Origin of the sequence: Roseateles toxinivorans, assembly GCF_004362525.1 — a bacterium.
GTDB lineage: Bacteria > Pseudomonadota > Gammaproteobacteria > Burkholderiales > Burkholderiaceae_C > Paucibacter > Paucibacter toxinivorans.
Genome location: NZ_SNXS01000002.1, coordinates 1,106,160 through 1,163,830 on the forward strand (window position 1 = coordinate 1,106,160; position 57,671 = coordinate 1,163,830).

Annotated in this window: 46 protein-coding genes and 3 riboswitches (1 of these 49 only partly in view); of the genes, 22 read left to right on the forward strand and 24 right to left on the reverse strand. The window is 67.0% G+C overall.

Annotated features, from left to right (window positions below):
• Positions 1 to 148: 148 nt before the first annotated feature.
• The 3 genes from DES47_RS10795 to DES47_RS10805 form a co-directional block, all read right to left on the reverse strand.
• Complete coding sequence (locus tag DES47_RS10795) at positions 149 to 1,060, reverse strand: MBL fold metallo-hydrolase (RefSeq protein ID WP_133700647.1); 912 nt, start codon at positions 1,058 to 1,060, stop codon at positions 149 to 151.
• On the reverse strand, positions 1,057 to 2,739 hold the full coding sequence (locus DES47_RS10800) for a long-chain-fatty-acid--CoA ligase (protein WP_133700648.1): 1,683 nt from the start codon (positions 2,737 to 2,739) through the stop codon (positions 1,057 to 1,059). The genes DES47_RS10795 and DES47_RS10800 overlap by 4 nt, the downstream gene beginning before the upstream one ends.
• A gap of 85 nt (positions 2,740 to 2,824) precedes the next feature.
• Entirely contained in the window at positions 2,825 to 3,535 is a 711-nt protein-coding gene (locus tag DES47_RS10805) for a DUF8198 family protein (RefSeq protein WP_133700649.1), read from the reverse strand.
• Positions 3,536 to 3,649: 114 nt separating this feature from the next.
• Between DES47_RS10805 and DES47_RS10810 the strand changes: the two genes are divergently transcribed.
• Entirely contained in the window at positions 3,650 to 4,546 is an 897-nt protein-coding gene (locus tag DES47_RS10810) for a lipase family alpha/beta hydrolase (protein ID WP_243748250.1), read from the forward strand.
• Positions 4,547 to 4,549: 3 nt separating this feature from the next.
• Here the strand turns inward: DES47_RS10810 and hppD are convergent, their stop codons facing one another.
• Entirely contained in the window at positions 4,550 to 5,680 is a 1,131-nt protein-coding gene (gene hppD / locus DES47_RS10815) for a 4-hydroxyphenylpyruvate dioxygenase (RefSeq protein ID WP_133700651.1), read from the reverse strand.
• 136 nt (positions 5,681 to 5,816) lie between these two features.
• On the opposite strand from hppD, the gene DES47_RS10820 reads away from it, so the two are divergent.
• Entirely contained in the window at positions 5,817 to 6,299 is a 483-nt protein-coding gene (locus tag DES47_RS10820; RefSeq protein WP_133700652.1) for an Lrp/AsnC family transcriptional regulator, read from the forward strand.
• 4 nt (positions 6,300 to 6,303) lie between these two features.
• Here DES47_RS10820 and DES47_RS10825 read toward each other — a convergent pair whose 3' ends face one another.
• The 6 genes from DES47_RS10825 to DES47_RS10850 all read right to left on the reverse strand — a co-directional run bounded on the left by DES47_RS10825 (position 6,304) and on the right by DES47_RS10850 (position 10,176).
• Positions 6,304 to 6,981 (reverse strand): laminin B domain-containing protein, encoded by a 678-nt coding sequence (locus tag DES47_RS10825; RefSeq protein WP_133700653.1) that lies wholly within the window; start codon positions 6,979 to 6,981, stop codon positions 6,304 to 6,306.
• A 54-nt stretch (positions 6,982 to 7,035) separates the two neighbouring features.
• Positions 7,036 to 7,662 carry a methyltransferase domain-containing protein gene (locus tag DES47_RS10830; protein ID WP_133700654.1) on the reverse strand — a complete coding sequence of 209 codons (627 nt, stop codon included), beginning with the start codon at positions 7,660 to 7,662 and terminating at the stop codon, positions 7,036 to 7,038.
• Complete coding sequence (locus tag DES47_RS10835; protein WP_133700655.1) at positions 7,659 to 8,504, reverse strand: HDOD domain-containing protein; 846 nt, start codon at positions 8,502 to 8,504, stop codon at positions 7,659 to 7,661. Before DES47_RS10835 ends, DES47_RS10830 begins: the two co-directional genes overlap by 4 nt.
• A gap of 166 nt (positions 8,505 to 8,670) precedes the next feature.
• Complete coding sequence (locus tag DES47_RS10840; protein ID WP_133700656.1) at positions 8,671 to 8,919, reverse strand: hypothetical protein; 249 nt, start codon at positions 8,917 to 8,919, stop codon at positions 8,671 to 8,673.
• A 36-nt stretch (positions 8,920 to 8,955) separates the two neighbouring features.
• The gene (locus DES47_RS10845; RefSeq protein WP_133700657.1) at positions 8,956 to 9,159 is read right to left on the reverse strand and encodes a hypothetical protein; all 204 of its coding nucleotides are present in this window, start codon (positions 9,157 to 9,159) and stop codon (positions 8,956 to 8,958) included.
• A 399-nt stretch (positions 9,160 to 9,558) separates the two neighbouring features.
• Positions 9,559 to 10,176 carry a hypothetical protein gene (locus tag DES47_RS10850; RefSeq protein ID WP_133700658.1) on the reverse strand — a complete coding sequence of 206 codons (618 nt, stop codon included), beginning with the start codon at positions 10,174 to 10,176 and terminating at the stop codon, positions 9,559 to 9,561.
• A gap of 65 nt (positions 10,177 to 10,241) precedes the next feature.
• Here DES47_RS10850 and DES47_RS10855 point away from each other — a divergent pair, with 65 nt between their 5' ends.
• Complete coding sequence (locus DES47_RS10855; RefSeq protein WP_133700659.1) at positions 10,242 to 10,829, forward strand: SRPBCC family protein; 588 nt, start codon at positions 10,242 to 10,244, stop codon at positions 10,827 to 10,829.
• 18 nt (positions 10,830 to 10,847) lie between these two features.
• Here the strand turns inward: DES47_RS10855 and fusA are convergent, their stop codons facing one another.
• Positions 10,848 to 12,899 (reverse strand): elongation factor G, encoded by a 2,052-nt coding sequence (gene fusA / locus DES47_RS10860; RefSeq protein WP_133700660.1) that lies wholly within the window; start codon positions 12,897 to 12,899, stop codon positions 10,848 to 10,850.
• A gap of 150 nt (positions 12,900 to 13,049) precedes the next feature.
• Positions 13,050 to 14,348 (reverse strand): D-amino acid dehydrogenase, encoded by a 1,299-nt coding sequence (locus DES47_RS10865; protein ID WP_133700661.1) that lies wholly within the window; start codon positions 14,346 to 14,348, stop codon positions 13,050 to 13,052.
• 86 nt (positions 14,349 to 14,434) lie between these two features.
• Positions 14,435 to 14,529, reverse strand: a riboswitch (glycine riboswitch).
• 8 nt (positions 14,530 to 14,537) lie between these two features.
• Positions 14,538 to 14,638: riboswitch (glycine riboswitch) on the reverse strand.
• A gap of 107 nt (positions 14,639 to 14,745) precedes the next feature.
• On the opposite strand from DES47_RS10865, the gene DES47_RS10870 reads away from it, so the two are divergent.
• Positions 14,746 to 15,534 carry an arylamine N-acetyltransferase family protein gene (locus tag DES47_RS10870; RefSeq protein WP_133700662.1) on the forward strand — a complete coding sequence of 263 codons (789 nt, stop codon included), beginning with the start codon at positions 14,746 to 14,748 and terminating at the stop codon, positions 15,532 to 15,534.
• An 81-nt stretch (positions 15,535 to 15,615) separates the two neighbouring features.
• Complete coding sequence (locus DES47_RS10875) at positions 15,616 to 18,636, forward strand: beta strand repeat-containing protein (RefSeq protein WP_133700663.1); 3,021 nt, start codon at positions 15,616 to 15,618, stop codon at positions 18,634 to 18,636.
• 1 nt (position 18,637) lies between these two features.
• Here the strand turns inward: DES47_RS10875 and DES47_RS10880 are convergent, their stop codons facing one another.
• Positions 18,638 to 20,155 carry an AMP nucleosidase gene (locus DES47_RS10880; protein WP_133700664.1) on the reverse strand — a complete coding sequence of 506 codons (1,518 nt, stop codon included), beginning with the start codon at positions 20,153 to 20,155 and terminating at the stop codon, positions 18,638 to 18,640.
• Positions 20,152 to 20,328: a YjiS-like domain-containing protein gene (locus DES47_RS10885; RefSeq protein ID WP_133700665.1), complete on the reverse strand. Its 177-nt coding sequence runs from the start codon at positions 20,326 to 20,328 to the stop codon at positions 20,152 to 20,154. The genes DES47_RS10880 and DES47_RS10885 overlap by 4 nt, the downstream gene beginning before the upstream one ends.
• Before the next feature lie 89 nt (positions 20,329 to 20,417).
• Here DES47_RS10885 and DES47_RS10890 point away from each other — a divergent pair, with 89 nt between their 5' ends.
• A complete protein-coding gene (locus DES47_RS10890) occupies positions 20,418 to 21,317 on the forward strand; it encodes a LysR family transcriptional regulator (RefSeq protein ID WP_133700666.1) in 900 nt (299 codons plus the stop codon).
• A 68-nt stretch (positions 21,318 to 21,385) separates the two neighbouring features.
• Here DES47_RS10890 and DES47_RS10895 read toward each other — a convergent pair whose 3' ends face one another.
• On the reverse strand, positions 21,386 to 22,783 hold the full coding sequence (locus DES47_RS10895; RefSeq protein ID WP_133700667.1) for a sensor histidine kinase: 1,398 nt from the start codon (positions 22,781 to 22,783) through the stop codon (positions 21,386 to 21,388).
• Positions 22,780 to 23,442 (reverse strand): response regulator transcription factor, encoded by a 663-nt coding sequence (locus DES47_RS10900; RefSeq protein ID WP_133700668.1) that lies wholly within the window; start codon positions 23,440 to 23,442, stop codon positions 22,780 to 22,782. Before DES47_RS10900 ends, DES47_RS10895 begins: the two co-directional genes overlap by 4 nt.
• A 136-nt stretch (positions 23,443 to 23,578) precedes the next feature.
• On the opposite strand from DES47_RS10900, the gene DES47_RS10905 reads away from it, so the two are divergent.
• The 7 genes from DES47_RS10905 (at position 23,579) to DES47_RS10935 (ending at position 33,496) form a co-directional block, all read left to right on the forward strand.
• Positions 23,579 to 24,277, forward strand: a complete 699-nt coding sequence (locus tag DES47_RS10905) for a chitinase (RefSeq protein ID WP_133700669.1) — start codon at positions 23,579 to 23,581, stop codon at positions 24,275 to 24,277.
• A gap of 40 nt (positions 24,278 to 24,317) precedes the next feature.
• Entirely contained in the window at positions 24,318 to 27,209 is a 2,892-nt protein-coding gene (locus tag DES47_RS10910) for a TonB-dependent receptor (protein ID WP_208114955.1), read from the forward strand.
• A gap of 6 nt (positions 27,210 to 27,215) precedes the next feature.
• Positions 27,216 to 29,393: a family 20 glycosylhydrolase gene (locus DES47_RS10915; protein ID WP_133700671.1), complete on the forward strand. Its 2,178-nt coding sequence runs from the start codon at positions 27,216 to 27,218 to the stop codon at positions 29,391 to 29,393.
• Positions 29,390 to 30,607, forward strand: a complete 1,218-nt coding sequence (locus tag DES47_RS10920; RefSeq protein ID WP_133700672.1) for an ABC transporter substrate-binding protein — start codon at positions 29,390 to 29,392, stop codon at positions 30,605 to 30,607. The genes DES47_RS10915 and DES47_RS10920 overlap by 4 nt, the downstream gene beginning before the upstream one ends.
• Positions 30,604 to 31,482 carry a carbohydrate ABC transporter permease gene (locus DES47_RS10925; RefSeq protein WP_243748251.1) on the forward strand — a complete coding sequence of 293 codons (879 nt, stop codon included), beginning with the start codon at positions 30,604 to 30,606 and terminating at the stop codon, positions 31,480 to 31,482. The genes DES47_RS10920 and DES47_RS10925 overlap by 4 nt, the downstream gene beginning before the upstream one ends.
• 80 nt (positions 31,483 to 31,562) lie before the next feature.
• Positions 31,563 to 32,378 carry a carbohydrate ABC transporter permease gene (locus DES47_RS10930; RefSeq protein ID WP_133700673.1) on the forward strand — a complete coding sequence of 272 codons (816 nt, stop codon included), beginning with the start codon at positions 31,563 to 31,565 and terminating at the stop codon, positions 32,376 to 32,378.
• 11 nt (positions 32,379 to 32,389) lie between these two features.
• A complete protein-coding gene (locus DES47_RS10935) occupies positions 32,390 to 33,496 on the forward strand; it encodes an ABC transporter ATP-binding protein (protein ID WP_133700674.1) in 1,107 nt (368 codons plus the stop codon).
• A gap of 7 nt (positions 33,497 to 33,503) precedes the next feature.
• On the opposite strand, the gene DES47_RS10940 is transcribed toward DES47_RS10935, so the two are convergent.
• A complete protein-coding gene (locus DES47_RS10940) occupies positions 33,504 to 34,901 on the reverse strand; it encodes a sensor histidine kinase (RefSeq protein WP_133700675.1) in 1,398 nt (465 codons plus the stop codon).
• Entirely contained in the window at positions 34,901 to 35,575 is a 675-nt protein-coding gene (locus DES47_RS10945) for a response regulator transcription factor (RefSeq protein WP_133700676.1), read from the reverse strand. The genes DES47_RS10940 and DES47_RS10945 overlap by 1 nt, the downstream gene beginning before the upstream one ends.
• Positions 35,576 to 35,895: 320 nt before the next feature.
• On the opposite strand from DES47_RS10945, the gene DES47_RS10950 reads away from it, so the two are divergent.
• The 4 genes from DES47_RS10950 to DES47_RS10965 all read left to right on the forward strand — a co-directional run bounded on the left by DES47_RS10950 (position 35,896) and on the right by DES47_RS10965 (position 41,802).
• Positions 35,896 to 38,565, forward strand: coding sequence for a TonB-dependent receptor (locus tag DES47_RS10950; RefSeq protein ID WP_133700677.1), 2,670 nt, complete (start codon positions 35,896 to 35,898; stop codon positions 38,563 to 38,565).
• 2 nt (positions 38,566 to 38,567) lie between these two features.
• A complete protein-coding gene (locus DES47_RS10955) occupies positions 38,568 to 39,779 on the forward strand; it encodes a DUF5009 domain-containing protein (protein WP_166651955.1) in 1,212 nt (403 codons plus the stop codon).
• Positions 39,780 to 39,918: 139 nt separating this feature from the next.
• Positions 39,919 to 40,638: a GntR family transcriptional regulator gene (locus tag DES47_RS10960; protein ID WP_133700679.1), complete on the forward strand. Its 720-nt coding sequence runs from the start codon at positions 39,919 to 39,921 to the stop codon at positions 40,636 to 40,638.
• 51 nt (positions 40,639 to 40,689) lie between these two features.
• Entirely contained in the window at positions 40,690 to 41,802 is a 1,113-nt protein-coding gene (locus DES47_RS10965; protein WP_166651956.1) for a lactonase family protein, read from the forward strand.
• A 6-nt stretch (positions 41,803 to 41,808) separates the two neighbouring features.
• Here DES47_RS10965 and DES47_RS10970 read toward each other — a convergent pair whose 3' ends face one another.
• Positions 41,809 to 42,153, reverse strand: a complete 345-nt coding sequence (locus tag DES47_RS10970) for an antibiotic biosynthesis monooxygenase family protein (protein ID WP_133700681.1) — start codon at positions 42,151 to 42,153, stop codon at positions 41,809 to 41,811.
• Complete coding sequence (locus DES47_RS10975) at positions 42,150 to 43,187, reverse strand: cytochrome P450 family protein (protein WP_133700682.1); 1,038 nt, start codon at positions 43,185 to 43,187, stop codon at positions 42,150 to 42,152. Before DES47_RS10975 ends, DES47_RS10970 begins: the two co-directional genes overlap by 4 nt.
• A 52-nt stretch (positions 43,188 to 43,239) precedes the next feature.
• Between DES47_RS10975 and DES47_RS10980 the strand changes: the two genes are divergently transcribed.
• The gene (locus tag DES47_RS10980; RefSeq protein WP_133700683.1) at positions 43,240 to 43,947 is read left to right on the forward strand and encodes an ArsR/SmtB family transcription factor; all 708 of its coding nucleotides are present in this window, start codon (positions 43,240 to 43,242) and stop codon (positions 43,945 to 43,947) included.
• Between the two features lie 3 nt (positions 43,948 to 43,950).
• Here DES47_RS10980 and DES47_RS10985 read toward each other — a convergent pair whose 3' ends face one another.
• On the reverse strand, positions 43,951 to 44,523 hold the full coding sequence (locus DES47_RS10985; protein WP_133700684.1) for a TMEM165/GDT1 family protein: 573 nt from the start codon (positions 44,521 to 44,523) through the stop codon (positions 43,951 to 43,953).
• A 55-nt stretch (positions 44,524 to 44,578) separates the two neighbouring features.
• A riboswitch (yybP-ykoY riboswitch) is annotated at positions 44,579 to 44,734 on the reverse strand.
• A 32-nt stretch (positions 44,735 to 44,766) separates the two neighbouring features.
• A complete protein-coding gene (locus DES47_RS10990) occupies positions 44,767 to 45,618 on the reverse strand; it encodes a 3-hydroxybutyryl-CoA dehydrogenase (RefSeq protein WP_133700685.1) in 852 nt (283 codons plus the stop codon).
• A 108-nt stretch (positions 45,619 to 45,726) separates the two neighbouring features.
• Between DES47_RS10990 and DES47_RS10995 the strand changes: the two genes are divergently transcribed.
• Genes DES47_RS10995 through DES47_RS11010 form a run of 4 tightly spaced genes read left to right on the forward strand, consistent with a single transcriptional unit; the run spans position 45,727 to position 54,239 of the window.
• On the forward strand, positions 45,727 to 46,917 hold the full coding sequence (locus tag DES47_RS10995; RefSeq protein ID WP_166651957.1) for a GGDEF domain-containing protein: 1,191 nt from the start codon (positions 45,727 to 45,729) through the stop codon (positions 46,915 to 46,917).
• Between the two features lie 56 nt (positions 46,918 to 46,973).
• Entirely contained in the window at positions 46,974 to 49,667 is a 2,694-nt protein-coding gene (locus DES47_RS11000; protein ID WP_133700687.1) for a PAS domain-containing protein, read from the forward strand.
• 47 nt (positions 49,668 to 49,714) lie between these two features.
• Entirely contained in the window at positions 49,715 to 50,653 is a 939-nt protein-coding gene (locus DES47_RS11005) for a sigma-70 family RNA polymerase sigma factor (RefSeq protein ID WP_133700688.1), read from the forward strand.
• 10 nt (positions 50,654 to 50,663) lie between these two features.
• Entirely contained in the window at positions 50,664 to 54,239 is a 3,576-nt protein-coding gene (locus tag DES47_RS11010; RefSeq protein ID WP_133700689.1) for a response regulator, read from the forward strand.
• Between the two features lie 13 nt (positions 54,240 to 54,252).
• On the opposite strand, the gene sugE is transcribed toward DES47_RS11010, so the two are convergent.
• Positions 54,253 to 54,567, reverse strand: a complete 315-nt coding sequence (sugE, locus tag DES47_RS11015; protein ID WP_133700690.1) for a quaternary ammonium compound efflux SMR transporter SugE — start codon at positions 54,565 to 54,567, stop codon at positions 54,253 to 54,255.
• Between the two features lie 95 nt (positions 54,568 to 54,662).
• Positions 54,663 to 57,671, reverse strand: partial view of a fused isobutyryl-CoA mutase/GTPase IcmF gene (icmF, locus tag DES47_RS11020; protein ID WP_133700691.1) — the 3' portion only. Its footprint extends 291 nt past the window's final position; 3,009 of the gene's 3,300 nt are visible here — the last part of the coding sequence; its start codon lies off the right edge, out of view — the gene reads right to left on this strand; its stop codon occupies positions 54,663 to 54,665.

Sequence of the window (57,671 nt, forward strand, 5' to 3'; positions counted from 1 at the left end):
ACTCCTTCCCATCCCGAACAGGACAGTGAAATGACTCAGCGCCGATGATAGTGCGGGTTCCCGTGTGAAAGTAGGTCATCGTCAGGCTATTAATCGAAAAGCCCAAGCAGCAATGCTTGGGCTTTTTCCATTTCTGGGCCTATTTGACTTATCGGTCGAGCACCACGCCGTCCTCGATCGCGATGGCGCCGCTGCGCCGCAATTCCTGCAGGACGCTTTCCGTCCATTCGGCGATAGGCTGCGCGCTGAAGTGGCGTTGCCAGAGCTGCCCATGCACCTCGGTGTTGGTCAGCCAGGCCAGCAAGTCGTGCATGCTTTGTTGTCTGACTTCGATCAGGTGGAATTTCAGCAGGGCCTTGGCGGCGTAGCGTGCGTGGCGCGGCGGATCCTGTCGAAAGCCCTGCAGGCGACGGCGCGCCTCAGCAACGGCATTTGTCGCGTCGGTGAATGGTGCGCCATGGCCGGGAATCACGCGTGCGACCGGCAGGCTGGTGATCAAGTCCAGCGTTGCTTGGACCTCATCGAAGCCGGACTCCCCATCCAGTTCGGGGAAGACGATGCCGAAGCCGTGCTCCCACAGCGCGTCGGCGGAGATCAGTGTGCCGCTCCGTGACTCAAACAGTATCACCGAGTCTGGATCATGGCCCGGCGCCGCCAGCACATGCCACAGGCCGTCGCCGAGCTTCAAGGTGCTGCCGGGCATCAGTGCGCGATCGGGGGTGAATCGCTCACAGCGTTGCCCCGTGGCGCGATAGCTGAGCGCGCTCTCGTCCCAACGACTGGCGGCATCGAACTGCCCTGGCGGAATCAGCACAGGCACCCGATAGCGCTCGACCAAGCGGGCATTGCCTCCGCAATGGTCGGAGTGCAGGTGAGTATTGAGGATGGCGCTCAGCCGCCGCTCACCCAGGGCCGACTGAACCAGACTCAGCGTCTGTTCGGCATGGGTGCAATAGCCGGTGTCAACGAGGACGGCTTGATCTTCGCCGTCGCCGATCACGACATTGTTTGACGACAGCCAGCCTCGCTGCAGAACGATCAGATCGCTCTTCCGGTTCACGAGGAACGCAGCTCGCGCCGCAGTATCTTGCCGACGTTGCTCTTGGGTAGTTCGTCGCGGAACTCGATGTATTTGGGGCGCTTGTAGGCGGTGAAGCTTTGCTTGCAGTACTCGGCGATGTCTTCCTCGCTGAGCGCCGGGTCCTGTTTGACCACGAAGAGCTTGACCGCCTCGCCCGAGCGCTCGTCTGCCACGCCGATGGCCGCGCACTCCAGCACACCGGGGAGCAGGCTGACGACCTGCTCGATTTCGTTTGGATAGACGTTGAAGCCGGAAACGAGAATCATGTCCTTCTTGCGGTCGACGATGCGCACATAGCCCTGGTCATCCATTACACCGATGTCACCCGACTTGAAGAAGCCATCCGCAGTCATCACCAGAGCGGTCTCGTCGGGCCGGTTCCAATAGCCGGCCATCACCTGCGGGCCGCGGATGCAGATCTCGCCTCGCTCGCCCAGCGCCACATCGTAGCCGTCGTCATCGCGAATGGCGATATCGGTGCCAGACACCGGCAGGCCGATGCTGCCGTTGAAGTCGTGGATGTCGAGCCGGTTGATCGTGGCTACGGGCGAGGTTTCAGACAGGCCGTAGCCCTCGACCACCGGGCAGCCGGTGACTTTCAACCACTTCTCGGCGGTGGACTGCTGGACGGCCATGCCGCCGCCGTTGGAGATCACCAGCCCGCTGAAGTCCAGGCGGGCAAAGTCCGCATCATTGGCCAGCGCGTTGAACAGGGTGTTCACCGCCGGGAACAGATTGACCTTGTAGTTGCGCAGGGTCGCAACGAAGCCCGGGATGTCGCGGGGGTTGGTGATCAGCAGGCACATCATGCCCAGGCGGGCGCCGAGCATATAGCAGGCCGTCAGCGCGAAGATGTGATACAGCGGCAATGCGCACACGGTGGTCAGCGCGCGATCGCCCAGCTTGTCGAGCATGGGCTTGAACCAGGCCTCGGCCTGCAGGATATTGGCTACCACGTTGCGGTGCAGCAAGGTGGCGCCCTTGGACACACCTGTCGTGCCGCCGGTGTACTGCAGGAAGGCCACATCATCGGGGCCGACCTGCACCCGCCGCAGGGTCATGGTCGTGCCCTCGGCCAAGGCCATATTGAAGCGGGTCACGTGGTATCCATCACCGATCGGCAGGCGGTACTCGGGCACCATCTTGCGCAGATGGCGCACGACGAAGTTCACCAGCGTGCCCTTCCAGAAGCCCAGCAAATCTCCCAGCGAGGCCACCACCACATGGCGTACCGGCGTCTGCTGGATCACCTCCTCCAAGGTTCTGGCAAAGTTCTCGAGCACGATGATGGCCTCGGCGCCCGAATCCTTGAGCTGATGCTGCAACTCCCGCGCGGTGTAGAGCGGGTTGACGTTGACCACGACATAGCCGGCCCGCAGCACGGCGGCAATGGCCACCATGTACTGCAGCACATTGGGCATCATCAACGCGACGCGAGTTCCCTTGGCCAGACCCTTGGACTGCAGCCAGGCGCCCAGCGCCTGCGACATTTCGTCGATCTGACCGAAGCTCAGGCGCTTGTCCATACAGGCGGCTGCGTCCCGTGCGGCGTACTTGCGGAAAGCCTCCTCCAAGAGTTCGACCAGAGAGTTGTAGCCCGGCCCGGTGAGCTCGGCGGGCACGCCCGCGGGGTAACTGTTCAACCAGGGTTTTTGCACAAGCACTCCAAGACACTGACGATCGTTGATGGTCCCTTGTAGCACCCGGCCGCGGCTACGGTAATTGCACTAGGACCCTGTCGCCTCAGGGACAGCCGGCAAACAGCGCGTTGGCCAGGCTGCGCTCCCGCTCGCCGACGATGCGCATGAACTCCTGCGAGCCCCGCATCGCCTTAAAGGTGTCAAAGCCGGTCTCGAGAAAATGCTGCAGGCTGGACAGCCCGGCTGCCTTGGCCGGTCCGCGCATCATGCGCAGCGCATGGCGCAGCAGTGGCTTGGCGGTGTATTCATCCAGGGCCTTGCCCAACTCGGTGGTCAGGGCGATCTGGCGCTCGCGCGCCAGCGGCTGGCCGGTGGCGCGCCACGCCTTGGCATAGTGCTCGGCGCTCAGGTTTTCGCCGGCAATGGGCGGCGCCAGATGCCCAGCCATCTGCGTATCCATCTGCTCGGACAGCGCATGCAGCTCGGCCAAGGTCTGCACCGTGTGCAGCACATCCCTCGGGAAGATTCGCGCCAACGCGGGGACAACCCGCGCGAACTGGGCATCGCGCTGGCTGAAGTCCTGCGGTCCGTACAGCTCATCGAGAAAGAAGCGCGCCGCGCCCTGATAGCGATCGCTGGCCAGCAGATCGGCATAGGTAGCCGCAAAGCGCTGACGCTGATAGGCCTTGACCGCTGCCACTATGTCATTGAGCCGGGCATCGCTGCGGCGCCGCTGGCGTTCCTGCTCCACCGTCTGCAGGTGTTGCAGGATGGTTTGCGCTGTTTGCTGGGTTGGGGTGAGGGCTTGGTTCATGCTCGACAGGGCTGCAACACGCCTGCATTCTGACGCCATGCCGGCCATGTGCACGCAGGCCCCGTACCATCAAGGCCTTGGCAACTCCGACCGCGGGCTCTGATGAATGCGCATTTGCAGAAGTTGATCGTGTTGCTGCGCTGGGGCCTTGCCCTGGGCCTGGGCGGCTGGCTCTGGCGGCAGGGCCACCCCATCGGCGCCATGATGCTGGCGGCCGCCGTGCTGTGGGGCCATGTGTTGATACTGGCGTTGGAGTTCCTGATGCTGCCCGTCATCAACCGCCTTGACCCGGCGCCTGCCGCCGGTCTGCGCCAGCATCTGCGCGCCTGGTGGATAGAGTCGCTCGCCTGCTCACGGGTGTTTGGTTGGCAACAGCCGTTCGCCTCGCGGCGCGAGCCTGATCATTTGCCAACCGATGCCGCGGGCCGGCGCGGCGTGCTGCTGGTGCATGGTTTCTTCTGCAATCGCGGTCTGTGGAATGACTGGCTGGCGCGCCTGCGCAGCGCGGATGTGCCGGTCATTGCACTCACGCTGGAGCCCGCATTCGGATCGATAGACCGCTACGCAGCCGCACTCGAGGCGGCTGTTCAGGAGCTGGAGCACCGCACCGGTAGCGCCCCGGTGCTGGTGGGCCACAGCATGGGGGGGCTGGCCATCCGAGCCTGGTGGCGGGCGCATGGGCATGACACCCGGGTGCACCAGGTGCTGACCCTGGGCACACCTCATGCCGGCACCTTCATGGCGCGCTTCTCGGCGGCCCGCAATGCCGGGCAGATGCGGCTGGGCAGCGCCTGGCTCAAGAATCTGGCAGCACAGGAGTCAGCCGCAATGCGGGCACAGATGCGCTGCTACTACAGCCACACCGACAACATCGTCTGCCCCGCCAGCTCGGCGGCATTGGCCGGCGCGCAGCATATTCATCTGCCCGCCACCGGCCATATCGGGTTGCTGTACGAAGCGCAGGTGTTTGATGACCTGATGCAATGCCTGCGTTTGCCAGCAGCCTCCTGACGCTCAGGCAGACGGGGTGTCGCTCAACACGCCGCGGCGGATCTGGTCCAGCTCGATGCTCTCGAACAGGGCCTTGAAGTTGCCTTCGCCGAAGCCTTCATTGCCCTTGCGCTGTATCAGCTCGAAGAAGATCGGGCCGATCACCTCCTTGGTGAAGATCTGCAGCAGCAGCTCGTGCGGCGCACCCTGGTGGGTGGCCCCATCGATCAGGATGCGCAGGCGGCGCAGTTCGGCAATGTTCTCGCCATGGTTGGGCAGGCGCTTGTCGATCAGATCGAAGTAGGTTTCGATGGTGTCCTGGAAGATCACACCAGTGGACTTCATACCCTCCACCGAGCCATAGATGTTGTTGGTGCCCAGTGCCACGTGCTGTATACCCTCGCCGTGGTACAGGTGCAGGTACTCGGCGATCTGGCTCTTGTCGTCGCTGCTCTCGTTGATCGGGATGCGGATCTTGCCGCAGGGGCTGGTCATGGCCTTGCTCTTCAGTCCGGTCAGCTTGCCTTCGATGTCGAAGTAGCGCACTTCCTTGAAGTTGAACAGGCCCTCGTAGAACTCCGCCCATTCCTTCATGCGGCCGCGATAGACGTTGTGCGTCAGGTGGTCGATATAGCCCAGACCGTGACCGACCGGGTTGGCCTTCACAGGCTGACCGTTGGCGTCCAGCATCGGCACAAAGTCGACGTCATAGATGCTGATGTTGCCGATCTCGCCGGGCGCGGCGCCGTTCTTGCCCTGCCAGCGGTCGACGAAGTAGATCAGCGAGTCGCCGATGCCCTTGATCGCCGGGATGTTCAGTTCCATCGGGCCGGTCTTGTTGTCAAAGCCCCAGGCGCCGAGCTCCAGCGCGCGCTTGTAGGCGAAGGCGGCGTCCTTGACGCGGAAGGCAATGGCGCAGATCGACGGGCCGTGCGTGCGTGCAAAGCGTTGCGCGAACGAATCCGGCTCCGCGTTGATGATGAAGTTGATCTCGCCCTGGCGGTACAGCGTGACGTTCTTGTGCCGGTGCTTGGCCACGGCGGTGAAACCCATGGTCTCGAACAACTGGCCCAAGGCGGCGGGATCGGGGGCCGCGTACTCGATGAACTCGAAACCGTCGGTGCCCATCGGGTTGTCCCAGGGGGTGAAAGCCATGTCGGTGCTCCGGTAAGGAAAGAGATGCAAAAGCGCTTGAGGTGGCTCAAGACTGTAGGCGTTCAGCGGCGCAGGATTGAAGCCAAATCATGTGCGAATGCGCATCGGCGCACAGGATTCCTGCAAGAATTGAGGCATGGACAAAGCTATTCAGCTTGATACGATTGATCGACGCATCCTCAGGGCTCTGCAAGTCGATGGCAGGGTGACTTTTGACGCCTTGGCGGCCCAGGTCAACCTCTCGGCCTCGGCCGTGCTGCGCCGGGTGCGGCGGCTCGAGGAGTCCGGCGCGATCTCGGCCTATGTGGCCCTGGTACCGCCCGAGCGCGTGGGCCTGGGTCTCACCGCCTATATCAATGTGCGGCTCGAGAAAAACACCGAAAGCCACAAGCGCAACCCGATGGATCTGTTCCGCGCGGCGGTGCAGACCTGGCCCGAGGTGGTGGAGTGCGCGGCGCTGACCGGCGAGATGGACTACATCCTGCGCGTGGTGGTGGAAGACATGGCGCACTACTCGCGCTTCATCACCGACACCCTGCTGCGTCACCCCAGCGTGCAGGATTGCAAGACCAGCTTTGTGCTGGACCGGGTCAAGAACACGACGGCCGTGCCGGTGTGACTCTTCAAGGCCTGCGTCGTGCGATGGCGACGGCGGCCAACCCGGCCAGCAACATCAACCAGCTTGAGGGCTCGGGCACCACGCCGACGAGATTGACGTTGTCGAGCTCGGCATGGTCATTGCCGGCGGTCTTCCAGTCGGCGTTGATATAGATGCCCTGCAGCGCGCCCAGCACATTGCTCAGGTCGGCACTGCTGGCGGCGGCCAGTATCGGCAGGCCGGTGACCTCGTAGCCGACGATCTTCTGCCAGGCGGGCGACGCCGTCAGCACGGCGGAATAAGAGGTCATGGTGCTGCCAGGAGCGCCGCCAAACCAGGCCAGCAGATTGGCGCCCGATTGCAGCACCAGCGTCGGGAAGATGTCGGCGGTGGTGTCCTTGAGGCTGTCGCTGAGATCGAAGCTCAAGCTGCCACCGAGAAAGGCCGACTGGTTGCCCAGGAACTTGGCCGGCGCAGCGAACACCGTCCAGCTGAACAGGTCATTCGTGCTGATGCGCTGCGTGCCGGCCTCGAAGCTGGCCGCCTGGCTGGCGGCGGACAGACTCAGCAGATTGGCGACACGCCAGTTCTCGGTGTCGGCGTTGAAGCGGCTTTCCACCGGGGCGGGGGCTGCCTGGGCAACCGTGGCTGTGATCAGTAGCGTGGCCGCAGCAGCGGACTTGAACACGTGGCTGGACTTCATCTGCTGCCCCTGGTTGGCTCAAGCCCTGCAGTGTAGGCCTGCCGTGGCCCGCCGTCACGCCTGGTCTTTGCGTGTCAGCACCACGGCCAGCTCATGCCAGCCGCGCTCGTGGGGGGTGGCCGCATAGGGCGGGGCAGGCCAGCCCCACAGCGTGGCTGGGAACAGCGCACGCATCGCATTGATGTCGCAGTTATAGGGCGGCCCTTCGATGCGGCCTTGAGCCGCTGATTCGCGCGGTGCTTGCATGAACAGGGCCAGCAGCCTGCCACCGGGCCGAAGCCAGCCGTGGAGCTGGTCGGCGTAGCGACGCCAATGGTCGGGGTGCAGCGCGCACAGGCAGGTCTGTTCATAAACGATGTCCAGCGGCTGCTTGGGTGCCCAGCTGAGCACATCGGCCAACTCGACATCGGCCTCCAGGCATGCCTGCGCCAGACGCTCCTGCACCCGCGCGACTGCCGCCGGAGCGTAGTCCAGGGCAGTCAGCTGGCGTACGCCGGCCTGGGCCAGCAGCAAGACCTCGTGTCCGTTGCCGCAGCCAGGCACGGCCACCCGGTCATCGGGGGCGATCTGACCCTGCTCCAACCACCGTCTCAGCTGCGGATGGGCCTGACCGCGGTCCCAGGGGGTCTGACCCGATTCAAACCGGGCCTGCCAGAAACCGACGTCGGGGCCATGTGTCATTCCATCTCCAACAGGGTTGCCAGGGTCGGCCCCTCTGCCATGTTCAGCAACTGGCTGATTTCCTTCACATCGTCGGGTACGGCGGCGTTGTCCCAGCCATTGGCCGTGTGACGCGCCAGCTGAATGGCCAGCTTGACGGTCAGCACCTGCGGGTTGGTGGTTGGGCGATCGTCGGTGATGCGCACCAACAGCTCGGGCAGATGCCAGGCCTGCATCAGCGAATGTTCGAGGTCGGTCAGCTTGATGTTCAGCACCTCGCGCTGGGCCACGGCGCTGCGCAGGGTGGAGTCGGCTCGTTGCCTGGCCTGGATGTCCAGGGCCAAGGCCGGGGCATGGCACCACAGCAGCATCTCGGCAAAGTCATGCAGCAGGGCCGCGCTGTAGATCACCGGTGCATCGTGGTCCATGCGCATCAGTGCAAAGCCCATGGCAAAGTTGGCCGCGCGCTCCGCTCGCTTGATCACCTGGTAAAGGCCGTCCAGCGCCTCGGGTTGATCGGCGAAACGCTCCTCGACCGTGGGCTGCGGACCGAAGTCGCGGAAGAAGGGGGTGATGCCTGTCAGCACCAGGGCGGCGGTGACGGTTTCGGCGTCGGTGACCCGGCTGCTGGGGCGGTTGCTTGCCACATGGGCCATCACCTTCAGTGTCATCAGCGGGTCGCGGGCAATCATCTCGCCCAGCATATTGGCATCGACAGCGTCCTCATTGGCGCGCAGCAACTCCAGCTCGGAGGCGGTTTCGGCCAGCACCGGGATCTCGGCATCGCGGAAATAGGCCGTCCACCAGCCCAAATCAGGCAGGGCGCGCGTCAGCGGCGTGAATGGAAGGGAGGCGGCAGTCATGGGCGGACCTGAAATGGGGGCATCTTGCTACGTCTATCGGGTGGCGCCATGCCCGACTTTAGCCGTCCGGCCCAAGGGCAAGAGCCCACTGCGCATTTCTGCGCAGCGGGCTCTTGTTTTGAGGAGGCTGACGGGCTTGGGGGCAGGCCCGACAGCCTCCTGGGAATCACAGGCGGTTGACGCCGGGCAGGTAACCGATCAGCTCGCCGTCAACGAACAGCGCGCCTTCGGGTGCGCCGGCCTCGGCGTAGAACTCGACCACGGGGGCCTTGGTTCTGCGCTCAACCAGGTTCATCTTCGCGGCCAGCTGCGCCAGCATCGTGCTGGCGGCCTGCAGCAGCAGCGCCAAGGTGCGGCGCCAGCTCGGGGTCGCGGCCAGTGCGTCTGGCCAGCGGGGCAATGTCGTGCGTGTCATGTCAGGTCTCCGGTGGGTCCGGGGCAGGGCTTGCCTTCAAGGACCGTTGTCGTCTATCGATTTGGCGAGTTGCTTGAGCTCGAAGCGCAGCAGTTGCTTGGTTTGCTGGCGCTGGCCCTGCACGGGGCTGCCGTGAGAACCGGCGCGGCGGAACAGGCTCGGGGCAACCAGCGGATTGCGTGGTTTGCTGTAGGTCTTGCCCTTGGCAATGACCGGGCGGGGTGCGGTGAATACGGCCATCAAAACTCCTTGTACTTCTGGTGCCCACGCGGGGCCTCGTCTGTTCGCGTGTCAACGCGGGCTGCAAAAGCACCACGGCCCGGGGCAGTGATGCATCCCGGGCCGTGTGGTGATCAAGACTGAGCGTGCTTGCTCAGCGCTGTCGCCATCGCGGTCGGGCCGGGGCTGCCCCATCTCGGGTGCCTTCGATCAGCGACTTGAACGCCTTGGCCGTCAGCAGCTGATTCAGCGCTGGGAGGCAAACAAAACGGTTCAGGGTCGTCGAAGACATAGGGCGGCCGGTCTCGGGGCTGGAGGTGGAAGGGCGGGGATCGCTGCGGGACTGCACTGCAACTTGCGCAAATGATAAACGATTGATTATCTTGCGCAAGTGCTTTTTATCGGCTGAAACACAAAAGTTCAGCGTTTGTTTTTCAGCGGCGCCACGGCCTGCTGGAGCTTGCGCCATTCATCGACATCGTTCTTGGCGCTGGCGGCCGGGGCGGCAGGTGCCGGGGCCGCGGGTCTGCGCACGCCGGGCGCCAGCGCGGGTGTCGGTGCTGTCGGTGCGCTGGGCGGCGTCAATACCTCGCCCAGCAGGTCCAGCAGACGGGTGCGGGCCCGCTGCGGGTGGCGGCGGTAATAGGTCAGCACCAGGCCGACGATGAAGCGCTCGTCGTCGTCCTGCGGCATGCTGGGCTGGGTGTCGGCCAGCGGGGGCGTGCCGGGTGGCGCCAGCGTGGTGGCGCCCTTTGAGGCCAGGTTCTGGGCCAGGCTGTGGTCCTGGTCCATCCAGCCTATCGGCTTGTGGCACAGTTGCTCGAACTGGCGTGCCAGGCGTTCGCCGATCTGGCGTGAGCGGCCCTTGATCTGGCTCCAGTAGCTGGGTTGGATTTGCAATCGCTCGGCGAAACGCCGCTCCAGACCGCGCAGGGTGGCGGCATCGGGGTGTTTGATGGTGGCGCTGACGAACTCTTCGAACAGGACGAGCGCGTTGTCCAGACGGATCTGGGCCACGTCCTTGGGGGCGGAATACATATGCGTATGATAAAGCTGCGTTGTCCTCGCCCGTTTTGCGCCCGGTCCGACCTCAAGGAGTCTCCATGAAGATGCTGCTTGCGTTGCTTGTTTTTGGCTGGCTCACAGGGGGCTCTGCCGCAGCCGCCGAGCGCAGTCTTGATAAAGAAGTCGTGATCAACGCCAGCCTGGATCAGGCCTGGGCCGCCTGGACCACCCGGGAGGGCATCACCAGCTTCTTTGCGCCCGATGCGCAGATCGAGGCCCGCGTCGGCGGGGCCTTCCACATCTATATCGACCCCGGCGCCATGCCGGGCAACAAGGGCGCCGACGATATGCGCTTCATGGCCCTGAGCCCCAAGCGCATGCTGTCCTTCGACTGGAATGCGCCGCCCAGCCTGCCCGAGGCGCGCCAGCAGCGCACCTTCGTCGTGCTGCGCTTCGAGCCGGTCGATGAAAAGCAGACTCGCATCAAGCTGCACCACACCGGCTGGGGCGATGGCGGTGAATGGGACAAGGCCTATGCGTACTTCGATCGCGCCTGGGGTGGCGTGCTGGCCAATCTGAAGGCCCGCTTCGAGACCGGCCCCAAGGACTGGACGTCCTGGCTGGCCCAGTTGGAAGCCTACCGCGCCCAGGCCAAGGCGGCGGCGGCCGCCTCGGCGCCCAAATAGTCTGATCGGCGGCGCGATCTACTCCTCCTCGTGCACGTGGTGCGCCGCCACCAGCTGGGCCTGGGTATTCGGCGGCACCGGCTCGTAGTGCGACAGCAGCAGCGTGTAGCGCCCCTGACCGCTGGTCATCGAATTGAGCCGGGTCTGGTAGCTGCTCAGCTCGGACATCGGCGCTTGGGCCTGCACCGTGATGCTGCCCGGCACCAAGGTGCGCGTACCGTTGATCTGCGCCCGCCGTGAGGCCAGGTCGCCGGTGATGTCGCCCATGGACGCATCGGGCGCGGTGATGTCCACATGGACGATGGGTTCCAGAATCAGGGGCCTGGCCTCGCGCACCGCCGCCATCAAGGCCTTGCGGCCGGCGGCGATGAAGGCAATTTCCTTGCTGTCCACCGAGTGGTGCTTGCCGTCGAACACGATCACGCGCAGATCGACCAGCGGATAGCCGGCGATGACGCCCGTCTCCAGCACCTGGCGCACGCCTTTTTCCACCGCCGGCATGAACTGGCCCGGAATCGTGCCACCCTTCACCTCGTCGGCAAACTCGAAGCCCGCACCGCGCGGCAGCGGCTCGATGCGCAGATAGACCTCGCCGAACTGGCCGGCGCCGCCGCTCTGCTTCTTGTGCCGGTGGTGGCCCTCGGCCGGGGCCGAGATCGTCTCGCGATAGGCAATGCGCGGGGGGCGGGTGTTGACCTCGAATTTGTAGGCCTCGCGCAGGCGCTCCAGCAGCATGCGCAGATGCAGCTCGCCCAGGCCGTAGACGATGGTCTCGTTGGTCGAACCGGAGCGTTCGATCTTCAGGCAGGGGTCTTCGTCCACCAGACGGGTGAGGATCTCCCACAGCCGCTGTTCGTCGCCGTGGCGCTTGGGCTCGATGGCCAGGCCGTGCACGGGCTCGGGGAACTGGATCGGCAGCAGGTGGATGTGGTCGTCCTCGGCGGCGTCGTGCAGCACCGCGTCGTAGTGCAGCTCATCGACCTTGGCGATGGCGCAGAGATCGCCAGGCAGCGCATGCGCGACCTCGACATGCTCCTTGCCCTGCAGCATGAACAGATGGCCGACCTTGAACGGTTTGCGGCCGTCGCCGACGTACAGCATGCTGTTGCGGCTCAAGGTGCCCTGATGCACGCGCACGATGCCCATCTTGCCCAGGTAGGGGTCCATATTGACCTTGAACACATGGGCCAGCACATGCAGGGCCGGATCGGGCTCGGCATGCAGCGGCTTGGCGGCCTCGCCCTCGCCCTTGACGAACTGCGGCGGGTTGCCCTCGGTGGGGTTGGGCAGCAGGCGCACGATCACGTCCAGCAACTCGGCCACACCGGCGCCATTGCGCGCCGACATGAAGCAGACCGGGATCAGATGGCCCTCGCGCAAGGCCTGCTCCAGCGGCGCATGCAGCTCGCTGGCATCGACGTCGCCATCGTTCAGATAGCGGTCAACGAAGTCGGGGTCCACCTCGACGACCTGTTCGACCAGCGCGCGGTGGGCCTCATCGACCGAGGAGAAGTCGGCCGTGCCGCTGGACTGGAAGAAGCAATCGGCCACCGCCGTGCCGCCGCCCGAGGGCAGGTTCAGCGGCAGGCATTCGCGGCCGAAGGTCTCGCGTATCTGCGCCAGCAGCGCCGGCAGGTTCACGCCCGGCGCCTCGATCTTGTTGATGATGATCAAGCGGGCCAGGCCGCGCTGGGCGGCGGTTTCCATGAAGCGGGCGGCCATCAGCTCGATGCCGGTCTGGGCGTTGATGACGATGGCCGCGGTGTCCACCGCCTCCAGCGCCGGCAGCGACTGGCCGATGAAATCGGGCGCTCCGGGCGTGTCGATCAGGTGGATGCGCGTGCCCTGGTGCGTCAGATGGACCAGGCTGGTCTGCAGCGAATGCTGCATGCGGCGTTCCAGCGGGTCATGGTCGCTGACGGTCGAGCCTTTCTCGACCGTGCCCGTGGTGGAGATGGCGCCCGCCTTGTGCAGCAGGGCCTCGATCAGGGTGGTTTTACCGGCTGCAGCGGGGCCCACCAGGGCGAGGGTCCGTATCGCTGCAATGCCGGGATGCGTGCTTGAAGACATGAGCACTCCTTGCAGCCCTCCGGGCTGCGTGACCAGCGTGGCTAGGCAGGTCTGAGCGCGTCTCTATCGGGGCGTGTTCACGGCCTGATGTGGCTTGAGCGTAAGGGATACGCCCAAGCGGCACAAGCCGAGTTTGCACCAGCGCGCGAATCAGGTCGCCGCGACCGCGCCACCCCACCAGCGCTGAGGTGCCGGCTGGCCCATGAATCCATAGTCCACCTGCGGCACGCGGCCGCTGACGATGTCGGCCACCGCCGCGGCCGAGCCGCAGCTGTGAGTCCAGCCCAAGGTGCCGTGGCCGGTGTTGAGGAACAGATTGCTCACCACGCTACGGCCGATATAGGGCAGATTGCTCGGCGTGGCCGGGCGCAGGCCGGTCCAGTACTGTGCGCCCTGGCCATCGGTCATGTTCGGGAACAGCTCGCGCACCCGCCGCACGATGGCCTCGCAGCGCAACAGGTTCAGGTCGGTGTTGTAGCCATTGAGCTCGGCCGTGCCGGCAATGCGCAGGCGGTCGCCGAGCCGTGAGAACACCAGCTTGTATTCATCGTCGGTCAGCGACACGCTGTACGACTGCTCGGGCGCCGTGACCGGCAGGGTGACCGAGTAGCCCTTGGCCGGATAGATGTTCAGCGAGATGCCCAGATCGCGGGCCAGGCCGCGGCTGAACGAGCCCAGGCACAGCACGTAGGCATCGGCGCGCTCGATGCGCACCACACCCTGCGCGTCGGCCACCTGCACGCCTGTCACGACCTGACCCTCGCGCTGCACGCCCAGGATGCGGGTGTCGTACAGAAAGCGCACGCCCTGCTGCTGCGCCAGTCCGGCCAGGCCCTGGGTGAAGCGATGGGCGTCACCCGACTCGTCGCTGGGCGTCATGCTGCCACCGACGATTTTTGCGCGGCATTGCGCCAGCGCCGGCTCGATGGCCACGCATTCGTCCGCGGTCTTCATGTCCAGCTCGCAGCCCTGCTCGCGCATCAGCCGGGCCGGCGCCTGCGCGTCGTCGAACTCTCGCTGGCTGGTGTAGAAATGCAGGATGCCTTGGGTCAGCTGGTCGTACTGCAGGCCGGTGCGCTGGCGCAGGCTTTGCAACTGGCCGCGGCTGTACAAGCCCAGGCTGACGATCTGGCGGATGTTGTGGCGGGTGCGTGCCGGTGTGCACTCGCGCAGGAATTGCAGGCCCCAGCGCCACTGCGCCGGGTCGGCGCGCAGGCGGAACAGCAGCGGCGCGTCTTCGCGCATCAACCACTTCAGCACCTTGAACGGAGCGCCGGGATTGGCCCAGGGCTCGGCGTGCGACACCGACACCTGGCCGCCATTGGCGAAGCTGGTTTCCATCGCTGCGGCCGGTTGGCGGTCTATCACCGTCACCTCATGGCCGGCCTCGTGCAGATACCAGGCGGTGGTCACGCCGGTCACGCCGGCGCCAAGAACGATTACTTTCATGGAGAACTCTCATCGGGTTTGAACAGAGCAAACGAGACGACGCATTCCAAAAAACAGGTGAGCGCGCGCATCTCGCGCCGCTCCCCCTGTCCTTGGTACCTGAGAGATTCCGCTCAGGCCTTGCGGCCTTGCGTTGCTCCTTCGGTGGGGTGCAGACCTTGCGTCCGCGCCCTCTCTCCAGTTCGGCTGTGAATGGAAACAGTACGGGGCCTGAGCGAGTATGGGAGCTTGCGCCTTCGGCGGCAGGCCAGCGTGATTGACGCCTGCCTGCTCTCTCCTGTGTTCCGGGGGGCAGTGTAGCGGGGGCCGGCTGGCAGCGTCAAACCAGGGGCATCACGGCCGGCGAAAAACCGTGCACACTGCGCGGCTTGAATCAAGAGCCTCGGGGAGGGGAGCGATGTTCGATCTGGACGCCTATCTACAGCGCATCGGCTACACGGGCGAACGCGCGCCCACCCTGGCCGTGCTGCGTGCCGTGCACCGCGCACATGCGCTAAGCATACCGTTCGAGAACCTGGACATCCTGCTCGGCCGCCCGATTTGCATTGACATTGACAGCGTCCAGGCCAAGCTGGTGCAGGCCCGGCGCGGCGGTTATTGCTTCGAGCAGAACCGTCTGCTGGCTGATGCGCTGCTGGCGCTGGGTTTCGAGCTGCAGACGCTGATTGCGCGGGTACGCTATCGCGCGACATCCGTGCGTGCGCGCACCCACATGATGCTGCTGGTGCAGATCGACGGCCAGCCCTGGCTGGCCGATGTCGGCTTCGGCTCCCAGGGCCTGATGCAGCCGATGGTGCTGGTCGAGGCCGAGGAGCAACGCATCGGCCTGTGGCGCTACCGGCTGATGCGCGAGGGCCCGTTGTGGCTGCTGCAGGTCTGGGAGGGGCAGCAGTGGACGGACGTCTATATCTTCTCGCTGGAGCCGCAGATGGCGGTCGACTACGAGCAGGCCAACTACTTCACCGCCACCCATCCCGATTCGCGCTTCACCTTCACGCTGGTGGCGGTGCGCAGCACGCCCGAACGGCGCTATCTGCTGCGCAATCTGGAGCTGAGCATCAACGAAGGCCAGGGCGCGCAGATCTCGCACCGGCTGCGCGACCAGGATGAGTTGCTGGAGGTGCTGGCCACCACCTTCGGCCTGCGGTTTCCTGCAGGCACACGCTTCAAGTTCATCGAGCCCTGATCCCCCACGAATCAGGGGGGCGGTGGGCAGGGGGAACGCCTAGTGTTGGAGGTGCCTGTTGCACGTCGATGGAGCGCAATCATGAAGCTGCCGCTGCCCCAAGCCCTGCACCGTTCACTGCTGGCCTCGGCCCTGTTCGCGGCGTTGGCCCCCCCGGCAGCAGCCCTTGACTTCGCCTTCAGCGCCGGCTTCTACAACCCCGGCGTGACGGCGCCCCAGCCGCTGCTGCTGGGTGACGCGCTGCAGATCAACGCCGGGGGCAACAAGTTCTTCAGCGGCGTCGGCTTCACGAATCTCAGCGGCACGGTGAACTGGAACACCACCGATTCGCTGTTCCTGCAGAGCGGCGCCCTGATCAGCAACGCCGGCCTGTGGGATGCGCGCAGCGACAACGCACTGGTCAACAACGGCGGCGCCACCTCGACCTTCAACAACAGCGGCATCTTCCGCAAGAGCGTCGGGGTGGGCAGCACCAGCATTGGCAGCATCGCCTTCGTCAACAGCGGCACCATCGATGCGCAGACCGGGGTCATCGACTTTGGCGGCGGCAATGTCACCTTCAATGCCGGCACGCAGTTCACCGGCGCGGGTCTGACGCGCATCACCAGCAACGCCAGCTTCAACGGTGCGTTCACCTCGGCGAATCTGCGGCTGCAGGGGGGCACGTTCACCGGCGGGGCGGCGCAGATCGGTGGCACGGTGGCCTTCTCCGGCGGGGCACTCACGGGTGACTGGACAGTGGCCGGCGGTCAGACGCTGCTGGGCGTCGGTGGCGGCAACAAGTTCCTCAGCGGGGCCGCATTGACCCAGCAGGGCAGCCTGTTGTGGCAGACCACCGATTCGCTGTTCCTGCAAAGCGGCAGCGGCCTGGACAACCAGAGCCTGGTTGAGTTCCAGGCCAGCGCGAGCCTGGTCAACAACGGCGGAGCGACGTCCAGCTTTACCAACAGCGGCACGCTGCGTGCGCTGGCCGGACAGGTCGGCACCGTCGGCAGCATCGCCTTTGTCAGCAATGGCGGCACGATGGACGCGCTGGGCACGCTGAACTTTGCCGGCAACAACGCGACCTTCAATACCGGCTCGCAGTTCACCGGAGCCGGCGTGAACCGTATCACCGGCAATGCCAGCTTCAACGGAGCCATCAGCTCCAGCAATCTGCGCCTGGAGAATGGCACCTACACGGGCGGTGGCGCGGTCATTTCCGGCTCGGTGGCCTTTCTCGGCGGCGCGATCACCGGCGGCTGGGAGCTGGGCACCGGCCAGACCCTCTTGGGCCAGGACGGCAACAACAAATTCCTCAGCAGCGCGGCCCTGGTCAACAAGGGGCAGTGGCTGTGGCAGAGCGGCAACTCGCTGTTTCTACAGAGCGGCAGCGTGCTCGACAACCAGGGCAGTTTCGTGATCAGCACCGGCATGTCGCTGGTCAACAACGGTGGCGCGACATCCAGCTTCATCAACAGCGGCACCCTGAGTGTGGCCAGCGGGCAGGCCGGATCGGTGGGCACCATCGCCTTCGTCAACAATGGCGGCACGCTCGATGTGGCCGGCACCCTGGCCTTCAACGGCAACAACGCCCGGTTCAACAGCGGCAGCCAGTTCGTCGGTAGCGGCGTGACCGTGCTCAACAGCAATGCCATATTCGTTGATGACTTCCAGTCTCAGAACCTGCGCCTAGTCAATGGCACGTTCAGTGGCGGCGACGGCAGCACTGGCTCCAAGGCGCTGGTCGGCGGCATGGTCGAGTTCACCGGCGGCTTCCTGACCGGCGGCTGGGAGCTGGCCAGCGGCCAGACGATCGCGGGCAAGGCTGGCGGCAACAAGTTCCTCAGCACGGCCAATCTGGTCAACAAGGGCCTGCTTGCCTGGCAGACCACCGATTCGCTGTACATGCAAAGCGCTGCTCTGCTGGACAACCGGGGCCTGTTCGACGCCCAGGCCAGCGTGGCGCTGGTCAACAACGGCGGCAGCACCTCGGTGTTCAACAACAGCGGCACCCTGCAGGTGGCGGCGGGCCAGACGGTCAATGTCGGCACCATCGCCTTTGTCAACGACGGTGGCCAGCTGACGGTGGCCAGCGGCGGCCTCCTGAACTTCGCCGGCAACAATGCCACGTTCAACACCGGCACGCAGATGAGCGGGGCCGGTGTGGTCGCAGTAACGGGCAATGCCAGCTTCGCCGGCGAGATCGCCGGCAGCAATCTGTCGCTGCGCAGCGGCAGCTTCACGGGTGCGGCGGCCCGGCTGAGTGGTGCGGCCGAGTTTGGCGGCGGCTTCCTGGTCGGCGTCTGGGAGATCGCGCCGGGTGCCACGCTGACCGGCGCCAGTGGCGGCAACAAGTTCCTCAGCACCGTCACCCTGACCAACAAGGGCACCTTGGCCTGGGCGACCGGCGACACGCTGTTTCTGCAAAGCAATGGGCAGCTGATCAACGAGGGCCTGCTGGACGTGCAGACCGATATGAGCTTGGTCAACAACGGCGGCGCCACCTCCAGCATCGTCAACCGGGGGCGGCTGGTGAAGTCCGGCGGTGCTGGCGCCATGACCATTGGCGGCGGCCTGGCCTTCAGCAACCCGGGCGTGATTGAAGTGCAGGCGGGCACGATCCAGCTGCCGACCAACTTCAGCAACCCCGGCACGATGATGGGCACCGGCGCCTTTGCGACCAATGAGCTGACCAACACCGGCCATCTGGCGCCCGGCAGCTCGGCCGGCACGCTGACCCTGAATGGCAACTATACGCAAACCGGTGCCGGCAGCTTCGATGTCGAGCTGGCCAGCAGCCTGGCCTTTGACCGCTTCATGATCAATGGCACGGCCAGCCTCGATGGCACCCTGGCCCTGCACTGCATCGCCGCCTGCGCGCTGAGCAATGGCGACGAGTTCGTGATACTGGACGCCGCCGGCCATCTGACCGGCACCTTTGCCAGCGTCAGCGTCGATGGCTTCGGCGCGGGCTTCCAGTACGACGTGTTCTATGACTACAACCAGGACCTGGTCAAGCTGACGGTGCTGCAGGTGGGCGCGGTGCCCGAGGTGCCGATCTGGGCGATGTTGCTGGGCGGCGTGGGGCTGTTGGCCCTGCGCCGGCGCAAGCCCACCTGAGTCACTGGAAGGCTACTTCCGCAAAGCTGCGCAGCTTCCGGCTGTGCAGCTGATCCATCCGCTGCTGACGTAGCAGCTCGATCGCGCGAATGCCAATCTTCAGGTGCTGATCGACCCGCTCGCGGTAGAAGTGATTCGCCATCCCGGGCAGCTTGATCTCGCCGTGCAGCGGCTTGTCGCTGACGCACAGCAGAGTGCCGTAGGGCACGCGGAAGCGAAAGCCGTTGGCGGCGATGGTGGCGCTCTCCATGTCCAGCGCGATGGCTCGGCTCTGGCTGAAGCGGCGCTCGGGTGTGGTGGCCTGGCCGCGGAAGGGCAGGAGCTCCCAGTTGCGGTTGTCGGTCGAGGCGACGGTGCCGGTGCGCATGATGCGTTTGAGCTCGTAGCCCTGCAGCTGGGTCACCTCCTCGACCGCTGTCTCGAGCGCCTGCTGTACCTCGGCCAGCGGCGGGATCGGCACCCACAGCGGCAGGTCTTCATCCAGCACATGGTCCTCGCGCACATAGCCGTGGGCCAGCACATAGTCGCCCAGGGCCTGCGAATTGCGCAGGCCGGCGCAGTGGCCCAGCATCAGCCAGGCGTGCGGGCGCAGCACGGCGATGTGGTCGGTGATGGTCTTGGCGTTCGCCGGGCCGACGCCGATATTGACCATGGTGATGCCGCTGCGGTCTTCGCGTATCAGGTGGTAGGCGGGCATCTGCGGCAGGCGCGGCAGTATCACGCCCAGCTCGTCGCCCGGCTGGGCGGCCAGGCCCTTGCGCCGCGTCACCACATTGCCAGGCTCGACAAAGGCGATGTATTCGTGGCCGCCGTCCTGCGCCATCAGCGCATGGCCCATGCGCACGAATTCGTCGATGTAGAAGGCGTAGTTGGTGAACAGCACGAAGTTCTGGAAGTACTCGGGCAGGGTGCCGGTGTAGTGGCGCAGCCGGTGCAGCGAATAGTCCACCCGCGCGGCGGTGAACAGCGCCAGCGGCAGCGCCTCGCCGGGCGCCGGCTCATGGGTGCCGTTGGCAATGCCGTCGTCCATCGCCGCCAGATCGGGCAGGTCGAACAGATCGCGCATCAGCTTGCGGCGCTCGGGCGTCAGCGAGCCTTCCAGATGGTCATGCTCGGCGAGCGAGAAGTGCACCGGTATCGGCTGGCTGCTGGTGCCTATCTCCAGCGCCACCCCATGGTTCTGCAGCAGCAGCGTGAACTGCTCGGCGTAGTAGTGCTCGAACAGCTCGGGCCGGGTCAGCGTGGTCTCGAAGGTGCCGGGCCCGGCGACGAAGCCATAGCTGAGCCGCGAATCGGCGCGGGCCACCGTGTCTGTGTGCACGCGCACAAAGGGATAGCAGGCACGCACGCGCTGGGTGAAGGCCTCGCCGGCCACGAAGCGCTGCAGGCTGTCACGCAGGTGGGCGACGCTTTGCTCGTAGATCAGTCGCGCCTGGGCCAGCGCGGCCTGGGGGTCATCGAAACGGGCGGGGGCGACGAACAGGCCGGTGTCGGCATGGGGATTGTGGTGCTTTCTCATGCCCCCGATTGTGAGCGCTGGCCCGTGACGCAGGCCAGCCAGTAGTCGCGCTCGCCAGGGCCCACGCCCAGGTCCAGCAACTCGCGGGCGTCCATCTGGGCCAGCGCCTGCGCATCGGCGCGGCGGCGTTGGGCCTGCAGCAGGATCTGGTACAGCTTGATCAAGAACTTCATGGCAACTCCTCAACGATGAGCCGCTATCCTGGTATTTGCCCTAGTATTTGGGAAGTTGAATCATCTGACCGAGTAATTCAGAAATACTGATGCGTAGCCTGAACCTGGACCAGATCCGCACCCTGGTGGCGATTGCCGACCTCGGCACCTTTGCCGCTGCCGCCCAAGCCCTGCACCTGGCGCCGCCGACGGTGAGCCTGCACATCAGCGAGCTGGAGGCGCGGCTGGGCACGCCGCTGCTGCTGCGCGGCGGCCGCAAGGTGCTGGCTACGGCGGCCGGCGCGGCCCTGGTGGAGCGCGGCCGGCAGCTGCTGCGCGACAGCGAGGACGCCATCGACCTGGTGCAGCACCATGCCCAGGGCCGCGTCGGCAAGGTCAGGCTGGGCACCTCCACCGGCGTGGTCGTGCACCTGCTGCCGCGGGTGCTGGAGGCGCTGGCGCGGGCCCATCCGGGCATCGACGTCGAGGTCAGCGTGCTGGGCTCCAGCGACACCTTGCAGCGCATCGCCGCGCGTCAATTGGAGATCGGCATCGTCACGCTGCCGCAGCCGGGCACGACCGAGCTGCCGGTCACGCCCTGGCGCAGCGACCCGATGATGGCCTTTCTGCCGCTGGCCTGGGAGGCTCCGGAGGCGGTGACACCGGCCTGGCTGGTCGAGCGGCCCCTGGTCTTCAATGACAGCGGCACGCGCATGTTCCGGTTGACGATGGAGTGGTTCGGCCGGGCCGGCTTCAACCCCGCTGCGCGCATCGAGCTGAACTACACCGAGGCGATGAAAAGCCTGGTCGCCGCCGGCTATGGCGCGGCCCTGCTGCCGGTGGAGCAGCCGCCGGACGAGGCACTGCAGATCGCCGCCCAGCAGCGCCTGCAGCTGCGCCCCTTGCAACCGCCGCTGCAGCGCGAGCTGGGGCTGGTGCATCCGGACTCCGCGCTGCTGCCGGCCGCGGCCCTGCACGTGCTGGAGACCTTGAAGGCTTTTTCTGGTTGACCCGGATGCAATCCGGGGCTTGTGGCGCCAGTCAACGCTGGCCCCGGATTCCATCCGGGCTACCCAGGTCAAGTCCGGCGTGGGAACTCGATGCTCACGCCAAGGCCCCGCCCATCAAGACCTGGCCCCAGGCGCACGGTGGCGCCATGCTGGGCGGCTGCTCGCTCGACGATGGACAACCCCAGGCCGCTGCCCGCCTGCTCGTGGCCGGGCAGGCGGAAGAAGCGCTCGAACACCTTCTGGTGCAGGTGCTCCGGAATGCCCGGGCCCTGGTCTATCACCGACAGCCGGACGCAGTCGGTCTCTTCCGCTATGCGCACCTGCACCTGGCTGCCCGCGGGTGAATACTTGACGGCGTTGTCCACCAGGTTGTCGATCAGCGAACCCATGCTTTCACGGTGCAGGCGCAGCCAGCATTCCTCGGGTGCGTGCAGCTCCACCTCGATGCCGCGCTGGTGGGCCAGCTCGGCTGCCAGCACGATGCGGTCGCGGGCGAGGGCCACCAGCTCGTGCTCGATCAGATCGACATTCTCCTGGTCGCCGCCCGACCGGGCCAGCGCCAGCAGCTGATGCACGGTATGCGTGGCGCGGCGCACGCCCTCGTTGAGGCGGGCCGAGGCGCCGGCCTGCCGACCCGTCAGGCCCGTGGCTTCACCGGCTGGCGGCTGCAGGGCCTCGGCATTGAGCTGTATCACCGCCAGTGGTGTCTTCAGCTCATGGGCGGCGTCGAGCAGGAATTCGCGCTCGCGCTCCAGCCGCTGCTGCAGCCGCGCCATCAACGCGTTCACCGAGGTCACGACCGGGGCCAGCTCGACATAGGGCGAGGCGGGCAGGGGCGACAGGTCCTTGGCCGAGCGCTGGGCGATCTGGTGGCCGATGCGCCGCAGCGGGCCGAAGCCGAGGCGGAACAGCAGCCACACCGGCAGCATCACCAGCGGCAGACCGTAGAGCAGCGGACGCGCGTAGTAGCTCAGGCCGGTGAGGCTGAAGTGCCAGTCGCCCGGCTTCTCCTGCCAGCGGCGGATGATCAGCTCCTGCTCCGGGGCATTGGCCTCGGCATACAGCCATTTGTCGTCGCTGGCATACAGGTCTTCCTGGGGCGGCGCGCGGCGGTCCTTCAGCGTTGGCCCCAGCTGCGCCAGCAACTTGCCCTGGTGCCAGACCTGCACCAGGCTCAGCGGCGTGCGGTGGCCCTTGTGCTTCCACTCGGTGTGGCGCAGCTGGTCAAGGTCGGCCAGCGCGGCGGCAATGGCCGGCGGCGCGTCGAGCTTGTCGCGCACCTGGGCTCGGGTCAGATGGGCCCACAACTGGTTCTCGGCCTGGCCATTGCGGCTTTGCAGCCAGCCGATGTCGATCAGCTCGCGGGCCGTGAGGCCCACCCAGATCACGAAGATCACCGCGAATACGGCGCCCAGGGTGCGCTTGAACAACGAGCGCCGTGCTTCGCCGTAGTCGGCCACCGTCACTCTCGCTCCACCAGGAAGCCGACACCGCGCACGGTGCGGATATAGCCCTCGCCGATCTTCTTGCGGATATTGGAGATGTGCACATCCAGGCTGCGACCATCGGCATGCACAAGGGCCTTGGCCTCCAGCTGGCGGCGGGTGACCACCCGGTCGGGCAGCCTCAGCAGCGCCAGCAGGATGGAGAACTCGGTGCGCGACAGCGTGATGCGGCTGCCCGCTCGCTTCAGCGTCATGCTGTGCTCGTCCAGCTCCAGGTCCTTGATGTGCCAGGTGTGCTGGACCTCGTCTTCGGTCTGCTGGCCCGAGCGCCGCGCCACCGCGCGCAGACGCGCCAGCAGCTCGACGCCTGCAAAGGGCTTGACGAGATAGTCGTCGGCGCCGCTGTTGAGGCCGGTGAGCCTGTCCTCGATGCCATCGCGGGCGGTGATGACGACGATCGGCAGCTTCTTGTCGATCAGCCGGATGCTGCGCAAGAGCTCGATGCCGTCGCCATCGGGCAGGCCCAGATCGAGCAGCAGCGCATTGAACTCGCGCTCGGCGGTCCAGTAACGGGCGTCGGTGGCGCGGCGCACCCACATCACCTCATTGCCCTCTTCCTGCAGCAGCACCTGCAGCGAGCGTCCCAGCTCCAGATCGTCTTCCACCATGCAGATCTTCATGGGTCCGGACTCTAACAAGCCAGGTGTTAACGATGTCTTAACAAAGTCTTGAAAGTCCCTTTGGGGTTCGCGCCCGATAGTTAGCCCCAGCCCAGCGGTGCCGGATGCGCCGCGGCAGAAGAAGAATCGACAACGCATGAAAAGAACAACGATCCTGACAAACCTCGCCTGGCTGCTGTGCCAGCCCGTGCTGGCGGCGCCGACGGCGCAAGTGCTGCCGACGGCGGCGCAATTCGAGGCACTGTTTCCGAAGCGCTTGCCCTTCTACAGCCACGAGGGTTTGCTGAAGGCGGCGCGCAGCTTCCCGGCCTTTGCCGGCACCGGGGATGAGGCGCAGCGCAGGCGCGAACTGGCCGCCTTCCTGGGCAATATCGCGCACGAGTCGGACGAGTTGCGCGCGGTGCGCGAGTACCGCAAGGAAAACTATGACCACTATTGCAGCCTGGCTGACGGTGAGCGCTGCGCGCCGGGCCAGCAGTACTACGGCCGCGGCCCCATCCAGCTGTCCTGGAACTACCAGTACCGCCGCGCCGGCGAGGCCCTGGGCCTGGATCTGTGGGCCGACCCCGACCTGGTGGCGCGCGACCCGGCCGTGGCCTGGCAGACCGCGCTGTGGTACTGGATCACGCAGAACGGCCCCGGCACCATGACGGCCCACCAGGCCATGAACGGCGGCCCGGGTTTCGGCGCCACGGTGCGGGCAATCAATGGCGTGGTCGAGTGTGACAAGCCCGGTGACCCCGACGCGCAACGCAAGATCGCCCGCCGCGTGGCCTTCTATGCCCAGGCCGCACGCCTGTTCGACGTTTCTCTGGGCCCGAACCTGGGCTGCTGAATTCACAAGCCAACAAGTCGTAGAACCAAGGAGATACTTCGTGAGCAAGAACAACAATGGCCGCCGCAGTGAACCCGGTTGCCCGGTGCGTCTCAGCGCCACCCACGCGGCGGTCTGCGCCCTGCTGGCCCTGAGCCTTCCCGCCCATGCGCAGCCGGCACCGAAGCCGGACGGTGCCAACAAGCTGGACACCGTCGTCGTCACCGGCATCCGCGCCAGCCTGAAGCGGGCGCTGGACACCAAGCGCGACGCCGAGTCCATCGTCGATGTCGTCACCGCCGAGGACGTGGGCAAGTTCCCGGCCACCAATGTGGCCGAGGCCATCACCGTGATCCCCGGCGTGAGCATAGACAAGGCCTTCGGCCAGGGCGAGAAGGTCTCGATACTGGGCACCGACCCGGCACTCAACCGCACGCTGCTCAACGGCCAGGCGATTGCCTCGGGCGACTGGTTCATGTCCGAGCAGCAGGGCCGCACCTTCAACTACTCTCTGCTGGCGCCGCAGCTGGTCAGCAAGGTCGAGGTGCACAAGTCGCCCGAGGCATGGCTGGACGAGGGTTCCATCGGCGGCACGGTGAACATCTCCACCCGCAAGCCGCTCGAGCTAAAGGGCCTGACACTTAACGGCGCGGTGAACTATCTGCACAACGACCGCATCGGGGGCGGCAAGCCGTCGGTGTCGGGCATGTTCGGCTGGAAGAACGAGGCCAACACCTTCGGCGTGCTGGTGTCGGCGCAGCGCTCGAAGGAGCAGATCCGCCGCGATGGCGTCGAGTCCTACGGCACCGTGCGCGGCAGCGACTACATCAACGGCCGTGGTGGCTCGCCCAACTCCGTCACCACCACCACCACCGACTGGTCGCAGAACCCGCCCGCGACGATGCCGCCGAGCTGCGTCGGGGCCTGCAAGACCACCTTGCTGGCCAATCCAAACGCCGTCACCCCCAATTCGATCAGCGCGCACTACTTCGACCAGACGCGGGACCGCGACACGCTGTCGCTGTCCTTGCAGGCTCGGCCGCACAAGAAGCTGGACGTCGAGTTCAACGCGCTCGACGTCAAGGCCAAGTACGACAACATCACCCATTCGATGTTCGCCTTCAATGGCAACCCCTGGAACTCGCTGAACGCCTTGACCGACCTGAGCGTCGATGGCGGCGTCATCAACAAGGCCTCGTTCCGCAACGCGCTGACGGTCTATGACCTGATCAACCGCCGGGCCACGGTGGACACCGACTCCTACGACCTGAAGCTCAAGTGGAAGGAGGACCGCTGGTTCGCCTCGGCCCATGCCGGCGCCTCCAAGGCCAAGGGCGGCACCGACCGTCAGGTCTTCGGCGAGTTCCTTGGCAAGGCCAACTACAGCTATGACCTGAGCGGCGCTGTGCCCAAGCTGCAGTTCAGCGGCTACCAGACCGCGCCGATCAGTGACATCGCCGCCCATATGGCGCCGGCCAAGACGGGCAGCCCCTTCAACGACCCGCAGGGCTTCCGCCTCGACGGCGGTGGCCCGGCCGGCGGCTGGCACACCAACCCGCCGACCGCCACCAACTGGGGCGCTGGCTGGGGCGGCAACATCGTCACCAAGCCGACCAGTGACCAGGAGAAGTACTTCCAGGCCGACTTCGGCGTGCAGTTCGATGCGCCCGTGCATCAGGTCCGCTTCGGCCTCAAGCACCGCGAGCACAAGACCTCGCAGACCATGTCGGGCGTGTCGCTGGCCTCGATCAAGGGTTATGGCGACCTGAGCGCCACCCAGTTCGGCCCGCAATCGGTGCCCAGCGGCTACCTCGCCGGCTTTGGCGACGTAGGTGACCTGAGCAAGCGCTTCATGATCGACGGCTGGGCACTGGCCGACTACATCAACAGCGGCAAGTGGCTGGCGCCCTGGCAGACCATGCCGACCCCGAGCACCTTTAGCGACCCGTCTTATGCCTCCAATACCTGGACGGTGAAAGAGAACGTCAACGCCGGCTATGTGCAGGCCGACTTCAGCCATGAGCGCCTGCGCGGCAATGTCGGTCTGCGTCTGGTGAAGACCGAGTCCGAGAGCATGGGCTGGGCTTGCACCGTCAACATCAGCCCCTGCCCGGCGGACAAGTACGGCCCAAGCAGCGTCAAGAAGAACTACACCAACACGCTGCCCAACCTGAACGTGGTCTATGACCTGAACGACAGCGTGGTGCTGCGCGGCTCGGCGGCCAAGGTGATCGCCCGCCCGAACTACGGCGACATGTCCAGCTATCTGTGGATAGGCGACGCGACCCTGACCGGTGGCGGCGGCAACCCCGACCTGAAGCCCTACAAGTCCACCAACCTGGACTTCTCGGCCGAGTGGTACTTCGCCCCCAACTCGATCGTGGCCGGCACGCTGTTCCACAAGAAGGTGGACGACTACGTGCTGATCACGACGCGCAAGGAAACCCACTACAACCAGAACCAGCAGAAGGACACGGAATACGACATCTCCCGCCCCAGCAACGCCGGTAGCGCCACCATCAAGGGTTTCTCGCTCGCCTTCCAGACCAGCTTCAGCAACGGTTTTGGTCTGCTGACAAACTACACCCATGCAGACGCCAAGGCGGCAAGCGGCGGCCGGCTGCCGTTCAACTCCAAGCACCAGGTGACCTTCAGCCCGTTCTACGAGAACGACCGCTGGAGCGCCCGCACCACCTACTCCTGGCGCTCCAAGTACTACACCCAGGCCGATCGCGGCAACTTCCTGGTCACCGATGACTACGATTCGCTGGAAGCCAGCATCAACTTCAAGCTCACCGACAAGCTGACCCTGGGGCTGGATGGCATGAATCTGCTCGACAGCGAGTACCGGTCCTATGCCGAGGTGCCGGGTGTGGCCGCCACCGAGAAGCTGACCCGCGGCATCTACCGCACCGGCCGCCGCTTCATGATCTCGCTGCGCTTCGTCAACTGATAGCCGATGTTGCCCCTGATGCCATGGCCGCGCGAGCTGACGTGCCTCGGGGGCCATTTGCCCGGTGCCACCGTTCCGGCGCTGCCGGGCACGCGCTCGGCCCTGTCCGCATGGCCCGGCCTGCCCGGTCTGCGCCTGCTGCTGGACAGGCCCGACGACGGCGCACCGCCGCCGCCGGCGATGGACGAGGGCTACCGGCTGGCGGTGCGGCCGGACGGCATCGTGCTGCAGGCCGCGACGGTGTTCGGCGCGCTGCGCGGCTTGCAGACGCTGGCTCAGCTGCTTGGAGCTAGCACCGATCTGCCCTGTGTGGAGATCGAAGACGCGCCGCGTTTCCCATGGCGCGGCCTGCTGATCGACAGCGCCCGCCGCCATCTGCCGCTGCCGGTGCTGAAGCGCCAACTCGACGGCATGGCAGCCGCCAAGCTGAACGTGCTGCACTGGCACCTGACCGATGACCAGGGCTGGCGCCTGGCCTCTGACCGTTACCCGCAGCTGCAGGCCAAGGCCAGCGGCGGCGCGTTTTACACGCTGGACGAGGCCCGCGAGCTGGTGGCCTATGCCGGCGAGCGCGGCATCCGCGTCGTGCCTGAACTGGACGTGCCGGGCCACGCCACGGCCCTGGGCGCGGCATACCCCGAGTTGATGAGCGCCCCGGGCCCGGCCGCACCCGAGCGCGGCTTCGGCGTGTTCAAGCCCTGCCTCGACCCGCGCAAGCCCGAGGTGGCTGAGTTTCTGGAGCATCTGGTCGGCGAATGGGCCCAGGCCTTCCCCGACCCCTACTTCCACATCGGCGGCGACGAGGTCGAACCCAGCCACTGGCTTGCGCTGGGCCTGGAGCCGGCACGCGCTCAAGCTGATTTCAATCAAGCCATGGCCGCGCTGCTGGCGCGCCATGGCAAGCGCATGGTGGGCTGGGACGAGATCGCCGGCCCCGATCTGCCGAAACACGTGCTGGTGCAATCTTGGCGCGGGCCCGACAGCCTGGCCGATGCGGCGCGGGCGGGGTACGAGGTGCTGCTGTCGGCCGGCTTCTATCTCGATCAGCCGCAGACCAGCGCCTTCCACTGGCGCAGGCCGGTCCTGCCGCCGGTGGCCATGCTACCGATCCGCGAGATGCAGCAGCACTGGCGCCTGGATGTGCATTTGCGCGTGCAATGCCTGCGTGCAGAGCTGGGGCTGGCCCAGGCGGCTGATGGTACGTGGCAGGGCTGGATCGCCTTCGACGGCCAGGCCCGCCAACTGCTGGCCGATGTGCACTGGCGCGGCGCCGAGATGCCCGAGTTGCACTTTGCGCTCGACACCTGGATGGGCGAGACCGCGGCGCGCCTGCGCCTCGATGGTGGTGAGCTGCAGGGTATTGTTCGCATCGCCAATGTGCGCTACCCGGCAGTGGGCGAGGCGATCAACGCTGAGCAGCTGGCGCGACCGAGACTGCCCGCGACCTTGGCCGCGCCGGCCGCGCAGCGCGTGCTGGGTGGCGAAGCGGCGCTGTGGAGCGAGTTGGTGGACGAGCATTGCATCGATCTGCGGCTGTGGCCGCGGGGCTTTGCCGTGGCCGAGCGCTTCTGGTCCGACCCGGTGCCTGCCGATGAGGCGGACTTCTATCAGCGCCTGGACGCCACCAGCGACTGGGCCGCGCGCAGCATCGGCCTTGCGCATCACGCTCAGCATGAGCAGGCCCTGCTGCGCCTGGCTGGCGCCTCGAACCTTGCAGCGTTGAAGATCTTCTGCGAGGTGCTGGAGCCCGGTGGCTACTACGCGCGCCAGCACGAGAAGAAGGCGGCCGGCCGCTACCACCTGGACGAGCCGCTGGACCGTCTGGCCGATGGCCTGCCGGCCGAGAACCGTGCGATGCAGCGGCTTGCCGCGGTGCCGCTCGATGCAGCGGGCCTTGCGCAGTGGCGCGCGCAGCTGCTGTGCTGGCAGGCCGAGCTGCCTGCGGTGCAGACGCTGCTGCCTACCCAGCCGCGGCTGGCCGCCCTGCGGCCGCTGGCGCCGCATTGGCAGGGGCTGTGTGTGCTCGGGGTTGAGTTGCTGCTTGTGATCGAGCAGGGCCGGGTCTTGCCTTATGCACGCAGAGCCGCAGCCCAGGCGCAGATCGACGCAGCCGCGGCCATGGTTGACGAAGTAGTGCTGGCCCTGGTCGCCCCGCTGGAGCGCCTGCTGGACGCCTGCCGATGAAACGCATGTTGACGGCTCTGATGGGAGCGCTGCCGCTGCTGGCTGCGGCCCAGCCGCTGGATTTTCTGCACTGGTGGACGTCCGGCAGCGAGGCGCAGACCCTGGCCGAGCTGCGCCAGACGGCGCGTGCGGCCGGCGTGCCCTGGCAGGAGTCGCCAGTGGCCGGTGCGGTGAATGCCAACACGCTGCTGAAGACGCGCTTTCTGTCCGGCCATCCACCGGCGCTGGCGCAGATCGACAAGGCCGTGGCGGTGTGGGGCGAGGCCGTGCCTCTGGCCGATCTGAGCGAGGTGGCCCAGGGCTGGCGCCAGGTCTTGCCACCGGTGATCGCGGCCGAGCTGCAGTACCAGGGCCGCACCGTGGCCGTGCCCATCAATGTGCACCGGCTCAATACGCTGTGGTGCAACCTGGCGCTCTTGCAGCGTCACGGCCTGGAGGTGCCTCGCACCTGGGAGGCCTTCTTTGCGGCTGGCGACAGATTGAAGGCCGCAGGTGTGATCCCGCTGGCCATCGGCGGCTCGGTGGGCCAGAAGTTCAGCGTGTTCGCCGATGTGGTGCTGGGCCAGGGCGGGCCGCAGTTCTTCCGCCGAGCGCTGGTCCACGGCGACGCGGCCCTGCTGGCCGGCCCCGAGATGCTGCAGATGCTGCGCGACTTCAAGCGCGTCAAGGCCTATACCGATGCTGGCCAGGCGGGGCGCGACTGGTCGGTGGCCACCGCGCTGGTGATTCAGGGCCGCGCGGCGATGCAGCTGACGGGCGACTGGGCCAATGGCGAGTTCCTGAAGGCGGGCAGGGTGGCCGGGCGCGACTATGACTGCACGCCGGCACCGGGACACGGCGCGCTGCATTACTTCGAGTTCGACCGTATCCTGTTCTTCAAACCGGCGAGCGCGCAGCAGGCGGACGATCAGCAGCGCCTAGCCGCGGCGCTGATGCAGCCGGCCGACTCGACCCGCTTTGCCCGCGTCAAGGGCGGCATACCGGTGCGTGTCGATGCCGACCTTGCAGGCTTCAATGCCTGCGCCCGGCGCTCGCACCAGGACTTCAGGGCCGGCAGCGCCGATGGCAGCCTCACGCTGGCGCTGGGTGCGCAGCTGCCCGAGGCCACGCATGGTGCCTACCGCGATGTGATTTCGGCCTTCTGGGCCAGTGACAAGATGACGGCCGAGCAGGCGCAGCAACGCCTGCTCAGGGCCTCCAGGGTGATCGATTGAAGAGTTATCTGGAACGTTGGCAGCCGCAACTGCTGCTGGCCCCATCGCTGATCGCGTGCCTGCTGTTCTTCTACGGCTTCATGCTGTGGACCGGCTGGATCTCGCTGACCCGCTCGGGCATGCTGCCCAGCAGCGAGTTCGTCGGCCTGCTGCAGTACCAGCGCCTGTTCGCCGACGAGCGCTGGCTGGGCGCCCTGGGCAATCTGGCGCGTTTCGCCACGCTGTTCGTGATCATCCCCCTGGTCCTTGGCCTGCTGCTGGCCATTCTGCTGGACCAGAAGCTGCGGGCGGAAGGGGCGCTGCGCCTGGTCTATCTGCATCCGATGGCGCTGTCGCTGATCGTCACCGGCACCGTCTGGCGCTGGCTGCTGGACCCCGAGCTGGGCCTGGCCCTGGGCGTGCGCGAACTCGGCTGGACGAGCTTTCGCTTCGACTGGCTGGGCGATGAAGACCTGGCCCTGTACACGCTGGTGATTGCCGCCGTCTGGCAGATCAGTGGCTTTGTGATGGCGGTGTTCCTGGCCGGCCTGCGCGGCGTGGACGAGGCCATCGTGCAGGCGGCGCGGCTCGATGGCGCCGAAGGTTTCACGCTGTACCGCCGCATCCTGCTGCCCACCCTGGGGCCCAGCCTGTTCTCGGCCCTGCTGGTGCTGCTGCCGGCGGCGATCAAGAGCTTTGATCTGGTGGTGGCGCTGACCGATGGCGGGCCCGGCCACGCCAGCGAGCTGCCGGCGCTGTATATGTTCCAGATGGCCTTCGAGCGCAGCCGGCTGGGCCTGGGCGCGGCCAGTGCGATGGTGCTGCTGATGATGGTGCTGTCGGTGGCCCTGCCCTACGTCTATGCGCGTCAGCGCAGGCTGCGGAGCGCTGGATGACGGCCCCCATACCTGCCGTTCCACGTCAGGCCCCCCGAGGGGGGCAGGCAAACTCGGGAACGGCCCATCGTTTGCCTGTGATGCTCAGGCGCGGCTTGATCTATGCGCTGCTGGCGCTGTTCGCCATCTACTTCGCCATGCCGCTGCTGTTCATGGTTTTGAACTCGTTCAAGAGCGCGGCCGAGCTGCAGCAGGGCGGCTTTCTGGGCTGGCCGCGGGCACCCGATCTGGACGCCTGGCGCGAGGCCTGGAACGCGCTGGGGGGTGGCTTCAAGAACAGCCTGCTGCTGGCGGTGCCGGTGGTGGCCCTGTCCAGCCTGCTGGCGGCGTTGAACGGCTTCATCCTGTGCAAGCTGCGCTTTCGCGGCAGCGAGCTGGTGTTTGTGCTGCTGCTGGTGGCGCTGTTCCTGCCGATCAAGGTCTATCTGCTGCCGCTGGCCATCAGCCTGGCCAAGCTGGGTCTGGCCAAGTCACTGGGCGTGCTGATCGCCATCCACGTGATCTACAGCCTGCCGCTCGCTCTGTTCTTCCGCAATCACTACCTGGGCTTTCCGGACGAGCTGCTGCGTGCCGCCCGCGTCGATGGCGCCGGCTTCTGGGCGCTGTTCACGCGCATCGTGCTGCCGCTGTCCAAGCCGGTGTTCGTGGTGGTGGTGATTCTGCAGTTCACGACGATCTGGAACGAGTATCTGTTCGGCCTGGTGTTCACCGACAGCGACAGCCGGCCGGTCACCGCGGCGCTGGCCCAGCTCGGTGCCAGCGGCGAAGGTGGCGTGCGCCAGTACAACGTGGAGATGGCCGCGGCCCTGCTGGCGGCCCTGCCGACCCTGGCGGTGTATCTGCTGGCCGGGCGGCACTTCACGCGCGGCCTGGTGGCCGGCGCGGTCAAAGGATAAGAAGAGAAAGCATGACGACGACAGGGTTGCGTATCACCGGCTTGAGCAAGGGCTTTGGCAATCAGGCCGTGCTCCAGCACATAGCCCTGGACATCGACGAGGGCGAGTTCCTGATACTGGTCGGCCCCTCGGGCTGCGGCAAGTCCACGCTGCTGAACCTGATCGCCGGGCTGGAGCAGGCCGACGTCGGCGAGATCCATATCGCTGGCCGCCGCGTCGATGGGCTGAGCCCCAAGGACCGGGACATTGCGATGGTGTTCCAGAACTACGCGCTGTACCCGAACATGACGGTGGCGCAGAACCTGGGCTTCGGCCTGGAGATGCAGCGCTGGCCGCGCGCCGAGCGCGAGGCCCGTGTGCTCGAAGTGGCCGAGATGCTGCAGATCGTGCCGCTGCTGACGCGCCGGCCGGCGCAGCTGTCGGGCGGCCAGCGCCAGCGTGTGGCCATGGGGCGGGCGCTGGCGCGCAGGCCCAAGGTGTTTCTGTTCGACGAGCCGCTGTCGAATCTGGACGCCAAGCTGCGCGCCGAGATGCGGGCCGAGATCAAGCTGCTGCACCAGCGCCTGCGCACCACGGCGGTCTATGTGACCCACGACCAGGTCGAGGCGATGACCCTGGGCCACAAGATCGCGGTCATGAACAACGGCCAGATCCAGCAGTTCGGCACGCCCGAGAAGATCTACCACCGGCCGGCCAATGTGTTTGTGGCGGGGTTCATGGGCTCGCCCGCGATCAACCTGCTGCCGGCCCAGTGGCTGCAGCTGGACGGCCGCGCCGTGCTGCGCCTGGCCATCCAGGGCGTGACCCAGGACTGGCCGGTGCAAGACCTGGCCCCGGGCGGGCGCGGCGCGGTGACCCTGGGCCTGCGGCCCGAGAACGTCTGCCCGGCCGAGGGCGAGGCGCCGCCGCTGGGCGCCCTGCGCGTGATCGCGCCGGTGCTGCTGATCGAGCCCACCGGGGCGGAAACCTATGTGGTCGTCGATCTGGGCGGCGGCCAGCGCCTGTGCGCCCGTTGCGCGGGAGGCAGCCGCGCCCGTGTGGGTGTGCCGCTGGCGCTGGATCTGCTGCCCGAGGGGCGTTCGGTGTTCGATGCCAAGAGTGGCCTGCGCCTGAATTGAGCTCGGCTCATTTGCCGGCCAATCGCGGAAAGCTCACCATCACGCAAAGGCCGTGCCCCTCCAGCCCTTCGCTCAAGGCGATGCTGGCGCCATGCAGGGCCGCCACCCGCTCGACGATGGCCAGACCCAGGCCGCTGCCCGGCTGCTCCTGGTCGGGCCCTCGGAAGAAGCGCTCGAACACCTTCTGGTGCAGGGCGGGCGGTATGCCTGGCCCCTGATCTGCCACGCTCAGGCGCACGGCCTCGCCATCGGTCTCTATCTGCAGCAGCACGCGGCTGTCCGGGGGCGAGTACTTGACGGCGTTGTCCACCAGGTTGTCGATCAGCGAGCCCATGCTTTCGCGGTTCATCTGCATCAGGCAGCTCTCGGGCGCCAGCAGCTCCACATAGGTGTTGCGCCGCACCGCCAGCTGGCTGGCCAACAGAATGCGGTCACGGGCCAGGGCCACGAGGTCGTGCTCGCGCAGATCCATCGCCTCGGTGTCGCCGCCGGAGCGCGCCAAGGCCAGCAGCTGGTGCACCGTGTGGGTGGCGCGGCGCACGCCCTCGACCAGACGCTGCGTGCTCTCGGCCTTGCGCACAGCCTCGGGCGTTTGCTGCAACGATTCGGCGTTGAGTTGAATCACCGCCAGCGGCGTTTTCAGCTCATGGGCCGCGTCCAGCAGGAACTCGCGCTCGCGCTCCAGCCGGTCATGCAGCCGCGCCATCAGCGCATTGACCGAATTGACCACCGGCGCCAGCTCCACATAGGCCGAGGGGCGCAGCGGCGACAGGTCCTTGGCCGAGCGCCGCGCGATCTGCTTGGCCATGCGCCGCAGCGGTCCGAAGCCGGCACGCAGCAGCAGCCAGGCCACGGCCAGCATCAGCGGCAGGCTGTAGAACAGCGGGCGGGCGTAATAGGCCAGTCCCTGGAGGCTGAAGTGCCAGGCGCCGGGCACCTCCTGCCAGCGCCGCACCACCACGCCCTGTTCGGGCGCACGGGCCTCGACATACAGCCACTGATCATCGCTGGCGAAGCGTTGCACATCGGGCGGTTCCCTGTCGCCCAGGCCCCGGGGCCCGAAGCGGTGGATCAATCGCTCATGCTGCCAGACCTGCAGCTCGATGATGGGCGGCTCGTAGCCCATCTCCTGCCACTCCTGGGCGCGCAGCCGCTCCAGCTCGGCCAGCACGGCCTGCAGCTTGTCGGGCTGATCGAGCCAGAGCTGGGTCTGCAGCCGCACATGCTGGGCCCAGACATGGTTCCAGGCCTGGCCGTTGCGGGCATGGACGATCTTCACGTCGTAGATCTCGCGCGCCATCAGCCCGCACCAGACCAGCAGCACCACGCCGAAGAAGGCGCCGAAGGTGCGCTTGAGCAGCGATTTGCTGGGGGCCTCGGCGCCCGTCGGCGTCAGGGCCCGCATCAGGCCTTCTCGATCACGAAGCCGACGCCGCGCACGGTGCGGATATAGCCCTCGCCGATCTTCTTGCGCAGATTGAACATATGTACGTCCAGCGCATGGCTGTCGGCGTGGAGCAGGGCACGGACCTCCAGCTCTCGGCGCGCCACCACGCGGTCGGGCTGCTTGAGCAGGGCCAGCAGGATGGAGAACTCGGTCTTCGACAGATTGATGGGCTGATCTTCGCGGGGGGTCTTTCGCACCAACACCATGCGGCGCTCGTCCAGGCACAGGTCCTTGATGCGCCACTCGTGCACCTCGTCGGGTGTTGCCAGCAGGCCGGAGCGGCGTGCCACCGCGCGCAGCCGCGCCAGCAGCTCCACCCCGGCAAAGGGCTTGACCAGATAGTCGTCGGCGCCGCTGTCCAGCCCATGCAGCCGGTCCTCGATGCCGTCGCGGGCGGTGATGACGAGTATCGGCAGTTGCTTGTCATGCTGGCGGGCGCTGCGCAGCAGGTCCAGGCCATTGCCGTCGGGCAGGCCCAGATCGAGCAGCATGGTGTCGAACTGCTGCTCTGCGGTCCAGTAGCGGGCATCGGTGGCACGCCGCACCCAGACCACTTCGTGACCGGCATCCTGCAACAGCGATTGCAGCGACCGGCCCAGCTCCAGGTCGTCCTCCACCAGGCAAATTCTCATGCGCCGGACTCTAGCAAGACTTGCATTAATTCAATCTTAAGAATGTCTTGAGCCGATCTGGATACAGAAGCGGAGATAGTTACTACCGGTTGCGTACCAGTCGTGGTGCGCCGCAAGCCGTAAAACACAGAGGGCACGGTGCACGTACTCGCAGCGTTGGTTGTGGGGGGCTTGATCGTAGCGGCAGAGGCTGCAATGGCGGCCGCGCCAAAACCCTTCATGCCCAGCCAGGCGCAGTTCATTCCCCGGCCAGCAGCTCACCTGCTGAGGGCTGCCATCTCGATTCCGTCCCAGATCCAGCATCAACAGAGGAGACAAGCATGCAGCACACACAATCCCCCCGCCAACCGGGCGCGCTGACGGCCTGCGCCGCCGCGGTCGCCGCCCTGCTGTGGGCCGCGCCCGCTGCCTGGGCCCAGGACAGCAAGGCCGAGCAGGAAGCAAAGGACAAGAAGGACGTCAAGGAGCTGCCGCAGATCACCGTCACGGCCACCCGCGTCAACAGCAGCCTGCTGAAGACGCCGGTGGCGGTGACGGCGCTGAAGGGCGACGACCTGGTGCGTGACAATGTCAAGGAGCTGATGAACCTCAGCGGCATGGTGCCCAATCTGCAGTTCGGCCTGTCCAGCGCCGACTCGGGCGTGCAGATATCGATCCGCGGCGTGACCTCGACCAACTTCACCGAAATCGGCGATCCGGCCGTTGGCGTGCACATTGACGGCATCTACTCGCCGCGGCCGCAAGGCTCGCTGGCCCTGATGTTCGACCTGGACCAGGTCGAGGTGCTGCGCGGTGCCCAGGGCACCTTGTTCGGCCGCAACTCGACGGCCGGCGTGGTCAACATCCTGCCGGCCAAGCCGGACTTCAAGTCCAACTACGGCTGGACCTCGGTGCAACTGGGCAACTACAACGCCAAGCAGCTGCGCTCGGTCTATAACCTGTCGCTGGGCGACAACCTGGCGGTGCGCGCCGCAGTGATGGTGGACAAGCGCGACGGCTACATCAAGCAGGAGCAGGACCTCGACGACCGCGGCATCAAGAAACCCGACGGCACCTTCTCGCCCGATGGCAAGCCCGATGCGGACCAGCGCCTGAACAAAAAGGTCTCGCCGAGCGAGTACTACACCAACACCGATCAGTGGGCGGCCCGCCTGACGGCGCGCCTGGCCGTGAACCGCGACATCGAGTGGATAGGCGGCTTTGAGCATTACAAGAACGGCAGCGCCGGCGAGGTCGGTCTGAAGGATTGCGAGATGGCGGCCGGCACCCGCTTTGCCTGCGGCTCCCAGGGGCAGTGGTATGCCAAGGTCAATGTGCCTGGCAAGATCGACATGACCATTGACACGCTGCGCAGCTCGCTGACCTGGAAGCTCAACGACAACACCGAGCTCGGCTACAAGGTCGCCTATGCGAAGCAAAGGCGCTACCAGCAGCATGACGACGACGGCGGCCAGAACTGGCTGCCCGGCGACGTGGGCATGATGCAGGAGTGGGGAAACTGGGGCAATCAGCATGCGATCGACTGGGCCAGCTACACGCTGAGCTCCAACTACCGCTCCTGGGTCAATGAGCTGCAGCTCAAGCAGAGCTTCAGCAAGTGGCGTTATGTGGCCGGCCTGTTCACCTTGTCGGAGAAGAACGCGATCGACTTCGCCCAGGACAATCTGATTGCCGCGCCCTATGCGATGCCCCAGGGCCAGTTCTATGGCCAGCCCGATCGTCGCGTCGAGTCCAAGGCCCTCTTCGCCCAGGCCGACATCGCCCTGGCCGACAAGCTGACCGGCACGGTCGGCTTCCGCTACAGCCAGGACAGCCGCACCGACAACGGCGGCGTCAGTGCCGGCCTGTGGGACGCCAGCACCCCCTGGTACTACAACGGCAAGTACGTGCCGCCCTGCGTGCCCGGCCTGTGCACACCTCACAACGGCACCGATTTCACCTTCGGCATGGGCCCGTTCGCCGGCATCGGCGTCTATCCCTCGCCGACCATCAACTCGCACACCATGAGCTGGAAGAAGCCCACCTACCGCCTGGGCCTGCAGTACGACTTCAACCCCAAGCAGATGGTCTTCGCCTCGCTGGCTACCGGCTACCGACCGGGTGGCTTCGGTGACAAGTTCGACACCTGCGGAGGCGGCACCTGCGCCGACGGCTCGACGCAGAAGTACAACTTCCTCGAATACAACCCCGAGACCACGACCAACTTCGAGATCGGCCACAAGGGCCGCTATTTCGACAACAAGCTGGAGCTGAGCGCCGTCTACTTCAACACCAAGTACAAAGACATGCATGCCACCGGCATGAACGCCGTCGGCGTGCGCAAGCTGCGTGAGGGCGAGACCTGCCCGGACTGGAATCCGGCCTGCGAGGTGGTGCAGGGCTGGAAGACCGAGAACATCGGCCGCTCCACGATCCAGGGCCTGGAACTCGAGTTCAAGGCCCTGCCTTGGAAGAACGGCAACCTCTCGGGCTATGCCTCGGTGCTGCACTCCAAGGTCGATGCCTACCCGACCTTCGACGACAACTGGATCTGCGGCTACCGCGCCGAGTTCGGCGCCGCGCCCTGCGCACCGGTCTATCTGGGCACCGATACGACCAAGCGCGGCCGCGCCATCCTGGACGTGACCGGCCATCAGCTGCCGATGGCGCCCAAGTACTCGTTCGCGCTGAACTACGGGCATGACCTGGCCCTTGGCAATGGCATGACCCTGACTCCGTCGCTGGGCATGCGCTACCAGAGCCGCATGTACTTCACCGTGCGCAACCTCGACAACCCGGTCATTGGCGATTACCAGAAGGCCTACACCAACTGGAACGCGGCCATCAAGCTGGCCGGCGCCGACGGCAAATGGGATGTCGAGCTGTGGGGCACCAACCTCAGCAACAACATCGTGAAGAACTGGATGGGCCAGGGCAACGCCGGGGGCTACACCTACAACAGCTACAACCCGCCGCGCATGTTCGGCGTGCGGGCCACGGTCAACTACTGATGGTGCGCGCCGGGAAAACGCCCTTCGGGCCGCCGGTACGCGCCGGTCGCATCGTCTCCATCGATGCCTTCCGCGCGCTGACCGTGCTGGTGATGATCATCGTCAACGAGTGGCATGGCGTGGCTGGGCTGCCGGCCTGGATGCAGCACATGCCGGCGGATGCCGACGCGATGAGCTTTGTCGATGTCGTGTTCCCGGCCTTTCTGTTCATCGTCGGCATGTCGGTGCCGTTCGCGCTGCAGCAGCGCCTGGCCCAGGGCGATGCACCGCTGCAGGTGCAGCTGCATGTGCTGCAGCGGGCGCTGGGCCTCGTGGTGATAGGCGTGTTCATGGTCAACGCCGAGAGCGGCTTTCACCAGGCCAGCATGGCCCTGCCCATCACCGCCTGGGCCCTGCTCAGCTATGTCGCGGCCTTTCTGATCTGGGGCAGTGTGCGGGGCGGTCCGGCGCTGGCCCTGGGTTGGCGGGTGGGCGGCGTGGTGCTGCTACTGCTGCTGGCCTGGACCTACCAGGGCGGCGAGGGCGGCGAGGCCGGCATCACCCCGCAGTGGTGGGGCATTCTGGGCCTGATCGGTTGGGCCTACCTGCTGGCCTGCCTGGGCTTCTGGCTGGTGCGCGGCGGCCTGCCCGGTGTGATGAGCTTGATCGCGCTGTGCCTGGGCTACTACCTGGCCAGCCATGCGTCATTGGTGGCGGGCAGCGCCTCCCTGAGCCTGCTGTTCGGCCAGGCGGGTCATGCCATTCATGCGGCCATCGTGCTGTGCGGCTGCGCTCTGAGCCTGATCTTCTTTGACTCGACGGCAAAGCGCAGCGAGGCAGGGCGCTTTGCGCTGGCGTTGGCCTTCGCCATGGCGCTGGCCCTGCTGGCCGCGCTGCTGCGACCCCACTACAAGATATCCAAGATCTACGCCACCCCCAGCTGGGCCCTGTACAGCGCGGCCAGCTGCGTGCTGATCTTTGCCGCGCTGTATGCCTGGATCGAGCTGAAGGGCCGCGCCTTTCTGCCGGGCCTGCTGGCACCGGTGGCGGCGAATCCGCTGGTGGCCTATCTGATCCCCTTCGTCGTCGGCGCGCTGCTGGCCTTGGCCCATGTGCAGCTGCCCTCGGTGCTGCGCACCGGCATGGCCGGTATTCTGTACGCCGTGATCTATGCGCTTGGGGTGGCGGTGCTGGTGCGCTGGCTGGCGGCGCGTGGCGTGCGCCTGCGCATCTGAGAAGGTTCTTAACGCGCTCTTAAGCGAATCTTGTCCATTGCTGAACTCGCTGCATGCCACATTGCTGTGCATACACGAAGCATGAGTCGCGGCATCCTGCGGGCCACAAGCCCGGGCCGCGGCCGGGGGATGAGAATTGATGGACAAGTCGGGCTTGGCAATGGCGTTGATGCGTTCGGCCCATACGCCGCTGTACCTGCAGCTGGCCAGCAAGCTGCACGACGGTCTGCAGCATGGCCGCTGGACGGTCAATGATGCGCTGCCCTCCGAGCGCATGCTGTCGGATGCGCTGTCGGTCTCGCGGGACACCGCGCGCAAGGCCCTGGCCCTGCTGTGCGCCCGTGGTGTGCTGACCCGGGTGCGGGGCTCGGGCACCTATCCGGCCGGCACCGTGCCCTTGGGTGACGCCGGACCCGCACGCGAGCCGGCCAAGCCCGGTTGGCAGAGCCGGGAGCTGGGCCGCGCCAGCGCCGAAGAGGTGCTGGCCCTGGGGCTGTCGCCCGAGGCCGAGGTGGTGCGATGCACCAGCCTGCGCGGCCCGGCCGCCGAGCCTCTGGCCATCGTCTCCAGCGTCGTGCCGCTGCGCTATATGCCGCAGCCGGTGGACTGGCATGTGGACATGGGCAGCTACTTCGAGGCTCAGGGCTGGACGGACACCCGCGTGCTGCAGCGGGTGCGCGCCGTCTGCGCCACGCCGGAGCAGGCTCGGCAGCTGGGGGTGGGGCCGGGCACCGCCCTGCTGCAGGTCAAGCAGGTGCGCTATGCCAGGCAGGGCCAGGCGTTGGAGCTGTGCCACACGCATTGGCTGGGCGCCCAGGCCGACTATTGCGTGGAGCTGCGGCGCACGCCGCCAATCTGAACGTGGATACTGCGCGGCCGCGTCATGACTTTTCCCCAAGCACTCAAGGCCATGCCCATTCTCTCCCGCCCCAAGTACGCCTATGTCGGCACCTCCGGCCCATTGAGCCAAGGCATACATGCCTTCACCCATGACGAGCACAGCAGCCTGCTGCAGCCCATGGGCGTCACGCCGCATCGTCACAACCCGAGCTGGCTCACAGTGTCCGCCGACGGGCGCATGCTGTACGTCGTCAACGAGCATGGCGATGACGAGGGCCCTGGCGGCTCGCTCAGCGCCTACCGCATAGCTGAGGACAGCGGCGCGCTGAACCTGCTGGGTACCGTGCCCTCCGGCGGCATTGGGCCGGTGCATATGAGCCTGCATCCGGGTGGGCGTCACGTGTTTGTGGCGCACTACGGTTCGGCCGATGTGGCGGTGGTGAGCCTGGCGGCCGATGGCCGGCTTGGCGAGGTGCTGTGCACGCGCCGGGCGGACGAGACCGGCGCCACCCTGGGCCCGACAAGAGCCGCGCGGGGCCCGGCCGGCAGCCATGCCAACAGCGGTCATGACGCGCCCCATGCCCATATGGCGCAGTGCGATCCCGGCGGCCGCTATGTGCTGGTCACCGACCTGGGCCTGGACTGCATCGTCGCCTGGCGTTTCGATGCCACCCGCGGCGAGCTGAGCGCGCCGCAGCGCTGGCAGGCCTCGCCGGGCGCCGGACCGCGGCATCTGGCCTTTCATCCGCAGCATGCCGGGCATTGCTATGTGCTTGGCGAGGAGTCATCGACGCTCAGCTGGCTGGCCTTCGATGCGGGCAGCGGCGCCCTGACGACGCGCAAGGAGCTCAGCAGCCTGCCGCCCGGCCATCAGGGCACCAGCTATGCCTCGGACCTGGGCATCTCGGCCGACGGCCGGCATCTGTACGCGCTGAACCGGCTGCACGACTCGATCGCAATCTTTTCCCTCGGCGCCGATGGTGCCCCGAGCTGGCAGGGCGAGGTCTGGGCCCAGGGCTCCTATCCGCGCAGCTGCACCCTGGATCCCGGTGGTCGCTGGCTCCATGTCTGCAATCAGCGCAGCGACCAGATCACCAGTTTCGCCATCGCCGCCGATGGCAGTCTTCAGTTCAGCGGACAGTACGTGGGCGTGGGCAACCCAACGGCCCTGGTCTTTGCCTGAGTGTTCTCAGCAGTGCCGGGTGCGGCTGTCCTGCGGCGCTTGCGCACGATCGTGCAGGCCGTAGTCTCGCTGCACCTCGGCCACGCGCAGCCGGTAGTCGGCGAACACCTGGGCCCGGCCCAGCGCCTGGGTGGCGCGGTGCGCCTCCAGATTGCGCCAGGCCTGCACGGCAGCGTCGTCGCGGAAGAAGGACAGCGACAGCAGCTTGCCCGGCCTGCTCAGGCTCTGGAAGCGCTCGATGCTGATGAAGCCGTCGACCTGCTCCAGCAGTGGGCGCAGCTCGGCGGCAAGGTCCAGGTAATGCTGGTACTGCCCGGCATGGGGTTCCACTTCAAAGATGATGGCAATCATGTCGGTACCTTGTGGTGAACGAAGATGGGCGCGTGCAGATTGGCGGCGGGTTCATAGCGCAGATCATCGACGGCGGGCCAGGGCATGCCGCTGTGCAGGGCCTGCTGCAGCGCCGATTTTGCGATCAGCAGGGCCAGATCTTGCCCGGGGCAGGCGTGGGGGCCATGGCCGAAGGTCGAGGTGCCGGCGCCGGACAGCCTCACGATGATGCAGGCACCGGCCGGCAACAACGTGCCTGCCACTTCGATCGCCTGCGGCGCAAAGCGGCGGGTGTGCCGGATTGGCGCATCGCGGCGGCAGACGCGCTTCAGCAGGGCCGCCCAGTCGGCATCGCGCTCGCGCATCCGGCCGGCGAGTTCGGCATCGCGGGCAAGCGCCACCAGGCCATTGCCCAAGAGGGCGGCCGTGGCCTCGAAGCTCTGCCAGATCAGGCCGGCCAGATTGGCCTGCACGTCTGAAGCATTGTCCCAGCCCTCGGCCTGGATGGCGCGCAGCAGGCTGCTGGGCGCGGCGGCCGCGATCAAGGCCTGCAGGGCCTGCGCCGCTTGATGTGCCGCCTGGGCCGCCGCCTCATCTGCGGCCGGCGCAAAGCCCTTGGCCAGTGCGCGCAGCAGCGGGGTCAGCGCGTCCGCCTGCTCGGCCGCAATGCCCAGCATCTGCGCCATGCTGGAGGCGGGCGTGACCCACATCCAGTCGGCCCAACCATGAATGAGCCGGCGTGCGGCGGTGCTCTGCACCAGTGCCCGCCACTCGATCTGGTGTTCATAGCTCCAGCGCTGCAGCGCCGCCTGCAGCGCCGGTTTGCCGGCCTGGTGTGCCGCGCCATCGCTCATGCGCAGCCAGCGGCCGAACATTGCCCCGGCCGGCCCACCGACCAGGGCCTTGGGTATTGACTCGGCGGCGGGGCGCACGCGCAGGCCGCAGTGGTGCAGCACGGCCTGCACCGTGTCGGGATGGGCGGCGATCCAGTGCTGGCACTCGGCATCGAACTGCAGGCCGGTCTGCAACTGCTGCGGCATGGTGGAGGAGTTCATGCGGGTCAGTATTGACTTGCCATCGCTGGTACGCTTCGCCTAGCATCGAAGCATGAATGCAGATCTGCAACTCTCGCTGGTGGCCGGCGCCATTGCCGACCCGGCCCGGGCCCGCATGCTGTGCTGCCTGATGGATGGCCATGCCCGCACCGCCACCGAGCTGGCGGCGGTGGGCGAAGTCGGCGCCTCCACGGCCAGCAGCCATCTGGCCAGGCTCAAGCAGCAGCATCTGGTGGAGGTGCTGGCCCAGGGCAAGCACCGCTATTTCAAGCTCGCCAGCCCCGAGGTGGCAAGGGCGCTGGAGGCGCTGCTGGTGCTGGCCGGCGTCAGCGCGCCGCGCTTCCAGCCCAGCACGCCGCAACCACTGCGCCTGGCCCGGCGCTGCTACGACCATCTGGCCGGGCGACTGGGCGTGCTCCTGCACGAGCATGCGCAGGCCCGGGCCTGGCTGGCCCCCGACGATGGCGCGGCCGAGGCCGGTGCCTACGCGCTGAGCCCGGCCGGCGAGCAGGCCCTGCAGGCGCTGGGTGTCGATGTGGTCGCGGCGCGAGCCAAACGCCGCCGCTTTGCCTGCGCCTGCCTGGACTGGAGCGAGCGCAAGCCGCATCTGGGCGGGGCGCTGGGTGCCGCCTGGTTGCAGCGCCTGTGCGAACAGGAGTGGTTGCAGCCCGAGCTCGACAGCCGCGGCCTGCGCCTGACGCGCAAGGGCCAGGCCCGGCTGGCGGAGCTGCTGGACGTCGAGGCCAGGAGCCTGCAGTAGTCGCTAGAACAGCCGCCCGACGTTGAACAGCGTCAACACCCCCAGCACCGCAAAAATCAGCGCCGCCACGCCGTGCACGATGGGCATCGAGATGCGCTTGGCCAGCCCATCACCCAGCAGCACCACCGGCACATTGGCCAGCATCATGCCCAGGGTGCTGCCGCCGACGACGGCCAGCAGATCGGTGTAGCGGGCGGCCAGCGCCACGGTGGCGATCTGCGTCTTGTCGCCCATCTCGGCCAGGAAGAAAGCCAGCACCGTGGTGCCGAACACGCCGAACTTGTGATTGCTGCCCTCGGCCTCGTCGTCCAGCTTGTCGGGGATCAGCATCCAGCCGGCCATGGCCAGGAAGGACAGTCCTATCACCCAGCGCAGCCAGTCCGGGCCCAGGGCCTTGGCAATCCAGTCGCCGACCAGGCCGGCAAGCGCATGATTGACCAGCGTGGCGACCAGGATGCCCAGAATGATGGGGATGGGCTTGCGAAAGCGCGCAGCCAGCAGCAGGGCCAGCAGCTGGGTCTTGTCCCCCATCTCGCCCAGGGCCACCACGCCGGTGGATATCAGGAAGGCTTCCATTGAGTTCTCCAGGGCCGGATGCGAATACCAATGACCACACCGCTTCCCCGGCCCAACCGGAGGCAGTGAGGTCAAAGGTCTTGCCAGGCCTCAGGCCGCATCCCATGGACACGGCTCAGGTGCTGCCCGCGCCATGATCCGGAGCGGATCAAGTGTGTTGACGCGGGCCTCTGCCAATGCAGAGCGGCTACTCCCCAATGACGAGTGCTGGGGGTAGTTTAACAGTCCCCATCGGCCCCCCAATCAGTAGCGGTACACGCCGCGGCCGCTCTTGCGGCCCAGCCAGCCGGCGGCGACCATTTCCTTGAGCAGCGGCGCCGGGCGGTACTTGGAGTCGGCGAACTCGTTGACATAGACCTCCATCACCGCCAGGCAGACGTCCAGGCCAATCATGTCGGCCAGGGCCAGCGGACCGATGGGCTGGTTGCAGCCCAGCTTCATGCCGGCGTCTATGTCTTCCGGCGTGGCCAGGCCCTCGGCCAGCACGAAGAAGGCTTCGTTGATCATGGGCACCAGGATGCGGTTGACGACGAACCCGGGCGCGTTCTTGACCGTGATCGGCGACTTGCCGAGGCGCTCCGACAGCGCCTTGACCGCGTCGTGCGTGGCGTCGCTGGTCTGCAGGCCGCGGATGATCTCCACCAGGGCCATCATCGGCACCGGGTTGAAGAAGTGCATGCCGATGAAACGGTCGGCGCGCTGGGTGGCTGCGGCCAGCTTGGTGATGGAGATCGACGAGGTGTTGGTGGCGACTATCACCTCGGGCGCCAGCAGCGCGTCGAGCTGCTGCAGGATCTTCACCTTTAGCGCCTCGTTCTCGGTCGCCGCCTCGATCACCAGCTGGGCGCCAGTCAGCGCCGCATAGTCGGTGCTGGTGGTGATCAGGGCCAGGGCGGCGTCCTTGTCGGCGGCGGAGATCTTTTCCTTCTTGATCAACCGGTCCAGGCTGCCGGCCACGGTGGCCAGGCCGCGCTGCACGGCGGCCTCGTTGATGTCGACCATCACCACCTGGATGCCGCGCGCCGCGCAGGCCTGCGCGATGCCGTTGCCCATGGTGCCGGCACCGATGATGCCCACGGTTTGAATTGTGCTCATGCTGAACTCCTTGCTGCTTGAAATCAAGTGCGCACTGTAGCTGCCATGCGGGGACTGCTGTCACCAATCCCGCCGACAATAGCGCCTCAAAGGAGAGTGACCGCACCGATGAGCCTGGACATCCCGACCCTGATGTTGACCCTGCTGCTGGGGTATTTGCTGTTGTCCATCGTGTTGGCCGTGGCGCTAGGCGGGCGTCGCCACGACCAGGAACTGCGCAGCTGGACCCTGGGCTCCTGGGCCCTGCTGGGCGGCTTCCTGATGCTGACGGCGCGTGTGTGGGTGCCGATGCCGGTGTCGGTGCTGGGTGGCAATAGCCTGATACTGCTGGGCATGTGCCTGCACACTGAGGCGCTGTACCGCTTCTTGCTGGACAAACCGGCGCCGCGCTGGGTCTGGGGGATTCTGGGCGGCGGCATGGTGATGCTGCTGGCGGTCATGTTCCAGCCGCTGAGCCAGCGCTCGCCGGTGATTTCTGCCATGCTGGGCCTTGCCTTGCTGCCAGGTGTGCATGTGATCTGGGTGCATGGCCGGCGAGCGGAGCGCTCGCTGCGCACGGTCGGCGTGACCTTGGCCCTGGCCGCACTGGTCCTGATGTTTCGCGGCGTGCATGGCCTCGTCAGCCCGCATGTCTATGCCAGCCTGACCCACTCCAGCCTGAGTCAGGGGCTGACCTTTCTGATTGCCTTCCTGTGCCTGCTGGGCGCAGGTTTCGGCTTTGTGCTGGCCAGCTTCGAGCGGCTCGCGCAGCGCATGGAGGTGCTGGCCACGGTCGATGGTCTGACCGGGTCCATGAATCGCGCCACCACCGACACCATGCTGGCCCATGCCCTCGCGCGCTGCCGGCGCGAAGGTCAGCCGCTGGCCTTTGTGGCCCTGGACCTCGACCACTTCAAGCGCATCAACGACCTGCACGGCCACAGCACCGGGGACGCCGTGCTGCGCGCCTTCGTCGCGACGGTGAAGCTGCGCCTGCGCGCCGGCGATGTGGTCGGCCGTCTCGGCGGCGAGGAGTTCGGCCTGGTCCTGCCCAACACAGGGGCGGCCGGAGCCGAGCATGTGGCGGAGGCTGTGCGCCGGGCGATCGAGAAGATGCAGGTGTCCAATGCCGATGGGCAGCTGGTGCCGGTCACGGTGTCGGCCGGCGTGGCCGTGGCACCTGCAGGCCCCGGGGTCAGCGGCGAGCAGCTCTACCGCGAAGCCGACCGGGCGCTGTACCGGGCCAAGGCCCTGGGGCGCAATCGCGTCGAGCCCAGCGAGGCGGTGGGCTCGGGCCTGTTCGAGACGGCACAGGCCTGAGGTCCAAGTGTGACTTTTGGCCGCCTCGGCGGCCAGGCGAGGGCCGAAAATGCCGCATGACACCGGCCCTGCCTCCTACGCTGCTGCAGACATTGCTGGATGCCCTGCCGCTGCGCCTGACGCTTAAAACCGAGCAGGGGCGGCTGCTGTGGCTGAACCGGGCTGCGGCCGAGGCACTGGGCGCAACCGCCGCCGAGTTGCTGGGCCGCGCCGAGCAGGATTTGCTGCCTGAGGCCACCTGGCTTGCGCAGAGTCTGATCGAGGCCGGCCTGCTCACCGACGGCCCGGCCGATGTGCGCGACGAGTTCGACGCCGCAGCGAGCCGCCGCTGGCGTGTCACCCGGCTCGCGCTCAGCGGGGCCGAGGGCGAGCGCCTGCTGCTGCGCTGCGTGGCCGACGCCGGCCAGCTGCCCGATACCCTGTCGCTGAGTGAGGCGCACGCGCCCGGGGCCTGGCGCAGCCTGATCGACCAACTGCCCTTCGGCCTGTCGCTGAAGACGGCCGCAGGTGAGCTGAAGCTGGTCAACCGCTACACCGCCCAGCGCGTCGGCCAGACGCCGCAGCAGCTGGAGGGGCGCACGATGGCGGCCGTCTCCACGCTGGTGCAGCAGCAGATGGCGGGGCTGGACGCCCAGGTGCTGGCCACCGGTGGACCGGTCAGCGCCGATTTCGAAACCCGCCAGGCCTTCGGCCTTGATGAGGAGCGCTTCCAGCGCGTGTCCAAGTCCCTGGTCGAGCTGCCGGGCTTTGCCACGCCGCTGATATTGACGACCACGGTCGAGGTCACCGATCTGCGCCGCGCCGAGCAGCAGGCCCAGCGCAGCATGGAGCTGTTGCGGGCGGTGACCGACACCTCGCCCAGCATGGTGTCCGTCAAGGACCCGGACCAGCGCTATGTGCTGGTGAACCGCGTCTACTGCGAGATCTGCGGCCTCAGCGAGGCCGAGATGTTGGGCCGCACGCCCTTTGAGGTGCACCCCAACCACGCCGAGGTGCAGCGCTGGGTGGAGGCCGATCGCCGGGTGCTGGAAACCGGCGCCACCCACGAGCAGGAAGACCATATGGTGGTGGGCGGCGTGGAGCGGGTGGTCTGGTCGATCAAGCGCCCGCTGCGCCTGGCAGATGGCAGGCTGCAGGTGCTGTGCGTGGCCACCGACATCACCGCCATGCGCCTGGCCGAGTCGGCCCTGCGCGACGCGCTGCGGCGCGCCGAGCAGGCCAGCGAGGCCAAGAGCCGCTTTCTGGCCAATATCAGCCACGAAATCCGCACCCCGATCAACGGCATGATGGGCATGACCGACCTGGTGCTGGCCTCGCCCTTGCAGCCACGCCAGCGCGAGTACCTTCAGGTGGCGCGGACCTCGGCCGATGCGCTGCTGGCCATCGTCAACGAGGTGCTGGATCTGTCCAAGATCGACGCGGGTGCCATGGGCATCGAGCGCCTGCGCTTCGATCTGCATGCCTTGCTGCGCGAGCTCAGCCAGTCCGCCGCGAGCACGGCCCATGCCAAGGGACTGGACTTCGAACTGCAGCTCTCACCCGAGCTGCCGCGCTGGGTCCTGGGCGACCCGGTGCGGCTGCGCCAGGTCCTGGCCAATCTGCTGGGCAATGCCTGCAAGTTCACCGAACAGGGGCACGTCTTGCTGACGGTGATGCCCGGCCCGCAGTGGACCACCGGATTCATCGTTCGCGATACCGGCCCCGGCATTGCGCCGGACCGCCGTCAACGGGTGTTCGAGGCCTTTGCCCAGGGCGATGACTCGACCACGCGGCGCTATGGAGGCACCGGCCTGGGCCTGACCATCAGCCAGCGACTGGTCGAACTGATGGGTGGGCGGCTGCGGCTGGACAGCGTGGATGGCCAGGGCAGCAGCTTCGAGTTCGCGCTGGCCCTGCCGGGCGATCCGGGCGAGCCTGGTGCACCCGCCCAGCCGCTGGCGGGCCGGCGCATCGCCTGGCTGGCGCTGCGGCGGCCCGGCTCGGACTTTCTACCTCAGCTGCTGCGTGGCTTCGGTGCCCGGGTGCAGCGGATCGAGGCCGAGGCTGAGGGCGGTGGACCGGTACACACGGCGGCGGCACTGGAAGACTTCGACACCCTGGTGCTTGACTGCGCATCGGTCTCGACCCTGCCCGAGGCGGTGCAGTCGCTGCTGCGCGGCTGGCAGGCGCTCCTGCCGCTGCGCCGTCTGCTGGTCTTGCAGCGGCTGGACCTGGGTCTGAATGCGGCCGCGCCGGGCATGGGGCGCCTGCAACGCCTGGCCCTGCCGGTGCTGCCGCTGGATCTGCTGCGGGCCTTGCAGGGTCACACCGACGAGGGCTCGGCCGGCCCTCCGATGCCTGGGCCGGGCCGTGCCGATGAAGGCCTGCTGCGGGGCATGACGGTGCTGCTGGCCGAGGACAATCTTGTCAATCGCCTGGTGGTGCAGGCGGTGCTGGAGCGCCTGGGTGGCAGCCTGACCCTGGCTGAGGACGGGGCGCAGGCCTGGCAGCTGCTGCAGCACCGGCGCTTCGACCTGGTGTTGATGGACATCCAGATGCCGCGGCTCGATGGCGTCGAGGTGCTGGCGCGCCGACGCGCGCTGGAGGCTGCGCAAGGCCTGCCACCGGCCCGTGTCATCGCCATGACCGCCCATGCCATGCAGGGCGACCGCGAGCGCTTTCTGGCCAGCGGCTTCGACGCCTATCTCAGCAAACCCTTCTCGATCGAGCAGCTCGCGGCCGAGATCGTGCGCATGGCCCCCCTTGCCTGAGGGTTAGAGCCCGTGTTACCGGGGCTTACACGGGCCTAGAATGAACCATGATCTCGATGCAAGGTGTGCCCTCCGCGCTGATAGCCAGGAATGAGTCCTGGGTGCGCAAACAGGCTTCGGCCCTGGTGCGCCACCTGCCGGCGAATGTCGAGAAGGCCGATCTGATACAGGTCGGCTTGATTGCCGTGGCCCAGGCGGCGATGGGCTTCGAGTGGGAGGGCGACCGCGAGACCGAGGAGGCCAAGGAGGCTTTCGTGCGCTATGCCCGCATGCGCGTCAAGGGCGCCATGCTCGATGAGCTGCGCCAGATGGACCACCTCGGCCGCGCCCAGCGGCGCAAGGTCAAGGTCATACAGATCGCCCAGGAGCGCTGGCGCTCCACCCATGGCAGTGACGCCGGCCTGGCCGAGCTCAGCGAAGTCTGCGGCATGAGCATCGCCGAGATCGCCGAGCTGGAACAGGCCGACGAGCAGGGCCGCACCCGCAGCAGCAGCGCCGAGGATGACGACGATGCCTCGGACGGCATCTCGCCCGAGCGCTTCCACCCCGCCACCCCTCAGGACGAGGTCGAGGCCCGGGTCGACACTGCCATCGTGATGCGTCGCCTGGAGAGTTTTTTTGCCCAGCTGCCCGAGCGCGAGCGGCTGATCATCGACTCCTATATGGGCGTGGGCCTGACGCCCACCGAACTGGCGGCCTCGCTGAAGGTCAGCCCCTCACGGGTGTCCCAGGTCTACAGTCGCCTGCTGGGCCGCATTGCCGACCACTTCGGCAATGGCGAGCAGGTCCAGAACCGGGGCGTTGATCGCTTGGCCACCAGCAAGTCGGGGCCAGGTTTTGCCGATCTGGTGGCACGGCGCGAACAGGAGCTGCAGCTGGCACCCGATCAGGGGCCATGGGGCAAGCTGATGGAAGATGTGCTGACCAAGCCGCTGGTACGCCGCCGCGGCGGCCCGGGCGGCGGGCACACGGCCTCGGCGAACTAGCTGCACCGCCATGGCTGAGTCCGCCAGCGCCTCAGCCAACCGGCCGAACGCGCGGCCGGGCCCTTGGGTGGCGCTGGGCCTGGCCGGCCTGCTGATCGCGGCCATTACCGCCGGCCTGGTGGCCCTGCGCTATGAGCAGCAGCGCGAGCGCATGGCGACCCGGGTCGAGGCCGTGGCCCAGTTGCAGGCGGCCCAGATCGCGCGCTGGCTGCGCGACCGTCTCGGCCATGGCGAATTCATCGCCAGCAGCAGCTTTCTGGCCGAGCTCTACCAGCGCTGGCAGGGCGGCGACGCGGCGGCCGGCCAGCGTCTGCTTGAGCGCCTGACGGAGATTTGCCGCAGCAACAGCGACCGCAGCGTGACCCTGTTCAATGCCCGGGCCGAGCCGGTGCTCGGTGCGCCGCAGATGCGTATGGTCTCGCCCTCGCTGGCCGCCGCGGTACGCCTGGCGCTGGACAGTGGACATGTGGCCCAGGATGGGCTGTTCGAGCCCCAGGCCGGTGGCGAGGCGGCCCTCGACATGGTGGCGCCGCTGCGGCTGACCGGCGCCGGCGCGCAGGCGGTGGTGGTGTTGCAGGTGGCGCTGGATGACTTCCTGACCCCCACGCTCAAGGCCTGGCCCGGATCCAGCGGCAGCGGCACCTCGCTGCTGGTGCGGCGCGAGGGCGAGCAACTGCTGGGCATGCGCGGGCGGCCGGTGCCCCTGGCCGCGCCCGAGCTGCTGGCTGGCCTGGTGATACGCGGCGACTGGGCCATCGGGGTGGCCCATCAGGCGCTGGACTTTCAAGGGGTGCCGGTGCTGGGCGTGGTGCGGCCCATCGAAGGCTCGGACTGGTATCTGATGACCAAGGTGGACCAGGCCGAGATCTATGCCGACGCGCAACGCGACATGCTGGTGATCGTCGCTGCCGGCCTGCTGGCCCTGGTGGCTGCGGGCGCGGCGGCATGGCGCTGGCGGGACCGTCAGGCGCTCGAACAGGCTCGCCAGGAGCAGGGGCGCCAGGCCCAGCGACTGGACGCCCTGGCATTGCTGGAGCGTGTGGCCGACGGCTCGACCGACATCATTTTTGCCAAGGATCTGCAAGGCCGCTACCTGCTGTGCAATCCGGCTGCGCTGGCTGTGATGGGCCGCACGCGCGAGCAGGTGCTGGATCATGACGACGCGGCGCTGTTCCCGGCCCACCATGCGGCCCAGCTGCGCGCCAACGACCTGCTGGTGATGCAGGGCCGGCGCACCCAGACCTTCGAGGAGGCGCTGCCGACCTCGCGGGGCACGATGCTTTACCTCGCCACCAAGGGGCCGCTGCTGGACGCCCAGGGCGAGGTCATCGGCCTGTACGGCATCTCGCGCGACATCACCGAGCGCAAGCAGATCGAGCAGGAACTGCAGCTCCACCGGGACCACCTGGAGGAGTTGGTGCAGGAACGAACGGGCGAGCTTGAGGCCGCGCGCGTGGACGCCGAGACGGCCAACCGGGCCAAGAGCGCCTTCCTCGCGAACATGAGCCACGAGATTCGCACGCCGATGAATGCCATCGTCGGCCTGACCGAGCTGCTGCGTCGTGACAGCCCGTCACCGCAGCAGCAGGAGCGGCTGGACAAGGTGGCCGACGCCGCCCAGCATCTGACCCAGGTCATCAACGACATCCTCGACCTGTCCAAGATCGAGTCGGGCAAGCTGCAGCTGGAGCAGACCGATTTCGAGCTTGATGCCTTGCTGGCCCGGGCCTGCGGCCTGGTGGCCGAGCGCGCCCGCGCCAAGGACCTTGAGCTGGTGATCGATGCCCGGGGCCTGCCCGCGCAGTTGCATGGCGACCCGACGCGATTGCTGCAGGCGCTGCTCAATCTGCTCAGCAACGCCGTCAAGTTCACCGAGCGGGGCCTGGTGCTGCTGCGCGTCGAGTTGCGGGAGCAGGACGCCGGCAGCCGGCTGCTGCGCTTCACCGTGCGCGATACCGGCATCGGCATCGCCGCGCAACACCTGCCCCTGCTGTTCAATGCCTTCGAGCAGGCCGACAGTTCGACCACGCGCCGCTTCGGTGGCACCGGCCTGGGTTTGGCGATCACCCGTCGCCTGGCCTTCCTGATGGGCGGCGAGGCCGGTGCCGAGAGCACCTTGGGCCAGGGCAGCAGCTTCTGGCTGACGGCGCGCCTGGGGGTGGCCATGGCGCCATCGGAGGCGTCACCGGCGCCGCGCCTGCACCTCGATGGCCGCACCGTGCAGGTGCTGGCCAGGCGGCCGGAGCTCGCCGAGGCACTGCAGTCCATGCTGGACGAGCTGGGCGCACAGGCGGAGTGGGTGGATGCCGAGGCCGAGCCGCCGCCGCCGGGCCAGGCCGCCCTGGTGGTGCTGGACGAGCGGGTGATGCTGGAGCGCGGCGTGGCCTGGGTGGCGAGGCTGGGCGAGCGGCCCGGTGCGCCGCCGGTGCTGCTGCTGAGCAGCAGCGAGGCTGCGACGCCGGAGCCGGTGGCCGGCGTCAGCGCCCGGTTGGTCAAGCCCGTCACTCGCCGCAGCCTTGGCGCGGCGCTGAACGGGCTGCTGCTGGCGTCGCCCGCCCCGGCGATGCAGGCGCAATATGCCCCCGCGGTTGCACCCCCGGGATCGATGGCCGACGCGCGCATTCTGCTGGTCGAGGACAACCCGGTCAGTCGCGAGGTGGCGCAGGCGTTTCTGCGCGGCATGGGCTTGCAGGCCGATCTGGCCAGCGATGGCGTGGAGGCAGTGCGCCTGGCCGGTGCCACGCGCTATGACCTGATATTGATGGACCTGCAGATGCCGCATATGGACGGCCTTACCGCCACGCGGGCGATACGCCGGCTGCCTGGCTACCAGGCCACGCCAATTGTGGCCATGACGGCCAATGCCTATGCCGAGGACCGCGCCGCCTGCCTGGCCGCCGGCATGAACGACCATATTGCCAAGCCCGTCAATGCCGCGCTGCTGGAGCGCGCGGTGCACCATTGGCTGCCCGGCGTCGAAGACCCGGCAGGGGACGATGCGGAGTCGTTGGCCGGGCTGCAGCGCATTCCGGGCCTGGACTGGACACGGGCGCTGCAACAGTTTGGCGGCCGGGCGGAAAGCCTGCAGCGCGTGCTGCGGCAGTTCGTGCTGCTGTATCGAGACGGCCTGCCCGATCTGGACGTGCATCTGTACCGCGGTGCCTTGCCCGAGGCCAGACGCCTGGCCCATTCTCTGAAAGGCGCCAGCGCCGCCATTGGCGCCACCCGGGTGCAGGCCCTGGCCGCGGCGCTGGAGGCGATGCTCAACGTGCCCACCCCGGTGCACTTGCTGAACCAGGCCGCCGCCCAGCTGCAGACCGAGCTGGCCGCGCAGTTGGCGGTGATACAGGCCAGCGTCGGCGACGCGGGCGTGCCCGCCGCCGTCGACCCCGAGCCGGCCCAACTGGACCGTCTCGAAGCAAGACTTGCTGCGGGCGACTTCGAGGCCGTGGCCCTGCATCGCGAGCTGATGCCCGGCCTGCACCGACTGTACGGCGATGCCGCCCGAGAGCTGGCCCGCCAGCTGCGCGACTACGACTATGCGCAGGCGCTGGAGCTGTTGCGCGAGCTGCGGCGCAAGAGCTGACCCTGTGACCCGGTCACGCCAGCCACTTCAGCCCGGCGATGCCCAATACGATCAGGCTCAGGCAGACGATGCGCGGCGCGCTGAGCGGATCACCCAGCAGTATCACGCCCAGTATCACCGTGCCGACGGTGCCTATGCCCGTCCACACCGCATAGGCCGTGCCGACCGGCAGCGTCTTCATCGCCAGGCCCAGCAGGCCGATGCTGGCCAGCATCGCGGCTATCGTCAGCGTGGTCGGCAGCGGGCGGGTGAAGCCCTCGGTGTACTTGAGGCCGATGGCCCAGCCGATCTCGAACAGGCCGGCAAGGGTGAGGTAGGTCCAGGGCATGGGAGGCTCTGCTGAAGTTGTGTAGGCCCGGAGCCTAGACAACTTGGCGCGGCCGGCCAACTGTTGTCAGCCAACCACCCATGGCCAGCAGGGGCTCACATGCTGCGCCGGTACTGCCCACCCACCTCGAACAGCGCGCTGGTGATCTGACCCAGCGAGCACACCCGCACGGCCTCCATCAGCACCTCGAACACATTGCCGTTGTTGATCACGGCCTGCTGCAGCTTGTTCAGCATGGCCGGGGCCTTGGCGGCATGGATGGCATGGAACTCGTCCAGGCGCTTGAGCTGGTTCTGCTTTTCCTCATCGGTCGAGCGGGCCAGTTCCAGGGTGTCCGGGGTCAGGTCGCCATGGGGGTTGCGGAAGGTGTTGACGCCGATGATGGGGTACTCGCCGGTGTGCTTGAGCATCTCGTAGTGCATGCTCTCTTCCTGGATCTTGCTGCGCTGGTAGCCGGTCTCCATCGCGCCCAGCACGCCGCCGCGCTCGGCGATCTTCTCGAACTCCTGCAGCACCGCTTCCTCGACCAGCTCGGTCAGCTCCTCGATGATGAATGCACCCTGGTTCGGGTTCTCGTTCTTCGCCAGGCCCCACTCGCGGTTGATGATCAGCTGGATCGCCATCGCGCGGCGTACGCTGTCTTCGGTCGGCGTGGTGATCGCTTCATCAAACGCATTGGTGTGCAGGCTGTTGCAGTTGTCGTAGATCGCGATCAAGGCCTGCAGGGTGGTGCGTATGTCGTTGAACTGGATCTCCTGCGCGTGCAGACTGCGGCCCGAGGTCTGCACGTGGTACTTCAGCTTCTGGCTGCGCTCATTGGCGCCGTAACGGTCGCGCATGGCGACGGCCCAGATGCGGCGGGCCACGCGCCCCAGCACCGTGTACTCGGGGTCCATGCCATTGCTGAAGAAGAAGCTCAGGTTGGGCGCGAAGTCATCGATGTGCATGCCGCGCGCCAGGTACGCTTCGACGAAGGTGAAGCCATTGCTGAGCGTGAAGGCCAGCTGGCTGACCGGGTTGGCCCCGGCCTCGGCGATGTGATAACCGCTGATCGACACCGAGTAGAAGTTGCGCACCTTGTTGTGCACGAAGTACTCGGCGATATCGCCCATCACCTTCAGCGAGAACTCGGTCGAGAAGATGCAGGTGTTCTGGCCCTGGTCCTCTTTCAGGATGTCGGCCTGCACGGTGCCGCGCACATTCTCCTTGACCCAGGCCTTGATCTTCTGCGCCTCGTCGTCGGTCGGCTCGCGGCCGTTGTCGCACCTGAACTTGTCCATCTGCTGATCGATGGCCGTGTTCATGAACATGGCCAGTATCGACGGCGCCGGGCCGTTGATGGTCATGCTGACGCTGGTCGCCGGATGGCACAGATCGAAGCCGCCGTAGAGCACCTTCATGTCGTCGAGCGTCGCGATCGACACACCGGAATTGCCGACCTTGCCATAGATGTCGGGCCGCACGGCCGGGTCGTTGCCGTAGAGCGTGACCGAGTCGAAGGCGGTGGACAGGCGCTTGGCCGCCATGCCCGAGCTCAGCAGCTTGAAGCGGCGATTCGTGCGGAAGGCATCGCCCTCGCCGGCGAACATGCGCGTCGGGTCCTCGCCCTCGCGCTTGAAGGCAAAGGTGCCGGCGGTGTAGGGGAAGCTGCCGGGCACGTTGTCGAGCAGCAGCCACTTCAGGATCTCGCCGTGGTCTTCATAGCCGGGCAGGGCGACCTTGCGGATCTTGGTGCCGCTCAAGCTCTGCGTGGTTAGCGCGGTGCGGATCTCCTTGTCGCGGATCTTCACCACGTATTCGTCGCCGGCATAGGCCTTTTGCATCTCGGGCCACATCGCCAGCAGCTTGCGGGCGCCGGCGTCGAGCTGGTTGTCGCGGGCCTGGGCCAGGTCCAGCACGGCGGTTACCGCATTGGTCTTGTCGGGGTTGTCCAGGCGCAGCATGCGGCCCGTCTCGCGCAGCTGCTGGATCTCGCGGGCCAGCCGCGCCTGGGCCACGGCGCGCTTCTTGTAGCCGCGCACGGTGTCGGCGATGTCGGCCAGATAGCGCACGCGGGCGCCCGGCACGATGGGCACCTGGTGGGTGCTGTGGCGGGTATCGACCAGCGGCAGGCGGCCCGGGCCTTCGGCCAGCTGCAGGCCCAGCTCGGCCAGGCGAGGCTTCAGCGCCTGGTACAGCGCGGTCACGCCATCGTCATTGAAGCGGCTGGCCATGGTGCCGAACACGGGCATCTGGTCGGGCTTGATCGTCCAGGCTTCCTTGTTGCGCTGCACCTGCTTGGCCACATCGCGCAGCGCGTCCTGTGCGCCCTTGCGGTCGAACTTGTTGATGGCCACGAACTCGGCGAAGTCCAGCATGTCGATCTTCTCGAGCTGGCTGGCGGCGCCGAACTCGGGCGTCATCACATACATCGGCACATCGACATGCGGCACGATGGCGGCGTCGCCCTGGCCTATGCCCGAGGTCTCGACGATCACCAGATCGAAGCCGGCCAGCTTGGCCGCGGCCACCACCTCGGGCAGGGCCGGGCTGATCTCGCTGCCGAAGTCGCGGGTGGCGAGCGAGCGTATGAACACGCGTTGACCCTTGCTCCAGGGGTTGATGGCATTCATGCGGATGCGGTCGCCCAGCAGCGCGCCACCGCTCTTGCGCCGGGACGGGTCGATCGAGATCACGGCCACGCGCAGCGCGTCGTCCTGATCCAGGCGCAGGCGGCGTATCAGCTCGTCGGTCAGGCTGGACTTGCCGGCGCCGCCGGTGCCGGTGATGCCGAGAACCGGCACCTTGATGTCCTTGGCGCCGTCGTGCAGCTGGGCCTTCAGTTCCTCCGAAGCCTTGCCGTTTTCCAGCAGGGTGATCAGCTGGGCCAGGGCGCGCCAGTTGGCCTCGCTGTGGCCCTGGATGGCTTCGATGCTCTTGGGCGCATAGCCGCTCAGGTCCAGATCCGAGCGCATCACCATCTCGCCGATCATGCCGGCCAGGCCCATGCGCTGGCCGTCCTCGGGGCTGTAGATGCGGGTCACGCCATAGCTTTGCAGCTCCTTGATCTCGCTGGGCACGATCACGCCGCCGCCACCGCCGAAGACCTGAATGTGCTCGCCGCC

Coding starts and splice junctions, on each gene's coding strand:
- DES47_RS10840 (WP_133700656.1), bottom strand. CDS start 8,919: ATGACACGCACGACATTGCCCCGCTGGCCAGACGCACTGGCCGCGACC.
- DES47_RS10835 (WP_133700655.1), bottom strand. CDS start 8,504: ATGACTGCCGCCTCCCTTCCATTCACGCCGCTGACGCGCGCCCTGCCT.
- DES47_RS10930 (WP_133700673.1), top strand. CDS start 31,563: ATGCTCAGGCGCGGCTTGATCTATGCGCTGCTGGCGCTGTTCGCCATC.
- sugE (WP_133700690.1), bottom strand. CDS start 54,567: ATGCCCTGGACCTACCTCACCCTTGCCGGCCTGTTCGAGATCGGCTGG.
- DES47_RS10830 (WP_133700654.1), bottom strand. CDS start 7,662: ATGACACATGGCCCCGACGTCGGTTTCTGGCAGGCCCGGTTTGAATCG.
- DES47_RS10825 (WP_133700653.1), bottom strand. CDS start 6,981: ATGAAGTCCAGCCACGTGTTCAAGTCCGCTGCTGCGGCCACGCTACTG.
- DES47_RS11000 (WP_133700687.1), top strand. CDS start 46,974: ATGACACCGGCCCTGCCTCCTACGCTGCTGCAGACATTGCTGGATGCC.
- DES47_RS10970 (WP_133700681.1), bottom strand. CDS start 42,153: ATGATTGCCATCATCTTTGAAGTGGAACCCCATGCCGGGCAGTACCAG.
- DES47_RS10940 (WP_133700675.1), bottom strand. CDS start 34,901: ATGCGGGCCCTGACGCCGACGGGCGCCGAGGCCCCCAGCAAATCGCTG.
- DES47_RS10915 (WP_133700671.1), top strand. CDS start 27,216: ATGTTGCCCCTGATGCCATGGCCGCGCGAGCTGACGTGCCTCGGGGGC.
- DES47_RS10980 (WP_133700683.1), top strand. CDS start 43,240: ATGAATGCAGATCTGCAACTCTCGCTGGTGGCCGGCGCCATTGCCGAC.
- DES47_RS10865 (WP_133700661.1), bottom strand. CDS start 14,348: ATGAAAGTAATCGTTCTTGGCGCCGGCGTGACCGGCGTGACCACCGCC.
- DES47_RS10985 (WP_133700684.1), bottom strand. CDS start 44,523: ATGGAAGCCTTCCTGATATCCACCGGCGTGGTGGCCCTGGGCGAGATG.
- DES47_RS10990 (WP_133700685.1), bottom strand. CDS start 45,618: ATGAGCACAATTCAAACCGTGGGCATCATCGGTGCCGGCACCATGGGC.
- DES47_RS10885 (WP_133700665.1), bottom strand. CDS start 20,328: ATGAAGTTCTTGATCAAGCTGTACCAGATCCTGCTGCAGGCCCAACGC.
- DES47_RS10820 (WP_133700652.1), top strand. CDS start 5,817: ATGGACAAAGCTATTCAGCTTGATACGATTGATCGACGCATCCTCAGG.
- DES47_RS10965 (WP_166651956.1), top strand. CDS start 40,690: ATGCCCATTCTCTCCCGCCCCAAGTACGCCTATGTCGGCACCTCCGGC.
- DES47_RS10920 (WP_133700672.1), top strand. CDS start 29,390: ATGAAACGCATGTTGACGGCTCTGATGGGAGCGCTGCCGCTGCTGGCT.
- DES47_RS10875 (WP_133700663.1), top strand. CDS start 15,616: ATGAAGCTGCCGCTGCCCCAAGCCCTGCACCGTTCACTGCTGGCCTCG.
- DES47_RS10905 (WP_133700669.1), top strand. CDS start 23,579: ATGAAAAGAACAACGATCCTGACAAACCTCGCCTGGCTGCTGTGCCAG.
- DES47_RS10805 (WP_133700649.1), bottom strand. CDS start 3,535: ATGAACCAAGCCCTCACCCCAACCCAGCAAACAGCGCAAACCATCCTG.
- DES47_RS10890 (WP_133700666.1), top strand. CDS start 20,418: ATGCGTAGCCTGAACCTGGACCAGATCCGCACCCTGGTGGCGATTGCC.
- fusA (WP_133700660.1), bottom strand. CDS start 12,899: ATGTCTTCAAGCACGCATCCCGGCATTGCAGCGATACGGACCCTCGCC.
- DES47_RS10995 (WP_166651957.1), top strand. CDS start 45,727: ATGAGCCTGGACATCCCGACCCTGATGTTGACCCTGCTGCTGGGGTAT.
- DES47_RS10975 (WP_133700682.1), bottom strand. CDS start 43,187: ATGAACTCCTCCACCATGCCGCAGCAGTTGCAGACCGGCCTGCAGTTC.
- DES47_RS10870 (WP_133700662.1), top strand. CDS start 14,746: ATGTTCGATCTGGACGCCTATCTACAGCGCATCGGCTACACGGGCGAA.
- DES47_RS10945 (WP_133700676.1), bottom strand. CDS start 35,575: ATGAGAATTTGCCTGGTGGAGGACGACCTGGAGCTGGGCCGGTCGCTG.
- DES47_RS10850 (WP_133700658.1), bottom strand. CDS start 10,176: ATGTATTCCGCCCCCAAGGACGTGGCCCAGATCCGTCTGGACAACGCG.
- DES47_RS11005 (WP_133700688.1), top strand. CDS start 49,715: ATGATCTCGATGCAAGGTGTGCCCTCCGCGCTGATAGCCAGGAATGAG.
- DES47_RS10900 (WP_133700668.1), bottom strand. CDS start 23,442: ATGAAGATCTGCATGGTGGAAGACGATCTGGAGCTGGGACGCTCGCTG.
- DES47_RS10880 (WP_133700664.1), bottom strand. CDS start 20,155: ATGAGAAAGCACCACAATCCCCATGCCGACACCGGCCTGTTCGTCGCC.
- DES47_RS10935 (WP_133700674.1), top strand. CDS start 32,390: ATGACGACGACAGGGTTGCGTATCACCGGCTTGAGCAAGGGCTTTGGC.
- DES47_RS10855 (WP_133700659.1), top strand. CDS start 10,242: ATGAAGATGCTGCTTGCGTTGCTTGTTTTTGGCTGGCTCACAGGGGGC.
- DES47_RS10950 (WP_133700677.1), top strand. CDS start 35,896: ATGCAGCACACACAATCCCCCCGCCAACCGGGCGCGCTGACGGCCTGC.
- DES47_RS10960 (WP_133700679.1), top strand. CDS start 39,919: ATGGACAAGTCGGGCTTGGCAATGGCGTTGATGCGTTCGGCCCATACG.
- DES47_RS11010 (WP_133700689.1), top strand. CDS start 50,664: ATGGCTGAGTCCGCCAGCGCCTCAGCCAACCGGCCGAACGCGCGGCCG.
- hppD (WP_133700651.1), bottom strand. CDS start 5,680: ATGGCTTTCACCCCCTGGGACAACCCGATGGGCACCGACGGTTTCGAG.
- DES47_RS10845 (WP_133700657.1), bottom strand. CDS start 9,159: ATGGCCGTATTCACCGCACCCCGCCCGGTCATTGCCAAGGGCAAGACC.